We start from the raw sequence: 48,484 nt of genomic DNA, 5'->3' as shown, positions 1-48,484 counted from the left end.
TTCCGTTTCGACTGCGCCGGAAGTGGGGCGAATTATAGACCTCTGGAATCTGCCGTCAACCGTTAATTTCGCTTTTCATTCAAAAGAGCAAAAAGCGCCTCTATATATAGACGCAGCCCAATCCAGTGCGCAGTATATTGCCCACTCCCACAACAATACTGTTTTGCCTTGGATGCTGCCGCGCAATGAATGACCAACCCCGCTCTCTCGCCTCCACGTTGTTTCCGGTTTGCCTGCTCATGATAGCAATGGCATCCATCCAGTCAGGGGCTTCTCTGGCCAAAAGCATGTTCCCGATTATCGGGGCACAGGGGACGACCACGCTTCGCCTGATCTTTGCCAGCGTGATCATGTTACTGATACTAAGGCCGTGGCGCGCAACGTTGACTGCCAAGTCCCTGCGTACCGTGATCGTTTACGGAATGGCATTGGGCGGAATGAACTTCCTCTTCTATATGTCCTTGCGGACGGTGCCGCTGGGCATCGCCGTTGCGCTGGAATTCACCGGCCCATTGGCCGTAGCTATCTATGCCTCTCGCCGCGCCATCGATTTCCTCTGGATCGCGCTTGCTGCGGCCGGCTTGCTTCTATTGATACCTACCGGAGCTACCAGTGCAGGCATAGATCTGGTCGGTGCGGGCTACGCGTTGGGAGCTGGCGTCTGCTGGGCGCTGTACATTCTGTTCGGGCAGAAGGCCGGTGCCGACAACGGTGTAACTACGGCAGCCTTGGGCGTGATGATCGCTGCGCTGTTCGTCGCGCCGATCGGCATCATTCACGCCGGCGCTGCGCTGCTTACGCCATCACTTATTCCGATCGCCATCGGAGTCGCCGTTCTCTCCACCGCCCTGCCCTACACCCTGGAAATGGTAGCCCTCACTCGAATGCCCGCACGCACCTTCGGCACGCTCATGAGTATTGAGCCGGCCTTCGGCGCGCTGTCAGGCCTGCTTTTTCTCCAGGAATACCTTTCATTGTCACAATGGCTGGCCATCCTGTGCATTATTCTGGCATCGGTGGGCGCAACGATGACCATGGGCAGTGGAGCAAAGCCTGCTGTCGCGGCCGACTGAAGCGTAAGCAAACTGACCTCTGGTAATTGGCGCTCATTTAGGCCATGTTTAGCTTCGTAACCCATCGCCAGGCATGGATTTTTTCGCAAAGGACGGCGCAACGCTGCAAACGCGAGCGAATACAGGCAGACCCGAGCACCAGACTCGCGGCCGCTATTAAGGATGGTAATGAAACGAATTTTGCTATTGATCGCCCTGCTGGCGATCGCGAGTTGCGCAGCGACCTCGGAAACCCAGGTCAAGCGCGGCAAGAAGGGGCTGCATATCAACTGTTCCGGACTTTCATCTTCATGGGACAAGTGCTACACGAGCGCCGCCAACTCCTGCGCCCCCAAGGGTTACAAGGTGATCGCCAAATCCGGGGATGCGGTAGAGGAACCTGGTGATTATCCGTTCGGCCTGAACCCCGCCGGTTACACCAGCCGCAGCATGATCGTCATCTGCAAATAACTACTCGGCTCGTGGCAAAGCGAGCTGACGCGTAATTTCCGCATGGCTTGAGCGCAACACCGTACGCTGCATATCCGGTGTTGCCAGCATGCGCGCGACTACCAACGCACCCACGCACTGCGAAAGCACCGACCAGGCCAGACTCTCGCTTTCCAGTATCTGAGCCCAGCCCTGCTGAAGGCGGCAGATCCACTCTTCAGCCTGCTCGCGCACCTGCACATCGGCACGGGCAATCTCCGCGCCCAATGTCGGCAGCGCGCAACCGACCTCAGGTTGCTCGACGTGCGCCATGCTCAGGTACTGCTTCAGACAGCGCTCCAGCCGCTGCCGATCTGCACCGCCCTGGCCACCAAGGCGCTCAAGGCTTTCACTCAACTCTCGCTCGACGATGGCAGCGAACAGCGCATCCTTTGATGAAAAGTGGCTGTAGAACGCCGCGCCACTCAAACCGATGGCTTTCATCAGGCCATCCACGCCCACCGTGGAAAACCCCGATTTTTTCGCCGACAGCGCGCTGCTCTGCAGCAACCGTTCGCGGGTTTCCGATTTATGTCCGGCCGAATAACGCATGCCCTCTCCTGAAATAGCTCGCCTTGACGCTGCGCAAATCCTAGCATAACGTTCGTTAACTAAACGATCGTTAACCAAAAAGGGTTCACCCATGAATAACAAGAAGGTCGTGTTGGTTGTCGGGGCCGGCGATGCCACGGGCGGAGCGATTGCCAAGCGTTTCGCCAGTGAAGGTTTCATCGCCTGCGTGACCCGGCGCAGCGCCGACAAATTGCAGCCACTGGTTGATGCAATCATCGCTGAGGGCGGTGAGGCTCATGGTTTTGCCTGCGATGCGCGTAAGGAAGAAGACGTCATAGCGCTGATTGAAGACATCGAAACCCGAGTCGGCCCGATTGAGGCCTTTGTCTTCAACATCGGCGCCAACGTGCCCTGCAGCATTCTCGAAGAAACCGCACGCAAATATTTCAAGATCTGGGAGATGGCCTGCTTCTCCGGCTTTCTCAATGCCCGTGAAGTGGCCAAGCGCATGGTGACTCGGCAGCGCGGCACGATTCTGTTCACCGGAGCCACGGCCGGGTTGCGCGGAGCTTCTGGATTTGCCGCTTTCGCTGGAGCCAAGCATGGCATCCGCGCACTGGCACAAAGCATGGCGAGAGAGTTGGGGCCGATGAACATTCATGTCGCCCACGTCGTGGTTGATGGTGCGATCGACACCGATTTCATCCGTAACAGCTTTCCCGAGAAATACGCGACCAAGGATCAGGACGGCATTCTCAATCCAGAGCACATCGCCGAAAACTACTGGTATCTGCACAGTCAGCCGCGGGATGCCTGGACCTTCGAGCTGGACCTGCGCCCATGGAACGAACGCTGGTAAGCCCTCCCCCCCATTACAACAATAAGAGAGCAACTCGATCATGACGAAAACCGTGGAATTCTATTTCGACCTTGGCAGCCCCGCTACCTATCTGGCATACACCCAACTGCCGAAGATTTGCGCCGATGCCCAAAGCGAACTGACCTATATTCCAATGCTGTTGGGAGGGGTGTTCAAAGCCACCGGCAACGCTTCGCCGGCAATGATTCCGGCCAAGGGTCGCTACATGTTTAAGGACCTCGATCGCTTCGCCAAACGCTACGGCGTCCAGCTGAGATTCAATCCGCACTTTCCAATCAACACGCTGATATTGATGCGTGCCGTCACTGGCATGCAGATGCACCAGCCGCAGCGTTTCGCGGAGTTCGTCGATTGCCTGTTCAAGGCTCTTTGGGTAGAAGGCCGTAACCTCAACGATCCGCAAACCGTAGCCGCCGTGCTCACTGAAAACGGCTTCGATCCCCAAGAGACAATGGCGCTGACCAACGATGAATCAGTCAAAGCCGCACTCAAGGAAAACACCGAAGCCGCCATCAAGCGCGGCGTTTTCGGTGCCCCCAGCATGTTCATCGGCGATCAGTTGTTCTTCGGTCAGGATCGACTCGACTTCGTAGAAGAGGCGTTGCGCCAGGATTGAAGCCGAGCCCCAAGGCACCGCGAGCGGCGCCTTGGGTAAATCGATCAAATGGCCACAGTGCGCTCGTTCAGCCAGCTCAGAGCCGCACCGTCCAGCAATGGGCTCAGACGCTCACGCACCTCGCAATGGTAGTCGTTCAGCCACTGCTTTTCTTCATGGGTCAGCAGGTCGGCAATCAGGCAGCGGGTATCGATCGGGCACAGCGTCAGGGTTTCGAACTTGAGGAAGTCGCCGAATTCGCTGCTGCCGGCCTCGCGGTTCATCGCCAGGTTCTCGATGCGCACGCCCCAGCGGCCTGGGCGATAAGTGCCGGGTTCGATCGAAGTGATCATCCCCGGTTGCATCGCTGTTTGCGGTGCCGGTGCCGCTTGATAAGCGATCACTTGCGGACCTTCGTGAACGTTGAGGAAATAGCCCACGCCGTGACCGGTGCCGTGACCGTAGTCGACGTTGTCAGCCCAGATCGGCGCACGGGCGATCGCGTCGAGCAGCGGGGAAAGAATGCCTTTCGGGAATCGTGCCCTCGACAAGGCAATCACGCCTTTCAACACGCGCGTGCAATCCTGCTTTTGCTCTTGCGTCGGCGTCCCCACCGGGACCATGCGGGTGATGTCTGTGGTCCCGCCGAGGTACTGGCCGCCGGAGTCGATGAGCAACAGACCATCACCCTCGATCACCGCATGCTCTTCCTCGGTAGCGTGATAGTGCGGCATCGCGCCATTGGCGTTGAACGCGGCAATGGTGTTGAAGCTCAGCGAAACGTAATCGGGACGACGTTCCCGGGCAGCGGTAAGTTTCTCGTCGATGGTCAGTTCGGTGATGCGCTCGCGCCCCCACGCCGATTCCAGCCAGGCAAAGAATTCGCACAATGCCGCGCCATCCTGCTCCATCGCTTTGCGGATGTGCTGAGCGTCGGCTTCGCTTTTCTGCGATTTGGCCAACGTAGTCGGGTTGAGACCCTCGACCAGTTTCACGCCACTGTCCAGGTGATCCAGCAAACCTGTGGTCACTCGCGCCGGATCGACCAGCAGGCTCGCGCCACTCGGCACAGACCGCAACGCATCGGCCACTTCGCTGTAATCACGCAGCGTTACGCCATCCTGTTCAAGCACAGCGCGCAGATCGGCATCGACCTTGCTCAGCGCCACAAACAGCGTGGCCTGTTGCTGATTGATCAAAGCGAACGAAACAAACACCGGATTGAACGAGACATCACCGCCACGCAGGTTGAACAGCCAGGCGATGTCATCCAGGGTGGCGATGAAGTGCCAGTCGGCACCGCGCTCTTGCAAGGTTTCGCGCAATTTCGCGAGTTTCTCGCCACGGCTGACGGTCGCTTGCGGCGGCAGATGCGGATAGATCGGCGCGTTCGGCAGGCTTGGACGATCACGCCAGACTTCCTGCAACAGGTCGATATCGGTGCGCAGGCGAGCGCCGCGTGCTTCGAGTTTGCTACCCAGTGTGCGCGCCGACGCCACTGCCATCACCGCACCATCGACCGCAACGACGCCGCCTTCAGGTGTTTGCTCGGCGAGCCAGTCCAGCGGGCTCGGCTGCCCCGGTTGCAGCTTGACCAGTTCGATGCCACTGCCGTTGAGCTCTTTCGTCGCCTGCTCCCAGTAACGACTGTCGGCCCATACACCGGCGAAATCAGCCGTGACGATCAGCGTACCGACCGAACCGTGGAAACCCGACAGCCACTGCCGGCCCTGCCAGTAACCCGGCAGGTATTCCGACAGATGCGGGTCGGCGGACGGCACCAGCAGCGCATGGATGCCTTCGCGGCGCATCAGTTCACGGGTATGCGCCAGGCGCTGAGGTACCGATCCTTCGGTCAAGGTGTGGGAACTCATCATGTCTCCTGCTAATCGCGTCATCGTTATTGTTCGTAGCCTTGGCGGCCATGGAAAGCGTCGGCTGTTTAAAGCCCTGTCGCCCAGAATGCCGGGGCACTGGCGCAGGCGGTTGTGATCAGGTCAACGGCCTTGTCGACATCCTCGACGGTGGTAAACCGCCCGAGGCTCAAGCGAATGGTACGCCCCGCCAGCCGCGCATCGTGCCCGAGCGCGAGCAGCACGTGGGACGGCGCATTACTTGCGGAATTACACGCCGACGTCGCGGAAAACGCGATCGAATGGCTCAACGCAGCGCTGTTGAACTCGCCCTCGCTGAACGTCAGGCTCAGGGTGTGCGGAATACGTTGCGAGGCACAGCCATTGAGGCGCACGCCGGGCAACTTCAAAAGCTGTTCGAGCAAGCGTTCGCGCAAAGCGATGATGGACTTTTTCTCTTCAGCGAATGCGTCGGCGGCCAACGCGAATGCAGCGCCCATCCCGGCAATCTGGTGAGTCGCCAGGGTCCCGGAGCGCAAGCCACCTTCGTGACCGCCACCATGGATTTGCGCCTGCAAGCGTTGCTGCGCCTGCGGGCCGACGTACAAGGCGCCGATGCCCTTGGGGCCGTAGACTTTGTGTGCGGAAAACGACATCAGATCCACCGGCCAGCGGCTCAGATCGATCGCGACCTTGCCAGCGCCCTGCGCGGCGTCGACATGAAACAGGGCCTGCCGACTGCGCACCACCTCGCCAATCGCCTCGACATCGTTGACCGTGCCCAATTCATTGTTGACCAGCATCAGCGACACCAGAAAGGTGTCATCACGCATCGCTTCGCTGACCGCTTGCGGCGTGATCAAGCCTTGGGCGTCCGGCACCAGATAGGTCACGGCAATGCCCGAATCCTGCAATTGCCGCGCGGTGTCGAGAATGGCCTTGTGTTCGATCTGACTGGTAATGATGTGCCCGCCGCGAACGCCACGGGCCTGAGCGACGCCTTTGAGGGCGAGGTTGTTGGATTCAGTGGCACCGGAGGTCCAGACAATCTGCTCAGGCTGCGCGCCGACCAGATCGGCAACTTGCCGGCGCGCCTGCTCGACCGTTTGCCGGGCCTGCTGGCCGAAGGCGTGGGAGCTGGACGCCGGGTTGCCGAAGTTACCGTGAAAACCCAGACATTCGATCATCACCTGGATGACCCGCTCGTCCACCGGGGTGGTGGCGGCGTAATCGAAATACAACGGACGTGTGTTCATAAAGGACTCGCAGAGCGTGTTCCGGGATCAGGAGGCTCGTGTCTGCAAACGACAATGCACAGCCTCGTGAGCTGTGCATGGGTTCGAGAGCGTCATCAATACCTGATCGGATGCCGTTAAAGAAGTAGGGCTTCATTAAAAGTGCGTAGGAACGCTCCTGAAACCGAGCTTAACAGGCATCGGGCCGGCGATTGAAGCAATGCGTCAATGAAAGCTTTCCAGAAGTAACGGATACAACGAGATCACCAACAGCGCGGCCATGCCCCAATTGAACACGCGCAACCAGCGCGGATCCTTGAGCACATTGCGCAACAGCGTGCCGCACGCCGCCCACAGGCCGACGCTGGGCAGGTTGATGATGGCGAACACCGCCGCGATGATCACGACGTTATAGAAATAACCCTGCATGGGCGTGTACGTGCTGATGGCACCGATGGCCATGATCCAGGCCTTGGGATTGACCCACTGGAACGCTGCAGCGCCCAGATAGCTGATCGGTTTCGCCTCGCCGACGGCACTGTCACCGACCGGGCCGGAGTGGGCGATCTTCCACGCCAGATACAGCAAATACGCCGCGCCGACATAGCGCAGCACTGTGTAGAGAATCGGATAGGCCTGAAACACCGCGCCAAGGCCGAAGCCCACCGCTACCACCAACAGAAAGAAGCCGCAGCTGATGCCGAGCATGTGGGGAATGGTGCGGTTGAAACCGAAGTTCACTCCGGACGCCAACAACATGGTGTTGTTCGGCCCCGGTGTGATCGAGGTAACAAGGGCAAACAGGGCAAAGCCCAACAGCAGATCAAGCGAGAGGTTCATCAAAGCAGTCCATCCAGGGTCATTCAGCTGTTGACCCTATCCCACACGGCCCGGCAAACCCACGGACAGTTAGGGAAAACTTCAAGCAGTACAGTTTGCTTTCAGCTTGGACGACCGTGCAGCTGTATGGCACGTTCGGCGCTCATCTCACCCTGTTGATCGAAGCCGAAGGTCTTCTGCGGCTGGCCGAGCAATTGGGCTTTTTTCGCGTGGTATTCGTCGAACGACAAACCGCTGCGGTTCAGCGCTTCCAGTGCCAGTTCGCGGGATTCTTCAGCGGTGTAAGGGCGCAGCTCGGGCGAAACATGGCCGGCACAACCGGCGAGTACGGAAACAGCGAGCATCAGCGAAACAGTCAGTAAACGGTTCATGGGAGCGTCCTGGCGAGCAATGTGGGGTCGATGGAGAAAGGCTACGCCCGGGCACGCTCGCGCAGAAATCAACGCTCTCAATAGTGGCTATCAGGTTTGCGCTAATACTGGCTGACCGGCAGACGGCAATGCAGCGCATCGTCGTGGCTGCGGGCAATGCTGCTGTGCACCTGGAATGAATTGAAGGTCACGGTTTTCGCCCGATGCGTACGGATCAACTGCCAGAAATCCTCTTCGCCGCGTTCGAAACTGCGAAATGCCGCCTCGCCCGCTTCGCGACTTTGCCACTGCAAAAAGCTCAACACTCGGCGGCCGTCGTCGCTGGCTTGCACGCTGGCGCTGAGAAATCCGTCGTAACGCTGAGCCAGACCCTCGGTCTGCGTCGCCAGAGCCGAGACCAGCGCCGCTTGCTGACGAGGTTCGATTTCGAATTCGATCAATTGGGTAAAGCTGCGATTGCTCATGGAAAGCCCCACTCATCTTGAAGCGAGCCTTGCGACCCGAAGAGCTGCAGGGTAAAACCTCTAGTTAAGTCAAGGTCAAGAGCATTTTCAGCATGATCAGCAAAGAGCAGGTACACAAGCCTCTCACCGTCGGCGAAGTTTCTGCGCGCAGTGGCGTCGCGGTCACCGCGCTGCATTTTTATGAAGCCAAAGGTTTGATCAAGAGTGAACGCAATGCCGGCAATCAGCGCCGCTATCCGCGTGCAGTTCTGCGCCGGGTGGCGTTGATCAAAGTCGCGCAACGGTTGGGGATACCGCTGGCGGAAATCGGCGAAGCGCTGAAGATCCTGCCGCAGGATCGCGCGCCGTCGGCGGCGGACTGGAAAATGCTGTCTGAACAATGGCAGGGCGAGCTCGATGAACGAATCAGGCAATTGACGCTAATGCGCGATCAGCTCACCGGGTGCATCGGCTGCGGCTGTCTGTCCATGGAAGCGTGTCCATTACGCAATAAAGGCGACATGCTCGGCGACCGAGGGCCAGGCCCGCACTTTCGCGATGAATGATGATTGCTGCTCGTCGGCGGAAAATCTGCGCAGTAAGGACGGTTCTATAGTGATTGCTCCGGGTAAACCGGTGTAACCACATCTGTTGAAAACAAAAACAGGGAGAACGTCATGAGCGTCAAACCCATTCCCGAGGGGTATCACAGCATTACCCCGTATCTCGGCATCCAACAGGCCGCCGAGGCCATCGAGTTCTATAAAAAAGCCTTCAACGCCAGCGAAGTCATGCGCCTGACCATGCCCGACGGCAATATCGGCCACGCCGAACTGCGCATCGGCGACAGCGCAATCATGCTGGGCACGCCTTGCGATCAAGGCCCCTTGAGCAACCCGCAGCAGGCGGTATCGATCGGCTTGCACCTGTATGTCACCGATGTCGACCAGTCCTTTCGACAAGCGCTGGATGCCGGGGCGCAAAGCGTCTCCGAGGTCAAAGACCAGTTTTATGGTGATCGCAGCGGCACGCTGAGAGATCCGTTCGGCCATCTGTGGTTTCTCGCCACGCACAAAGAGGATCTGAGCGAAGAGCAGATTCGCCAACGTGCAATGGAGATGTTTAACCAAGGCTGAGGGCTTTTTGCCTCGGATCGACCGACAAAAAACGCACTGTCGATGTAATTGCGAAACATTTACTTTCATATCCGCTTTCGGGATTTTCTTCGCTCATCCGTCTTATAGGAATGCAGGCCGTTCGCGTAGGCAAAAGCCACGAACGGCCTCCCGGGGAGTTCCGTGCTGCGAAGCCCGTAGCCCGGCCCCTTCCACCGCAATCAAGACGCGCAATCATGTCGAAGAAATCCCGTTCCAAACTGTGGTTCCTGGTGCATAGCTGGCTGGCGTTGCCGATCTGGTTCTTTGTATTGATCGTCTGTGTCACCGGCACGCTGGCGGTGGTCAGCCAGGAAATTGTCTGGCTGGCCAACCCGCAAATGCGCGCCAGTCAGCCGTCGGACGACGCGCCGCGACTGAGCTACGACCAGATCCTCGCTGCGATCAAACAAGCCGAGCCGCAAACCCTGGTGCAGAGCATCAATCGTCCGGACGAGTCGCACTTTGCCCTCGACGTTGAAGTCAGCTACCCCGACGGGCGCTCGCTGACGGTCTATGTCAATCCGTATACCGGGGTCATCCAGGGCACCGCGCCGGCCTTCGATTTCAAGGCGTTCACCCGCGCCCTGCACGGCTGGTGGCTGGTGCCGTTCACCAATGGCTACAGCTGGGGCTGGTATCTGGTGTCACTGCTCGGCGTACCGATGCTGGTGTCGCTGATTACCGGGCTGGTGGTCTACAAGCGCTTCTGGAAAGGTTTTCTGCGCCCGACCCTGCGTGTACGCCATGGCGCGCGGATTTTCTGGGGCGACTTTCATCGCCTGTGCGGCATCTGGTCGATCTGGTTCATCGCGGTGATTTCCATCACCGGCATCTGGTTCCTGATCAAGGCGATCCTGTTCGATAACCAGATTTCGATTTCCAGCGAGCCGATCATCCCGGCGATGTCCCGCGAAAGTGTGCCGATCTCGGCCGCCGGCACCCCGCCGCCGCGTATCAGCCTGGACCGCGCCATCGAAATCGCCCAGCAGAAGATTCCGGGGCTGGAAGCCAGCTACGTCAACCTGCCGGGCAATGCCTACTCGCACATGAGCGTCAGCGGCCGTGGCTGGTATCCGCTGATGTATCAGACCGCGACTCTCAACCCGTACAACGGCGAAATGGCCTCTTCACGGCTGCTGTCCGACCGGTCCTCGCTGGAATTCGTCACCGAGTCCATGCGTCCGCTGCACACCGGCGACTTCGGTGGGATCTGGATCAAGTTGATCTGGTTCTTCTTCGGACTGTTGTTGAGCATGATGATTCTCAGCGGCCTGCTGATCTGGACCAAGCGCACCGCCCTGGCCACGGCCAACGCGCTGAAACGCGAGGACAAGAAAAACCGCATCAAGGCACAACCGGCGCTGCGCCGTGAACCTTCGGAGGCCAGTCTGTGAACAAAGCCATCTCGGTCACACCGCCGTCGCGCCTGTCGCGCTTCTGGCACAAGTGGCGCTTCCACATCAACGTCCTGTTGCTGTTGATCCCGCTGGGCTTCATGCCGAAATACTTTGCCGATGCCTCGCTGTTTCGCGGCGACAGTGGCCTGGGTCAACGGGAAATAGGCACCGTTCAGGTCGGCCCGTGGAGCCTGCGCCTGGCCGAGTTACGCGAAGAGGCGCCGCACCTGAGCGGTCCGGCCGGCTATATGAAGGATTTCACTGCCGCCGTTTGTGATACCTGCGTCGAACAGGTCAAGGCCACTTACCTGCGCATCGGCAAACCGCGCAGCCTGCGCGCCGCCGGCACGATCTTCTTCGGTACGCCTTATCGCATGGGCACGCAAATGCCGATCCCGGCAAAAACCAAACCTGACGCCGAGCTGTGGATCACCATGGAAGGCTGGGACGGCAGCATGCATCAGGCCTCGATCCCGCTGAGCCAAGCCTCCCCCGCCACGGTTGCATGGCTGAACAGACAAGGAGCCAAACCATGACTCGCTCACCTCTTCATAACCGCTTGCTGGCAAGCGCCGCGCTGCTGGTGCTGAGCGCCGGTTTCAGTGCCAGCGCCGTGGCGCACAACCCGATGTGCGAATGCAAAGCCATCGATGCCGAACAGATCAAATGCACCGGCGGTTTCTCCGACGGCAGCGGCGCGCCGGGCGTGACCCTCGATGTGATCGGCTACGACGAAACCATTCTGGTGCCGGGCAAACTGGGTGAAGACTCGACGCTGACGTTCAAGAAGCCCGGCAGCGAGTTCTATGTGCTGTTTGACGCCGGCCCCGGCCACGTTGTGGAAATCGACCAGGCGGATATTGAAGCCCCATGAGTAGCCCGACGACGCAAGTGGTACGCCCGGCCGGCGCCGGTCATGAAACCCTGAATGTACTCCTGTTATGCCTGCTGATCCTCGCGGTCGCCGGCTCGGTGGTGGCGTGGCGCGGGGTTTCCCATGAACCGGAGCCGGTCGCCAGCAACCAGTTCGACGCCCGCCGTGATCTCAGCGCCGCCGAGCAAGGCATCTATGCCGACCTGCGGGTGACCCTCGACGAAATCCGTTTGCTGCGCGAAGAGCAACACGCCCTGCCGACGCCACAAATGCTCGCCGAAGAAGGTTTCGCGCCGTTCGCGCAGGATGCCAGTTCGGTCAGCCGTGGCGGTCATGCGTGGCAAATGCTCGCCGATCGTGCCTATTTCGGTCGGAGTGCGACGCCTGATGTCGCCGGTTCGTTTCTGATGCGCGTCGGCACTGACGCCAACGCCGCACCGGACATCTGGCTGAACCGCAGCGCCGATCCCGCACCTGCTGAGGATCTGTCCGACGCCGCGCTGTCCGCCGCTGGCTGGAAACAGATCGTCGCGCAATTCGATGCCGGGGTCACCCGCGAACATCGCCATTGATTCCTCGCCTTTATCCGAGAGAAGACTGCTTGCCCATGTCCATTTCATCTCCTCGCCGTCCCTTGTTACGCCTGTTTCTGCTTGGCCTGTGCGCCTGCCTGTTGAGCCCACTGGCCAGCGCCGAGCAAGGCAAACGCCTGCGTATCGGCATCACTCTGCATCCGTATTACAGCTACGTCGCCAACATCGTCGGCGACAAGGCCGAAGTGGTGCCGCTGATTCCTGCGGGCTTCAATCCGCACGCCTACGAACCGCGCGCCGAAGACATCAAGCGCATCAGCGGACTGGACGTGATCGTGCTCAATGGCGTCGGCCATGACGACTTCGCCGACCGGATGATCGCCGCCAGTGAAACACCCAACGTAAAAACCATCGAAGCCAACGAGAACGTGCCGCTGCTGGCGGCCACCGGTGTCGCTGCGCGCGGCGCCGGCAAAGTGGTCAATCCGCACACGTTCCTGTCGATCAGCGCCTCCATCGCCCAGGTCAACAACATCGCCCGCGAGCTGGGCAAGATCGACCCGGAAAACGCCAAGACCTACACCCAGAACGCCCGCGCTTACGGCAAACGCCTGCGGCAGATGCGCGCCGACGCGTTGGCCAAACTGACCCAGGCACCGAATGCCGAACTGCGCGTGGCCACCGTGCACGCAGCTTACGACTATCTGTTGCGTGAATTCGGTCTGGAAGTGACGGCCGTGGTCGAACCGGCCCACGGCATCGAGCCGAGCCCAAGTCAGCTGAAAAAAACCATCGACCAGTTGCGTGAACTCGACGTCAAAGTGATCTTCTCGGAGATGGATTTCCCATCCAGCTACGTCGACACCATCCAGCGCGAATCCGGGGTGAAGCTGTACCCGCTGTCGCACATTTCCTACGGCGAATACACCGCCGACAAGTACGAAAAGGAAATGACCGGCAACCTCAATACTGTGGTTCGGGCGATTCAGGAGTCGGGGGCATGACGTCGAAAGAAACCCTGATCCCTGACAGCACCAATAACCCGGTGGGAGCGAGCCTGCTCGCGAAGACGCCGGATCAGGCAACATCTTCGCTGAATGACACACCGCATTCGCGAGCAGGCTCGCTCCCACAGGGGATAACCGGGCCATCGCTGGAGTTTACGGAAGTGAGCCTGACGCTGGGGCGAACGACGATTCTCGACAAGGTCAGCTTCCAGGTGCAGCCCGGCAGCGTGCATGCGCTGGTCGGCCCCAACGGCGGTGGCAAGAGTTCGCTGATCAAAACCCTGCTCGGGCAAATGCCGCATCAGGGCCAGCTCAGTCTGCACTGGCCCGGCGAGCCAGGCACCATTGGATACGTCCCGCAGGCGCTGGAGTTCGATCGCGGCTTGCCGATGACCGTCGACGATTTCATGGCAGCGATGTGTCAGCGCCGCCCGGCCTTCCTCGGTTTGAGCAAACACTACGCCGGCGCCATCGGCGAGGCGCTGGAGCGCGTCGGGATGCAGGACAAGCGCAAGCGGCGCATGGGCGCGCTGTCCGGCGGCGAGCGGCAGCGGGTGCTGCTCGCGCAAGGTTTGATTCCGGCGCCGCAGCTGCTGGTGCTCGACGAGCCGATGTCGGCCCTCGATGAGGCCGGGATTCAGGTATTCGAACGTCTGCTGACTGACTGGCGCGCGGCGGGTATCACCGTGCTGTGGATCGAGCATGATCTGGAAGCGGTGGGTCGGCTGGCCGATCGGGTTACCGGTCTCAACCGCCGCGTGCTGTTCGATGCCACACCGCAACAGGCACTGACTCCGGAGCGTCTGCTGACGCTGTTTTCTACCCATCCACGGAGCGCGGTCTGATGAGTTACGAAGCCTTTCGGCTGATGGTCCAGGGTTGGGCGTCTTCCGGTTATCTGCCCGAGGCGCTGGCCTACGGTTTTGTCGTCAATGCGCTGCTCGCCGGCTTGCTGATCGGCCCGGTGCTGGGCGGGCTCGGCACGCTGGTGGTGGTCAAGCGCTTCGCGTTCTTTTCCGAAGCAGTCGGCCATGCGGCGCTGACCGGTGTCGCCATCGGCATCTTGCTCGGCGAACCCTACACCGGCCCGTACGGCAGCCTGTTCGGCTACTGCCTGCTGTTCGGCATCCTGCTCAATTACCTGCGCAACCGCACCGGTCTGGCACCGGATACGCTGATCGGCGTGTTTCTCTCGGTGTCGCTGGCCTTGGGCGCGAGCCTGCTGTTGATCCTCGCCGGCAAGATCAACGTGCACATTCTGGAAAACGTGTTGTTCGGTTCGGTACTGACCGTCAACGGCAATGATCTGGCGGTGCTGGCGATCGTCGGTTCGCTGGTCATGGCCCTCGCCCTGCCGCTGTACAACCGCATCATGCTCGCCAGTTTCAATCCGCAACTGGCGGCGGTGCGTGGCGTAGCGGTGAAGACCCTGGATTACCTGTTCGTGATTCTGGTGACGTTGATCACCGTTGCGGCAGTGAAGGTGATCGGCGCAATTCTGGTCGGTGCCTTGCTGGTGATTCCGGCGGCGGCAGCGCGTTTGCTCAGCCAGTCACTCAAAGGATTTTTCTGGTGTTCGGTGCTGATCGCCACCGTCAGCACGCTGTGCGGGATTCTTGCGCCAATCGTGTTCGACCTGCCGATTCCGTCCGGCGCCGCGATCATTCTGGTCGCCGGCATCGCTTTCGCCCTCGCCGCCATTGCGCGCGGCGTCGTCCCCAGCCTGAAAGGGAATCTTGGATAAATGGCTTTTTCACTGCGTAACCTGACTCTGGCCATGGCCCTGTGTGGCGTGGTTTGCACCCCACTGCTGGCGGCTGAAAGTGCGAAACCCCTGCGCGTCCTGGCCTCGTTACCGATCACCTATGGATTGGGCGAAGCATTGCTCAAAGGTACCGACGTCAAACTCGAACGCGCGGCGCCGGCCAACCTTCCGGGTAGCCGTCAGACTGCGTATTTCACCGGCCGTGGCGCTCCGACGCTGAGCAAACTGGCCACTGACGCGGACGCGGTGATCGGTCTGCGCTCACTGTGGGCCGATGATCCGCTGTACCCGATCGCGCGCCGTAGCAACATTCGTATCGTCGAAGTCGATGCCGCTCGTCCGGTCGACGGCGCCCTGCCCGGCATCGCCGTGCAGCCAGGCCTGCAGGTTGATGGCCTGAACAGTCAGCCATGGCTGGCGAGCAACAACATGGGGCGCATGGCCGATGTGATGGCGGCGGACCTGGTGCGCCTGGCACCGAGCGCCAAGCCTGCGATCGAAGCCAACCTGGCGGCGTTGAAACAGCGCCTGCTGAAACTCAGCGCCGACACCGAAGCGCGGCTGGCCGATGCGGATAATCTGAGTGTGATGAGCCTTAGCGATCACTTCGGCTATCTGATTGGTAGCCTGAACCTTGAACTGGCCGGACAGGACGCGCGCCCCGACGCCGATTGGACGCCAGATGAGTTGAAGAAGCTGACGGCGACGCTCAAGGAAAATGACGTGGCAGTGGTGCTGCACCATCGCCAGCCCGCAGAGCCGGTGAAAGCGGCGATTGCCGAGTCTGGTAGTCGGCTGGTGGTGTTGAGTACCGATGCGGCGGATCCGCTGGCGGAGCTGGAGGGGAATGTGGATCTGTTGCTCAAGGGGTTGAGCGGAGCGTAGTTTCAGTAAGACCGCGTAATCGTTCTTCGCGAGCAGGCTCGCTCCCCCAGTTGCAATGCGATTCCCTGTGGGAGCGAGCCTGCTCGCGAAGAGGCCCGCACCCACAACGTCACTCTCCAGACATGAAAAAACCCGCTGACCGTCACTGGTCCAGCGGGTTTTTTATGCCCGGTCGCTTATTGCGCCGCGACTTGCGCATCCATCTTCTGGCGCAGGCTCAACGGGCGCATGTCGGTCCAGACTTCTTCGATATAGGCCAGGCATTCCTTTTTCAGGCCGCTCTTGCCCACGGTGCGCCAGCCTTCCGGCACGGCTTTGTAATCGGGCCAGATCGAGTATTGCTCTTCGTGGTTGACCACGACCTGAAAGAGGATGTCCTCGCGGTCGAATACTGACGTCATGCTGGTTCTCCATCGTTGTAAGGTCGGCTGCACAACGGATGCAGCCGGGGTATGTATAAAGAACGTTCGCCGCGCGGAAAAATTTACAGCGCGGCGGTGGCAGCGGCCAATGCGCGACCGAAGATCTCGGCCACCCGATCGATTTCCGCTGCGCTGATCACCAGCGGCGGCAGGAAGCGCACGACCGCGCCATGGCGCCCGCCCAACTCCAGAATCAAGCCACGCTTGAGGCATTCACGCTGCACCAGTGGCGCCAGACGCGCGAATGCCGGCGGATGACCGAGCGCGTCGGGCGCACCGTTCGGGTCGACCAGTTCGACGCCGAGCATCAGGCCGCGACCACGGATATCGCCCAGTTGCGGGAAGTCGCGTTGCAGGATGTGCAGATGTTCGCTGAGTCGATCACCCATGGCGTCAGCGTGCTCACAGACCTTGTGCTCCACCAGATAGCGCATCACCGCCGAACCGGCGGCCATGGCCATCTGATTGCCACGGAACGTCCCGGCATGGGCGCCCGGTTGCCAGGTGTCGAGCCAGTCGCGGTAAACCACCACCGCCAACGGCAGGCTGCCACCGATGGCTTTGGACAACACCACCACATCCGGAACGATGCCTGCGTGTTCAAAGGCAAACATCTTGCCGGTACGAGCGAAACCGCTCTGGATCTCATCGACAATAAGCGCCACACCAGCCTTCTCGGTGATCCGGCGCAAGCCGCGCAACCACTCGATGTCCGCCGGTATCACGCCGCCCTCGCCCTGCACCGCCTCGACAATCACCGCCGCCGGCAGTTGCACGCCGGCCTCGGGATCGTTGAGCAGGTTTTCCAGATAACTCAGATTGGCGTTAACGCCCGCCGCGCCACCGAGGCCGAACGGGCAGCGGTAATCGTAGGGAAAGGGCATGAATTGCACGCCACTGCTGAGCAAGGCACCCAGTGGTTTTTTCGGCCCCAGGCTGCCCATCAGGCTCAACGCGCCCTGGCTCATGCCGTGATAACCGCCGGAAAAGGACAGCACGGTACTGCGGCCAGTGGCTGTGCGCACCAGTTTCAGCGCGGCTTCCACGGCGTCGGTGCCGGTCGGGCCGCAGAACTGGATTTTCGCCTGCGCCGCCAGTTCCGTGGGCAGCAGTCCGAACAGGTCCTGGACGAATTGATCCTTGACCGGCGTAGTCAGGTCGAGGGTGTGCAGCGGCAGTTCATCGGCCAGCACCTGCTGGATCGCCTCGATTACCACCGGGTGGTTATGCCCCAGCGCCAGCGTGCCGGCCCCGGCCAGGCAGTCGATGAATGTACGTCCTTCAACATCCTCGACATACAAGCCCTTGGCACGCTTGAGCGCCAAGGGAATACGCCGAGGATAGCTGCGCGCGTTGGACTCCTGCCGACTCTGGCGCGCCAGCAACGGTGATTCGTTGAATTCGTATAACGTTTCCGCCGGCGCCGAGGCGACCCGGGCCGACGACGCTTCGATAAGACTGGTGGCGACTGACATCTCTCGACCCCTCAATTCGCTATGGATAGTGACCAGAACAGCACACCGACAGGTGCGCGTTCCGGTCGCGGGGCGCACTTGCAGGTTTTCCTGTTCTGGAAACGCTTCAGCGCGGTGCGGATTTACACCCTTGATCGAGTTGTCAGCCCGGTGAGGACAAAGGTTTCTGCAGCGGCACGGTTTGCAAGCCGGTGGAGTGGCCGGGTGGCGCTGCCTGTTGGTAACCCAGATGCCGATAGAACGCCTCGGCGGTGCGGGTGCTGTTGAGGTGAACATGCTGCACACCACGAATGCGCAACCAGCCTTCAAGATCCTGCATCAGCGCCCGGCCGACGCCCCGGCGAAAGGACTCCGGCTGGACGTAACACAGCAGGATTTCGCCACTGACCTGCGCCATGCCGACACCGACCGGTTTGTCTTCGTACGAAGCGATACAGAGATAGAAGTGTGAGTCGGCGAGCCGGCTACTGATGAAATCGGCGGGGGAGCGGTTGAGCCAGTCGCTGACGAGAAGTGGATGGTTGCGGTGATCGAGTGCACAACCGATACGGATCGAGCGCTCGACAATGCGGTTGATGATGCCGGTGTCGGCCAGGGTGGCCGGACGTATGCAGACGGGTGCTTCCATGGCGCAGTTCCCTCAATCCATTGAGTCAAAGCTGCGTTGACCTTAGCCCCACCCCTGGCGGATAGCGAACGCCGATAAGTTACATTTGATGTGGAAGAACGTGATCATTTGTGGGAGCGAGCCTGCTCGCGAAAGCGTCAGGCCAGTCAACGTCGATGTTGAATGACTTACCGCATTCGCGAGCAGGGCTCGCTCCCACAGGGGATCTGAGGTGCGATCAGAGAGATTGCAACGGCATGGTCAGTTCGACCTGCAAGCCATCCGGGCGGCTGTCGAAATGCAAAGCGCAGTCACAGCGCTGCACAATTGCCTGAACAATCGCCAGACCCAGCCCGCAACCGGTGCTCTGCACGTTGCGCCAGAAGCGCTGAGTCAAATGCTGTATGTCATCAGGCGCGATGCCCGGGCCATGGTCGCGCACCACAAAGCGCACGCGCTTGCCGATGTTCTCCAGCTTGACCTCGACGGCACAATCGTCAGGCGTATGGCGCAGGGCGTTGTCGAGCAGGTTGCGCAGTGCAGCAATCGCCAGCACCGCAGGCATTTGCAGCGGCGCGGTGGACAGGTCGTCCGGCACGTGCAGTTTGATCCGCAGCCGTTCACCGCCGGTGGCGTCCTGAATCGCCAGTCGGGCCACTTGCTCGGCGCTGCATTGCGAGCCGTCATCAAACGACAGACTGCCTTCGACCCGCGCCAGCAACAGCAACTGCTCAAGGGTGCGGTGCAGGCGATCGGCACCCTCCTCGGCGCGGGCCAGCGATTGATCGCGGGCACTGCCGTCGGTCATGCGCGCCACTTGCAGGTGGGTCTTGATCGCCGTCAGCGGACTGCGCAGTTCATGTGCGGCGTCGCCGGTCAGGCGACGTTCACGCTCGATGGTCTTGCCGATGCGCTGGAACAATTGATTCTGGGTTTCCAGCAACGGCTTCAATTCGCTGGGAAACGCCTGCAACTGCAATGGTTCAAGAGAGTCGGCATTGCGTCGCATCAGCGCCTCTCGCAGACGATTGAGTGGCGCCAGGCCCTGACCGATGCCCAGCCACAGCAGGCACAAGCAACCCAGCAAAGCCACGCCAACCGGTACCGATGCGGCGAGCAGAATCGACATGTTCAAGGCTTCGCGCTCGATCTGCCGATCCGCCGTAGTGATGCGCACATCGCCGCGGGCCAGGGTGAAGCTGCGCCACGGCGCGCCGTCGATCATCTGATCGTGGAAGCCCATTTTTTCCGCTTCCAGCGCCTGTTCGGGATTGTTATGGCTACGGGCAAGGATTTCCCCGCGCAATGAGCTGACCTGACAGGCCATCCCCCCGGGAATATTCAGCTGTTCGGCGCTGAAGTGGGTGCCCTCGCCCTTGCTTGGCAGCGTCGGCAATTGCTCGAGCAGGCCGGCAACCATGCGCGCCGAAGCAACCAGGCGCTGGTCGAGGGAAAACATCATCTGATTGCGCAGATCGCTGAGCATCCACGCCGCCGCCAGCGCCCAGATCAGCGCGAAGGCGGCGCCGAGCGTCAGACTCAGGCGCAGGCGCAGACTCATCACTTGCCTTGCTCTCCGCCATCGGCAGGCCCGAGGCGATAGCCCAGACCGCGCACGGTTTCGACGATGCCCTTGCCGAGTTTGCTGCGCAGGTGATGGATATGCACGTTCAGCGCGTTGCTTTCCAGCTCATCGTTGAAGCCGTAGACGCTGTCCTTCAGTTGCTCGGTGGACAGCACCCGGCCGCGATTGTGCAGTAGCGCCTGCAACAGTGACTGCTCGCGACGCGACAAGTCCACCGGTTGCCCGGCCAGGCGGGTTTCCCGGCTGCTCGGGTCGTAGGTGAGCGCGCCGTGCTCGATCAGATTGACGCTGCGCCCGGCTACCCGACGCAGCAGGGTTTGCAGGCGGGCGAACAGTTCGCGCAGGTCGAATGGCTTGAGCAGATAATCGTCGGCGCCGGCCTGCAAACCGTCGACACGATCAGTCACTGAATCGCGAGCGGTGAGGATCAACACAGGGATTTCCAGCCCGCTCTGTCGCAGCTGTTGCAGCAACTTGAGGCCATCTTCGTCGGGCAGGCCGAGGTCGAGCACCATCACGTCGAATTCCGCGACCTTGAGCATCGCCCGCGCCTTCGACGCGGTGTTGACGTGCTCGACAGTCAGACCCTGAGCCGTGAGCCCGGCAACGATACCGCTGGCGATCAGCTCATCGTCTTCGCAAACCAGTACGTGCATGGTGAATCCCACAGGAAAAAAGCGGATTAGGCAGTTGGCCGATTAAGCTGACATTATGGCGCCCAACGCCACTGCGACAAGGGCATGGCGGTTAATCATCGGTTAATCGCCGCTGCCCATTGTGCACCTCACTTGCACAGGGACAAGGCTTCTCCATGCGTCATTTTTTTGTTTTGTTTGCGTTACTGATCTCGGGCCTGGCCCAGGCTGGAAACAATCCTTTCGATACGAAACCGGACTTCTTGCCGGTCGACCAGGCGTTCGTGTTGACTTCCGAGCGTCTGGATTCAGGCGAAACCCAGCTGTTCTGGCAGATCATTGACGGCTACTACCTTTATCAGAAACGTTTGAAATTCGATGGACTGGCCGCCGATCAGCAGCCGGTGCTGCCTGAAGGCGAATCCCACAGCGATGAGTTCTTCGGCGAGCAGCCGGTCTATCGCCAAGGGCTGGAAGTGAAGATCCCGGCGGCGGCCAGCGGTCAGATCAAAGTCAGTTATCAGGGCTGCGCCGATGCCGGCCTGTGCTACCCACCGCAAACTCGGGTGATCGATCTGGGCGGCAAAGCCGCAACAACAACGGGTGCTGAAGCGCCGGATCAGGCCTTGGCCAGCAGCCTGCAACAACGGGCGCTGGGCTGGAGCCTGTTAGTGTTCTTCGGCCTGGGTCTGCTGTTGGCGTTCACTCCGTGCTCGCTGCCGATGCTGCCAATTCTGGCCGGCATGATTGTCGGCAGTGGTGCCACGCCTCGACGCGGTTTTGCCTTGGCCAGCAGCTATGTAATCTGCATGGCGCTGGTCTATGCGGCGATGGGCGTGATTGCTGCACTGCTCGGTGCGAACCTGCAGGCGTGGTTGCAGAATCCTTGGCTGCTCGGCGCATTCGCAGCGGTCTTCGTGATACTGGCGTTACCGATGTTCGGCTTCTTCGAGCTGCAACTGCCGGTGGCCCTGCGTGATCGACTTGAACATGCGTCGCGCAGCCGCAGCGGCGGCAGCCTGATCGGCGCCGGTGTGCTGGGCGCATTGTCCGGTCTGTTGGTCGGGCCGTGCATGACCGCGCCACTGGCGGGCGCGCTGCTGTACATCGCGCAGAGCGGTAACGCCTTGCACGGCGGTCTGATTCTGTTTGCGCTGGGCATCGGCATCGGTGTGCCGCTGTTGCTGCTGGTCACCGTCGGCAACCGCTTCCTGCCGAAACCCGGCGCGTGGATGAATCTGCTCAAGGGCATATTCGGCTTCCTGTTTCTTGCCACTGCATTGCTGATGCTGCGTCCGGTACTGGATCCTTCGTTGTGGCTGGGCCTGTGTGGCGCGCTGCTGTTGATCGCCGCTTACAGTGCCTGGAAACAATCGGCAGGGTTTGGCCGCGTCGCGCAGATGTTTGGCGCCTTGTCCCTATTGCTCGGTTTGTGGGGCAGCGTGTTGGTGATCGGTGCGGCGGGCGGCAGCGATGATCCGTATCAGCCATTGCAGGTCTACAGCACCGGCCGTGTCGCCAGCGCAGCGCCAAGTGGCCACGATGCCTTCACCACCATCAAGGAACCTGCCGCCCTGCAACGCGAACTCGATGCGGCCAAGGCTCAAGGCCAGTGGGTACTGCTCGATTACTACGCCGACTGGTGTGTGTCGTGCAAAGTCATGGAGAAGAAAGTGTTCGGTGAGGCCAAGGTCATGCAGGCCCTGAGCGACGTGCGCCTGCTGCGCCTGGATGTGACCGCCGACAACGTCGCCAGCCGCGAGCTGCTCAGTCGCTATAAGGTGCCGGGGCCGCCGACGTTCATCTGGATCGGCGCTGACGGTGAAGAACGCCGCAGCCAGCGCATCACCGGCGAGGTCGATGCCGAGACCTTCCTGCAACGCTGGTCCGCCACCCGAGACGCCAACTGATGCTGACGTTCACCCTCGGCACTTTCGCCATCGCGCTCAACCATCTGCTGCTGATCAGTGCTTTGGCGCTGGCGACGTTTGTCGGCTGGCGGGTCGCCAAGCGCGGCGGCGATAACCCCGAGTCGGCGCTGTTCAGCCTGTTCCTGCTGGGCATGCTTGCGGCGCGCATTGCGTTTGTCGCGCTGTACTGGTCGCACTATCGCAATGACCCGTGGCAGATCATCGATCTGCGTGACGGCGGTTTCCTCGCCTGGCCCGGGGTGATCGTTCTGTTGCTGGCGGCGTTGTATCGCGGCTGGCGCCGGCCCGCTTTGCGCCGCCCGCTGGGGTTCGGCGTGGTCAGCGGCGTGATGTTCTGGCTGCTCGCCACCTTGTCGCTGAACATTTACGAACAGGGTACGCGGCTGCCGGATATTTCCCTGCGCAACGCCGCCGGGGAAAAAATTCAGCTCAGTGACTATCAGGGCGGGCCGCTGGTGATCAACCTGTGGGCGACCTGGTGCCCGCCCTGCCGGCGAGAAATGCCGGTGCTGGAGAATGCCCAGCAACAGCGCCCTGACCTGACATTTCTGTTCGTCAATCAGGCCGAAAGCATGCAAAGCGTGGCGACGTTCCTGGAAACCCAGGGCCTGAGCCTGAACAACGTGCTGTTCGACCGCAGCGGCCGTCTCGGTCAGGCCGTGGGTTCCATGGCGTTACCGACTACGCTGTTCTATAGCCCGGACGGTCGCTTGCTGACCAGTCACCTCGGTGAACTGTCGAACGCCAGCCTCGCCCGCGCCCTGGAAACCTTCGACACTTCGCCTTCAAGCCCGAATCAGGCCGTTGCCCCGGCCAACTCTGCAAGGAAACTGCCATGCCCCGCCTCCGCCACCTGCTGACGCTGACCCTGGGCACTGCCCTGCTGCACTTGCCGTCGGTGCAGGCTGCTGAAGAACTGCCTGCGGCGATCAAAAAGATCGAAGCCAAGGGCGCGAAAATCGTCGGCCAGTTCGACGCCCCTGATGGCCTGCGCGGGTACGCCGCGCAATACCAGAATCGCGGCATGGCGCTGTACCTGACCCCGGACGGCAAACACGTCGTGGTGGGTAATCTGTACGATGCCGACGGCAAGGACCTGAGCAGCGAGCCGTTGCAGAAACTGGTCTACGCGCCGATGTCCAAGGAAGTCTGGGCCAAGTTCGAGGCGAGCAACTGGATTCAGGACGGCAACAAGGATGCACCGCGCACGGTGTACCTGTTCAGCGATCCGAACTGCCCGTACTGCAACATGTTCTGGGAACAGGCACGGCCATGGGTCAAGGCCGGCAAAGTGCAGTTGCGCCACATCATGGTCGGCATCATCCGCGAAGACAGCCCGGGCAAATCAGCCGCATTGCTGGCGGCGAAAGATCCGGCCAAGGCCCTGGAAGATCATGAAAAAGCCGGCAAGGGCAGCGCGCTCAAGGCCTTGAAGGACATCCCGGTCGCCGTGCAAACAAAACTCGCGGCGAACATGCAGTTGATGGAAGACCTGGAACTGCAGGCCACTCCAGCGATTTTCTACCTGGACGACAAAGGCGAACTGCAACAACAGCAAGGCGCGCCTTCGCCGGACAAGTTGGTGAAGATTCTCGGGCCTAAGTAGTTTTTTCATCGCCTGAACCGGCCCTTTCGCGAGCAGGCTCGCTCCCACAGTTGACTGCATTCCCTCAGCCAGAATGCGATTAACTGTGGGAGCGAGCCTGCTCGCGAATGAAGCTCACTCGGCCTAGTAGTTGCGCTCGGCCAGAAACGCCAGCAGCGCCTCAGTCACAAACCCGGGATTCTCCAGATTGGAGATATGCCCCGCCTCCGGTATCAGCACACACGGGCAACCGATCAATTCAGCCATTTCCCGTGCTTCCGAGGGAGGCCTTGGTTTGTCCTGATCGCCGCACAGCACCAGTGTCGTCGCTGGGTTCAACTCGCCGAGGCGTGGCAACAGGTCGTCGCGGCCAAACGTGATGCGTCCCATCGGTACAATGCTTTCGCGCAGACGCTCGGGCGAATAGCCCTGCAGTTTTGCGCGGAAGTCCTGATACAGCGCCGACTGCGGGTCGATGCCCGGGCGGAAGAAGATCGGTACGACGATGTCGAGCAGTTGTTCGGAGATGGTGCCGCTGTCTTCGATCTGCTTGAACAGCGAGAAGTAATACTGCCGGGTCGGTTCCGGCTCGACGCCAACGTAGGTGTCCATCAGCACCAGACCGTTGAGACGTTGTGGTGCTGACAGCGCCAGGCGCACGCCCCACATGCCGCCAACCGACAGCCCGACCAGAGTGACGCGGTCGATGTCCAGATGATCGAGCAAGGCCTGCGTCTGACGGGCGATGTCGTCCAGCGATGTGGTGCCTTCAGGTAACTTGCCGGACTCGCCATGCCCCCACAGATCCAAGGCAATGACGCGATAGTGCGGGGTCAGCGCGGCAATCTGCGGCGCCCACATCGCTTGATCCCAGAGATAACTGCCAGCCAGCAACACGGCCGGGCCGGTGCCTTGATCAATGTAGTGCAGCGCTTGTCCGTCAACCGTGAAAAAGGGCATCGACCACCTCCGCGAGAAAAAACAGAACCGGCAGACTGAGCTGCCGGTTGTTTATCGTCAAGGATGGAAATGTACGGCAATGTACAGACGCCATTCGCGAGCAGGCTCGCTCCCACAGGGGTTTGTGAACACCACAGATCCCCTGTGGGAGCGAGCCTGCTCGCGAAGAGGCCGGCCCAGGCACCGAAGAACTACAGCCCCTCCAGCTCCGCCATCAGATCATTCAACCGATCAACCTTCTCTTCAGTCATATCACTGGCCGCCAGTCCATCGATGTATTCGGCCAGTTCTTCCACCGTGCTGCACTCGAACATCGCGCGCAGCGGCACATTGCGTTGCAGGGCTTTCTGTACCCGCGATGCAATTTGCGTGGCCAGCAGCGAATGCCCGCCCAGTTCGAAGAAATTGTCGCGCACGCCGACCCTTTCCACTTGCAGCACCTCAGCCCAGATATCAGCCAGGGTCTGCTCCAGCTGATTGCGCGGCGCCAGATAATCCTCGCTCTGCAACTGACCGATCTCCAGGGCCGGCAAGGCTTTGCGGTCGAGTTTGCCGTTGGCATTGAGTGGCATCTGCTCCAGCCACAGCCAGTGCAGCGGCACCATGTACTCCGGCAATTCGGCGCGCAGGCGCTGCTTGATCCGTTCCAGGCATTCGCCCGGATTGAACGCTGCATCGGCCGCGACCAGATAACCCACCAAGTGCTTGCCGTTGACGCCTTCCTGCACGCCAACCGCCGCGTCACGCACTTGCGGTTGTTCGTGCAGACGCGCTTCGATTTCACCCAGCTCGATGCGGTAACCGCGAATCTTCACTTGATGATCGACGCGGCCGACGTATTCCAGCACGCCATCGGTGCGGCGCCGCGCCAGGTCACCGGTGCGGTACAGGCGCTCGCCCGGCGCACCGAAAGGGTTCGGCACGAACACCGGCGCGGTGCGCAGCGGATCGCTGACGTAGCCGCGCCCGACACCGGTGCCAGCCACACACAACTCGCCCACCGCGCCCAGCGGCACCAGATCCAGCGCGCCATCGAGCAGATAGAGCACGTTGTTGTCGGTTGGCGTGCCGATCGGCAAATAGCTGCCGCGCGTCGACGCCATGTCGACGCGGAAGAACGCCACGTCGTCGGAGCATTCCGCCGGGCCATAGGCGTTGACCAGACCAATGTCCGGATAACGCAGCAGCCATTGATGGGCCAGTTCCGGCGGCATCGCTTCCCCGGTCGGCAGCATCCAGCGCAGACCGTCGAGGCTCAGACGCTCGGAGGCGAGCATGCCCTGAATCAGCGATGGCACACTCTCGAGCACAGTGATGCCCTGCGCCTGCACATGCGCCAGCAAACCTTGCGGATCGTGGGCAAGCGCATTCGGCACGATATCGACCCGCGCGCCGAACAACGGCGCGGCGAGGAATTGCCAGACAGAAATGTCGAAGCTTTGCGAAGCGGTCTGGGCAATCACATCGGCCTCGCTCAAGTCGAGGTACGGACGTTTGCTCAACTGGTTGTTGAGCATGCCGCGCTGCTCGACCATCACGCCTTTAGGCAGCCCGGTCGAACCCGAGGTGTAGATCACATAGGCGAGATTGTCCGGGCCACTGTGGATGCCAGGATTGTGCGTCGCTGCGGCCGACGCCTGGACCTCTTCCCACACCAGCAGGCGTGGACGATTCGAACAGCCAAACTCTTCGAGCAAGCTCTGCGCCTGTTCACGGCAGGCTGCGCTGCACACCAGCAACGGCGTGCGGCTGAGCTCGATGATGCGGCTCAGGCGCTGGCTCGGCAGGCCCGGATCCAGCGGCAAATAACCAGCACCAGCCTTGAAGCTGCCGATGATCATGCCGAGCAGGTCGAGATTACGCTCGGCCAGCAGCGCCACAGGTTGGTCCATCCGTACACCGGCAGCGACCAGTGCATGGCCGAGGCGGTTGGCGTCGAGGTTCAGTTCGGCATAGCTCAATTGCTCATCAAGGCAACTGGCGGCAATACGCTGCGGATGCGCCGCGACCTGCGCTTCGAACAGCGCCACGTAGCTTTGCTCCAGCGGATAGTCGTGGCCGCTCTGGTTGCAGCCGTGCAGGAGAAAATCGCGCTCTTCGTCGCCCAGCAGCGGCAAATCGGCCATGTCGCCATGGAAGCCGTCGACCAGCGCCAGCAGCAGGCGCTTGAACTCAGCGAGCATGCGCTCGACCGTCGACTCGTCGAAGTAACGCTGGTCGTAGGACAGGTGCAAGCCAAGGTCGTCGCCCGGGTAGCACACCGCTGTCAGCGGAAAGTTGGTGTGGGTACGGCCGGAGTCCGAGGTCGCATTCAAACTCTGCGCACGGTCGAGCACCGAGACTTCCACCGGAGCATTTTCGAAGACGAAGAGGCTGTCGAACAGCGGCTGGCCTTTGGGTAATTCGCTCTGTTCCTGGATGTTCACCAGCGGCAGGTATTCGTACTCGCGCAGTTGCATGTTGCTGTCGAGCAACGCGCTGAGCCACTGGCGCACGCTGCTGCGCTGATCGTCCGCAGGCATCTTCACCCGCAGCGCAATGCTGTTGATGAACAGACCGACAGTGCGCTGCATTTCCGGCATCTCCACCGGACGCCCGGCCACAGTCACGCCGAAGAGCACGTCGCGATCGCCGCTCAGGCGCCGCAAAACCAACGCCCACGCCGCCTGGGCAAAAGTGTTGACGGTCAGTTGATGAGCCTGCGCCAGTTCCCGCAGCCGTGCACCGTCCTCGGCATTAAGACGGGTGTAGCGGTCGCCGACGATCATGCCGCCGCTTTCGCCTGCGTGTTCGCGCAGGAACGGCCGATCGCTCGGGATCGGCGTGGTGCGTTCGAAGCCTTGCAGATTCTGCCGCCACCACTGTCGCGCCTCGGCCAGGCTCTGGCGTTGCAGCCAGCCGATGTAGTCGCGATAGCGCGGCGGCACACTCAACTGCGCTTCACGACCTTCACCGAGGGCGGTGTAGATTTCGAAGAAATCGTTCATCAGCAGCGAACGGCACCACGCATCGATGAGGATGTGGTGGTTGCTCATCATGAACCAGTAGCGCGCCGCGCCGACCTTGATCAGGCGCAGGTGGAACGGCGCCTGATTGAGCAGATCGAAACCGGCCTCGCGCTCGCTTTTCAGCAGCGCTTGCAGCTGCGGTTCCTGCTCGGTTTCGGCAACAGCGCTCCAGTCCAGATACTCGATCGGCGTGCGTCCCGGCGTGTGAATCACTTGCAGCATGTCTTCGCCAACGTTCCAGCAGAAGGACGCGCGCAACGCTTCGTGACGAGCGACAACCGCTTGCCAGGCCTGGGCGAAACGCTCGGGGTCGAGCTCGCTGTTGATGCGATAACGATCCTGCATGTAGTACAGACCGGTGCCCGGCTCGAGCAAGGTGTGCAGCAACATGCCCTCCTGCATCGGCGTCAGCGGGTAGACATCTTCGATGTGCGCAGCCGGCACCGGCAACGCATCGAGTTGCGCCTGAGTCAGTTTCGCCAGCGGGAAATCCGACGGTGTCAGACCACCAGCGTCGTCTAGCAGGCAGTGATGGATCAGGCTCTGCAGTTCGCCGAGATAGGCATCGGCCAGATCATTGATCGTCTGCGCCGCGTAACGCTCGGCGCTGAAGGTCCAGCGCAGCAGCAACTCGCCACCGTAGACCTGACTGTCGACGCTCAACTCGTTCGGCAATGGCGCCTGCGGATCATGAGCGGCTCCGACTGGCTCATCGAGAGGACGCAACAGCGCATCGCTGCCGAAGCTCTGGTCGAACTGGCCGAGGTAGTTGAAGGTGACCTGCGCCTGCGGCAGCGCGGCCATGCGCTGGCGGCAGCCGTCATCGGCCAGATAACGCAACACGCCATAACCGAGACCTTTATGCGGAACGGCGCGCAGTTGTTCCTTGATCGCCTTGATCGAAGCACCCTGCCCGGCAGCCTCTTCGATGTTGTGCGGGGTCAGGCGCAGCGGGTACGCGCTGGTGAACCAACCGACGGTGCGGGTCAGATCAATCTCGTCGAACAGGGTTTCGCGACCGTGGCCTTCCAGCTGAATCAGAGCCGAGGGCTGGCCGCTCCAGCGGCACAGTACACGGGCTAGCGCGGTCAGCAGCAGGTCGTTGACCTGGGTGCGATAAGCGCTCGGTGCCTGTTGCAACAACTGTCGGGTGCGCTCGGCGTCGAGGCGCACGCTGACGGTTTGCGCATGGCGATTCTGCCTGCCGCCCTGCGGGTTTTCGCAAGGCAGATCAGCGCTCGGCCCGGCCAGTTGCGCCTGCCACCAGCTCAATTCCTCACGCAGCGATTCGCTGCCGGCATAAGCCTGCAAACGCGCGGCCCAGTCCTTGAAGGCGCTGGTTTTCGCCGGCAGTTTCAGCGGCTGCGCAGCCTCGAGTTGGCGATAGGCGGTTTGCAGATCATCCAGCAACACGCGCCAGGAAACACCGTCGACCACCAAGTGGTGGATGGCGATGAACAGGCGTTGCTGACCACCCGCAACATCGACCAGCACTGCGCGCAGTAATGGGCCGTCGTGCAGGTGCAGACTGCGTTGCGCATCGGCGAACAGGGCTTCGCACAGGTCCAGCGAATCGAGGCTGAACTGCCAGAGCACCTCCTCATTCGTCAGTGGCTGGTGCGTTGCTTGCCACGCTTGATCGACTTCGCTGAAACGCAAACGCAGGGCGTCGTGCTGTTCGATCACTGCCCGCAATGCGTGCTGCAAACGTTGCCATTCAAGGGTCACGGTCGGCTCGAGCAACAGCGCCTGATTCCAGTGCTGGCGCTGGGGAATGTCCGTATCGAAGAACCAGTGCTGAATCGGCGTCAGGCGCGATTCACCGACCACCAGGCCCTGCTCGGCAGTCACTTGCTGAGTGCGACTGGCAACGGCGGCGAGCGTCTGCACGGTCTGATGCTGGAACAGATCGCGCGGGCTGAAGTGGATGCCCTGCTGACGCGCGCGGCTGACCACCTGAATCGACAGAATCGAGTCGCCACCGAGTTCGAAGAAGTTATCGTTGAGGCCGACCTGCCTGACGTTGAGCACATCGCACCAGATCTGCGCCAGGGTCTGTTCCAGCTCGTTGCTCGGCGCGACATAGTCCTGACGATTGAGCTGCGGGTCCGGCGCCGGCAAGGCGCGACGGTCGAGTTTGCCGTTGGCGGTCAGCGGCATGCTTGCCAGCAGCATCAGGTGGGTCGGCACCATGTAGTCCGGCAGTTGCGCCTTGAGGTGCGACTTGAGCGCTTCGCGCAGTTCAGCCTGTTGCGCTTCGCCGTGTCCGGCGACCTCCGTAACGAGGTAACCCACCAACTGCTTGCCACTCGGCGCATCCAGCGCCAGCACCACTGCTTCGCGGATCGAAGGGTGATCGAGCAGGCGCGTTTCGATTTCGCCCAGTTCGATGCGGAAACCACGGATTTTTACTTGATGGTCGATCCGGCCCAGATACTCGACCAGACCATCGGCACGCTGGCGCACCAGGTCGCCGGTGCGGTACATGCGCCCGCCATCAGCGGCAAACGGGTCAGCGACAAAACGCTCGGCGCTGATGCCCGGACGGTCGTGATAGGCCTGAGCCAGACCGGCGCCACCGACGAACAATTCACCGGTCGCGCCCTGCGGCACCAAGGCCAGATCGGCATCAAGAATGTACGCGACACGCGCACCGATCACGCTGCCGATCGGCACACTGCCAGCGCCCTCTTCCAGTACCTGCGGCGCCAGACTGGCCAGCGGCATGACCACGGTTTCAGTCGGGCCATAGGCGTTGAAGAACTGCGCTGGCTGGAACGCCGCGCGGATGCGCTGTAGATGCTCGCCAGTCAGCGCTTCGCCGCCGGTGATGATCATCCGCACCGGGAGGACTTCATTCTGCGTGGCAAGGAACTGCGCCAACTGGCTGCCGTAGCTCGGTGTGAAGCCGAGGACGTTGATCCGATGCGTACGAATCAAGCCGCAAATTTCCTCCGCGTCCCACTGGCCCTGCGCCCGCAACACCACCTGCGCACCGCTGAGCAGCGGCACCAGCAGACGCTCGGTGGCGGCGTCGAAGTTGATCGAATAGAAATGCAGTTCACAGTCGTCCGGGCGCATGCCGAAGCGTTCGATCACGGCCTGGCAGTGCATGGCAATTTCACCGTGGGAGACGACCACGCCTTTCGGTTTGCCGGTCGAGCCCGAGGTGTAAATCAGGTAGGCCTGATGCTGCGGCAGGCTGATAAACGGCAGCTCGCTGGCCGGGTAGTCGGCCAATGCCGCGCTGTCATCTTCCAGACACCAGCGCGCCACGTCTGACGGCAAGTCACCCAGGGCCTGGAACATCGCCCGATCGCTGAGCAGCAAGCCGATGCGGCTGTCTTCGATCATGTAGTGCAAACGGTCGAGCGGATACTCCGGATCCAGCGGCACATAAGCGCCGCCAGCCTTGAGAATCGCCAGCAGGCCGATGACCATTTCCAGCGAACGCTCCAGCGCCAGACCGACCCGCACTTGCGGGCCGACGCCGCGCTCACGCAGCGCCCAGGCCAGACGATTGGCCCGGGCATCGAGTTCAGCGTAGCTCAGGGTCTGCCCGGCGAAGGTCAGCGCCGGCGCGTCTTGGCGCGCCAGTGCCTGTTCGGCAAACAGATGATGAATGCACTGGTCGAGACGATGCTCGCCGGGCTCGATACCGAGGCTGTCGAGCAGGTGTTGTTGCTCGGTGTCGTCGAGCAAAGGCAGTTCGCTGAGGCGTTGCTGCGGATCAGCGATCAACGCTTCAAGCAGGTTGCGCCAATGCCTGGCCATACGCGCGATGGTCGGTTCGTCGAACAGGTCGGTGCTGTAAGTCAGGCAGCAGCCGAGGCGATGGTCGAGGTCGGTGACTTCCAGATTGAGATCGAACTTGGTCGCCCGCGCATCGTTGGCCAGGTACTCGACGGTCATTCCAGCGAGGGTACGGCTCTGCTGGAATTCCCAGCGCTGCACGTTGCACATCACCTGGAACAGCGGGTTGTAGGCCGCGCTGCGTGGCGGCTGCAAGGCTTCGACCAAATGATCGAACGGCAGATCCTGATGGGATTGGCCTTCGATCACGGTGTGGCGCACCTGCTCGAACAATTCCCCGACCGACATCTGCCCGTCGAGCTGGCAACGCAGCACCTGGGTGTTGAGGAACGCCCCGATCAGCCCTTCGCTTTCCGGGCGGATGCGGTTGGCCACCGGCGCGCCGATGCGCAGGTCGGTCTGACCGCTGTAGCGGTAGAGCAGCGTGGCGAGCGCGGCGGTCATGGTCATGAACAGGGTCAGGCCGTTGTGCACATTGAATGCCCGCACCCGCGCGGCGAGATCGTCGCTCAGATCGAAACGGAACAGCTCGCCCTGATGGCTCTGTACCGGCGGACGCGGACGGTCGCCGGGCAATTCCAGAAGCGGATGCTCACGGCCGAGTTGCGCGGTCCAGTAATCGAGCTGACGCTGACGCTCGCCGGATTCCAGCCAGTTACGCTGCCATACGCTGTAGTCGAGGTATTGCACCGGCAGCGGCTCCAGCGGTGATTCGCGCTCGTCGACGAACGCTTCGTACAGCGCGCTGAGTTCACGGGCAAAGATGTCCATCGCCCAGCCTTCGGTGACGATGTGGTGCAGGGTCAGGACGAAGTAATGCTCATGTTCGGCAGTCTTGACCAGGCAGGCACGCAGCAACGGACCAGTTTCCAGATCAAACGGCTGGTGCGCTTCTGCATCGGCCAGTTGCTGGACTTGTAGCTCCCGGACTTCTGCCGGCAGGCTGGAGAAATCCTTCCAGCCCATGCGCACGCCGGTCTCGGCATGCACCTGTTGGCGGGCAACGCCGTCAACGCTGGGGAACGTAGTACGCAGGGTTTCATGGCGCAGGATCAGCGCCTGCAACGCCGCCTCGAAATGCTCGACATGCAGCACGCCGCGCAAGCGCGCCATGCCGCCGACGTTGTACGCCGGGCTGTCCGGTTCCATCTGCCAGAGGAACCACATGCGCTGCTGCGAATAGGACAACGGCACCGCTTGGCTGCGGTCGACTTTGCTGATCGGCAGTTGTTGGTTGGTCCGACCGCTGGCCTGGATCAGGCGGATCTGTTCGGCGTAATCGCCCAGTTCGCTGTGCTCGAACACGGTGCGCAGCGGCAGCTCGACGTCACAGGCCTGGCGTGTGCGTGAAATGATCTGCGTCGCCAGCAGCGAGTGACCGCCGAGGGCGAAGAAATCATCGCGCAGGCCGACCTGGCTCAGGCCGAGCACTTCGCGCCAGATGCCAGCGATCTGTTGCTCCAGCTCCGTGACCGGTTCGATGTGTTCGCGCACTTGCCACTGGGGCTCGGGCAAGGCGCGCCGATCAAGTTTGCCGCTGGGGCTCAGCGGCATCGCATCAAGGCGCAGCAATTGCGCCGGGACCATGTATTCCGGCAGCTCAGCGACCAAAGCGTTCTTCAGCCGAGCGATTTGTTCGTCGGCATTTTCCTGCGGATCGGTCGCCGTGAAGTAGCCGATCAGTTGCGCACCGGCAGCGGTTTCGCGCACCAGCACCACCGCTTGGGCAACGCCCTCCTGCGCAAGCAATCGCGCCTGGATTTCCTCCGGCTCGACGCGGAAGCCGCGCAGTTTGACCTGCTGATCGAGACGGCCGAGGTATTCGATCACGCCATCCGAGGACCAGCGCGCGCGGTCGCCGGTGCGGTACAAACGGGCGCCCTGCTCGCCCAGTGGATCGACGACGAAGCGCTCAGCGGTCAATGCTGGGCGGCCAAGGTACCCGCGAGCCAGCCCGATGCCGCTGATGCACAACTCACCCGCCACGCCCGCCGGTACTGGATTGAGATCGGCATCGAGGATGCGGCAGATCACATTGCCCAGCGGCCGGCCAATCGGCGAGCGCTCGCCATCGGCAGTTGTGCAGTGCCAATGGGTGACGTTGATCGCGGTTTCAGTCGGGCCATAACGGTTGTGCAATTGCACCGCCGGCAGTTGCGCCAGTACGCGGTTGCGCAGCTCGGCGGGCAAGGCTTCACCGCCGGAAAACACCCGGCGCAAACTGGTGCATTCGGCACTCAGCGGCTCATCGATGAACAGCGCCAGCAGTGGCGGCACGAAGTGCAGCGTGGTCACGCCGTGCTTCTGGATCAGTTGCGCGATGCGATGCGGGTCACGGTGCTCGCCGGGGGCGGCAAGCAGCAGACGCGCGCCAGTGATCAGCGGCCAGAAGCATTCCCACACCGAGACGTCGAAACTGATCGGCGCTTTTTGCATCAGCACGTCGGCTTCGTCGAGGCGGTAAGTGTCCTGCATCCATTGCAGGCGCTCGGCCAGCGCGGCGTGGGTGTTGCCGACGCCTTTCGGTTGCCCGGTGGAACCCGAGGTGTAAATCACGTAGGCGAGGTTGTCGCCGTGCAGGTGCAGGCCTGGTGCCTGGCTCGGCCATTTATCCAGGTGCAGCGCATCCATGGCAATCACGCTGACGCCATCGCTGGCGGGCAAACGCTCGAGCAATTGCGTCTGGGTCAGGAGCAGTTCGACGCCGCTGTCGCGGAGCATGTACGCGAGGCGTTCGGCCGGATAATCCGGATCAAGCGGTATATAGGCGCCGCCGGCCTTGATGATCGCCAGCAGACCGATCAGCAGTTGCGGCGAACGCTCGGCGGCGATGGCCACGCACACGTCCGGGCCAACGCCTTTGTCGCGCAGGTAATGGGCGAGCCGGTTGGCTTGCGCATGCAGCTCGGCAAAATCCAGACTACCGCCGTCCCACACCAGAGCGGTGCGTTGCGGGGTGTTGCGCAATTGTTGCTCGAGCAGTTCCGGCAGCCATTGTTGCGCCGGGGTGCACGGGGCCACGCCCCAGTCCTTTTGCTGATTCTGCTCGTTGACGGTCAGCAAGCGCAGGTCGCCAATGGCCTGCTGAGGCCGTTCGCAGACTTCGCTCAGCAGATTGTGCAAGTGCTCGGCCAGGCGCTTGATGGTCGCGGCGTCGAACAGTTCGTTGGCGTAGTCGAACGCCAAGCTCAGGCGCCCGTTGCGATCCTCTTCGCTGTGCAACTGCAGATCGAACTTGGCTTCGCGGCTATGCCACGGCAGTTCTTCGGCGAGCAGACCCGGCAGGCGCTTGAGTGCACTGAGATCGCGCTGCTGATGGTTGAACATGACCTGGAACAAACCCTGCTCGCGGGCCTGCGGGAAAGCTTCGAGCAGTTGTTCGAAGGGCAGATCCTGATGAGCCTGGGCGCCGAGTGCGGCCTGGCGGGTCTGGTTCAGCAGCTCGGCAAAAGTCAGGCGCGAATCGACCTGCGCACGGAAAACCTGGGTATTGATGAAGAAGCCGATCAGGCTTTGGGTTTCCAGGCGCGGACGGTTGGCGTTCGGCACGCCGATGCGAATGTCGCGCTGGCCGCTGTAGCGGTGCAGCAAACTTTGCAACGCAGCGAGCAGGAACATGAACGGCGTGGCCTGGTGGGCCTGCGCGGTCTGCCGAATCGCTTCGCTGAGTTGGGCGCTCAAACGCACGCTGTGGCGCGCGGCGCTGTGGTTGTGTCGGGCCGAGCGCGGGTGATCGGTGGCCAGTTCCAGCGTCGGATGTTCTTCGCCCAGTTGCGCTTTCCAGTACGCCAGTTGCCGCTCGCCCTCGCCTTGCGCCAGCCATTGCCGCTGCCAGTTGCCGTAGTCGGCGTATTGCACCGGCAGCGCTGCCAGCGTCGCCGTCGCACCTTGGGTAGCGGCGGCATAGAGGCGCGAGAATTCATCGAGGAGAATATTCAGCGACCAGCCGTCAGCGATGATGTGGTGCATCGTCACCAGCAATTGATGCTCTTCGTCGTCCAGGCGCACCAGTGTCACCGACAGCAACGGGCCTTTTTCCAGATCGAACCGAGTGCGCGCCTCGTCTTCGCGAATCTGCTCGGCGCGGGCTTCACGCTCGGGCGCGGGCAGGTCGCTGATGTCGATCAGTTGCAGATTGAATTCGGCAGCAGCGAGCACTTGCTGCAATGCCACACCGTCGCGCTCGAAGAAACGTGTACGCAGGGCTTCGTGGCGTTCGATCAGTTGCTGGAAGCTGCTGCGCACGGCGTCTTCGTCGAGTTCGCCACGCAGGCGCAGGCCGCCTGGAATGTTGTAGGCGATGCTCTGTGGATCGAGTTGCCAAGTGATCCACAGACGGTTTTGCGCCAGCGACTGCGGCATCGGTTCGCTGCGCGACAATGTGCTGATTGCATCGTGGGCGCTGCCACCGTTGTGTTGTTGCTGCGCTACGGCGGCGGCGAAGGCGCACAGGGTGGGCGCTTCGAACAGCAGGCGCAGGCTCAGCTCGACGCCGAGTGCTTCGCGAACCCGCGCGACCACTTGCGTGGCGGCGATCGAGTTGCCGCCGAGGAGAAAAAAGTGATCGTCGGCGTTGACCTGCTTGACGTTGAGTTGCTCGGCCCAGATTTGCCCGATCACCGTTTCGAGATCCGAAGTGCTGCTGGTCGCGGTTGGGATTTCGGCGGTCGTCGGCGGGAACAGCGCGTAACAGTCGAGACTGCCCTCGGCCAGACGATTACGGCACGCCGAGCGCTGCAGTTTGCCGCTGGAGGTTTTCGGCAACGCGCCCGGATTGAGCAGCACGACCACGCCTGGCGCCTCCTGATACGCCTCGGCCACGGCTTGGCGAATGGCTTTGATCAGCGCTTCCGGCGCCAGGATTTTCTGCACGCTGCGGCTGATTTCCGCAGCGATGCCGATGCCCTCTTCGCCGTTGTGATTGACCGCGAACGCCGCCACGCGACCCTTGCGCACCACTTCCACCTCACGTTCAACGGTCTGCTCGATGTCCTGCGGATAGAGGTTGTGGCCACGGACGATGAGCATGTCTTTCAGGCGCCCGGTGACGAACAGTTCGCCGTCACGGATAAAACCCAGATCGCCGGTGCGCAACCAGGTGCGGCCAGCGTGCTGAACGAAGGTCTTGGCGCTGGCTTCAGGGTTGCGCCAGTAACCGTGGGCGATGCTCGGGCCCGCAGCCCACACTTCACCGACGGCATTGTCGGCGAGTTGTTCGAGGGTATTGGGTTCGACGATCAGCACCGCGTGTTCCGGCTGGCTGATGCCGCAGCTCATGATCGCGCTGCCGTCGCCCGGCTCGGCGCGGTTTTGCGCCAGCGCCTGATCATCCACGCGCAGCGCCGGGATGCCGGTGCCGCGCGGTGTGCCAGCGACGAACAGAGTCGCCTCGGCCAAACCGTACGAAGCCATGAAACTGTTTTCGCTGAAACCGCAGGCGGCGAATTTTTCCGCGAAACGCTCAAGGGTATCGAGACGAATCGGCTCGGAGCCGGAATAGGCCACGCGCCAACGGCTCAGATCGAGACGTTCCAGAGCCGATTCGCTGACCCGTTCACTGCATAAGCGGTAGGCGAAATCCGGCCCGCCGCTGATGGTGCCGCCGTATTCGGCAATCGCTTCCAGCCAGCGCAACGGCCGGCCGAGGAAGTACGCCGGCGACATCAGAATGCACGGCACGCCGCTGAAAATCGGTTGCAGCAGACCGCCGATCAAACCCATGTCGTGGTACAGCGGCAACCAGCTGACGATGACGTCGTCAGGATTGACGTCGATGCCGAAACCGTGACGGATCAGCAGTTCGTTGGCGACCAGATTGCCATGGCTGACCTGCACGCCCTTTGGCAGTGCAGTGGAGCCGGAGGTGTATTGCAGGAAGGCGATGTGCTCGGCCGGCAGGCTTGGCTCAACCCAGCGTTCGGCCAGCGTGCTGTCGAGAGTGTCGACACACAACAGCGGCGGCGCGCCGTCGATTTGCTGCAAGGCGTCGCGCAGGTCGGCGCTGGTCAGCAACAGCTTGGGCTCGGCGTCGGCGATGATCGACAGCAAACGCTCCTGATGATGACGACGCGCGGATTCCGGCGGATAGGCCGGCACCGCAATCACACCGGCATACAGGCAGCCGAAAAACGCCGCGACGTAATCTGCGCCGCTGGGAAACAGCAGCACCGCACGCTCACCGAAACCGGCCTCGGCCTGCAGCGCAGCGGCGATGGTGCGCGCGCGCTGATCGAGTTCGCGATAGCTGAGCACCACAGCCTGATCGGCATTTTCGGCGAGAAAACGCAGGGCTGTTCGGTCCGGCGTCAGGGCCGCGCGACGCTTGAGGGCATGGACCAGGGTGCTGGGGAGTTCGAACGCGTCGGTCATGAGGTTTCCTGCCTGAATTCGGCTTGCAAGTGGAATCGGGTAGCTGCGGCACACCTGTCGAGAGGCGTGCGGGGCGGGGTCTGTGCCGACCGCGCGAGGCATCGGAATGCGCTGGGGCCGGGGATCTGCACCCGGAACCATTCACCAATGAGAACGGATGACGTCTGGAAAAAATTAGTCGGCAGGCGCGACATCCAGCGGGGCTGGGATGCGGCGGCGTGTCGCAGTTCGCAAAACACATCGCCTTACAGCAATACCTCTCTTTCTCATTTGACAATCATTATCATTCAACATAATTTGTCGCTCGATGTGTAGGACGGCGCCGTCCCCCGAGGCCCTCCCACTAACCTATTGGCAGCAAGGTGATTTCCATGACGGAACAAGTATCCACAAGCAGGTGCGATTCACCGCTACTTCAGGCATTCGTCGACAATCGACTGATTCTGGTCAAGATTGCAGCGCGCATTACCGGCTGCAGGTCTCGTGCCGAAGACGTGGTTCAGGATGCGTTTTTCCGACTGCAATCGGCGCCGCCGATCACGTCGTCGATCAAGGCTCAGCTGAGCTACCTGTTCCAGATCGTGCGCAACCTCGCCATCGATCACTACCGCAAGCAGGCGCTCGAACAGAAATACTCAGGCCCGGAAGAGGAAGGCTTGAACGTGGTGATTCAGGGCGCTTCGCCGGAAACTTCGCACATCAACTTCTCGACCCTGGAACACATCGCCGATGCGCTGACCGAACTGCCCAGCCGCACCCGCTATGCCTTCGAGATGTACCGCTTGCACGGCGTACCGCAAAAGGACATCGCCAAGGAACTGGGCGTATCGCCAACCCTGGTCAACTTCATGATTCGTGATGCTTTGGTGCACTGCCGCAAGGTTTCGGGCAGTCGGCGGGATGCGGTGATCGCGGGTCGTCGTTAGGATCCGGATTCTGCGTCAAGCCATTCGCGAGCAGGCTCGCTCCCACAGGGTTTGATCAACGACACAAATCCAGTGTGGGAGCGAGCCTGCTCGCGAAAGCGGCCTCAGATTCAAACGAAAGCCGAGGCCGAACGCATCAGGCCAGCTTGCACCGATCAAAAAACCGCTCCCGCCCCAGAATCATCAATGCCGCGCGCTTGTGCGGAAAATCGAATTCCTTCTCGCAGTGAAAGCATTGGTTGTGCATGTGCCCGATCATCTTCGCGTTATCTGCACGCGGCTCGGCAACCACGCGCTGGGTGCGCGGATCATCGAGAAACAGGTAATGCACCAGCGCCGATAACCAGCTCGCCACCTTGTGCGGGCCGCGATGACTCTCCTCGCCGACCAGCATGTGAATGCCACGGTCGTAATCGCCAGCATCGTAGAACGGCGCGATGCGATCTTCCTTCGCCCAGTAGGCTTCGAAATAAGCGAACGGCTGATCATCGAAACAGCCGATCAGGGTCAGCGTGTGCGGATCTGCATCGAGCTTGTTCAGATATTCGCGGTGCTGCTCGAGGCTGCCCTCCTCCTGCCAGAAACTCGCCACGCGCGGGCTATTCTGCCAGCGATTGAAGCGCGACAGATCTTCCTCGATTTCCAGCGTTCGCAAGGAAATCCACGCGCCAAGTCGCGCATCGAAACGCCGATAGACTTCACCGCGCGGCTTCACCGGTCGCAGCGGATGGCGCTTGCCCTGGCTGATGACCATTTGCTGCGGGTAGCTGCCGGTCAGTGAAGCGCCCAGCCACGGCTGCGGCAGTTGCCAGAACAGCGTGCGCTCGCAGCGATACTCACCGGCGACTTCGGTATTGATCAGCAAACCACTGAGCAAGGCTTCGGTCGGCGGCTGATCGAGTTGCCAGGTCAGCTGCTGGCACGCCGGGTCACGGGCGAACAGCCAATAACAGGCGGCCCACAAGGCTTGCCCGGGCGGCAGGGCAAAACGTTCATCAAGCTGAATCGGGCCATTGGCCTCGCGGTCCAGGCGCAGCCGAATCAACGGTTGTCCCTCCAGGCTCAGGCTCAGCCGGCTCTCGGTAGCATCAGCGATCAAGCGACTGCCCGAGGGCAATGCCAGGGCAGTCAGGTCATTCAGATTGGACATGGGTCGGGCTCACGTAATCGTCGACAGTTCAACGAAGTGACGTGAGCCGGGAGGGGAAATTTAAGCGCGGGACGAAAACAGCGCTTCAGTGATGAGGCACCGGCACCACCGCTATCCTATACGGCTCGAAAATCTTCAACAACTCGCCGTTGTCGCGCAAACGCTGCAACAGGTTGCCGAACGCTTCGCCGGTTATAGGAGCGCTTGGCCGCAGAATCGCGTAATGGTGATAGATCTGATCGGTACGCTGGGATGCCAGAAGCGCATCGCGAACCTTTTCGTTGCGCAGCAGGTAATCGAACAGATAGGAACGGGTCACCAGGGCAATGTCGGCGCGCCCGCGCAGGACCATCAGCAGGTTGCTGTCGTGGGAATAGGTCAGCGTGGCGTTGTAGTTGTGCGCGAGGAATTTCGGGTCGGCGTTGAAGTTGGCGAATTCGTAGTGATAACCGCTGAACAGCGCCAAGCGCTTGCCTGACAGGCTGGAAAAGTAGTTCTGCTGGCGGCCGTCCTCGCGCTGGGCGACAAAAATCTCGGCGTCTTCCAGGCCCATGTCGACATCCTCGTGAGGAATTTCCTTCCAGCCCCATTCGGGGTTCTCGAAGATCGCCATGTCGATACGGCCCTGCTTGAAATCCCCGAAACGGCGCGGGATCGACGTCGGCACCAGGACGAACTGATACTCGCCCTGCGAGCGGTTCAGCGCCTCGATCAATTGCGGCAACAGGCCGGTGTCGGCGCCGTTTTCCGGGCGAATCGTATAAGGCGGGAAATGCGCGGCGCCGACCCGGACCAATTGCGCTGACTGAGCGGGCAATACCCATAACGCAGCCAGCGCAGCGAGCATCAGCCCGGCGGCTGTCCGAATTGGCGAAGACTTCAAAACACCCCACTCCCCGAAAAAAATAGCGATCAATGCATTCAAGCTAGGCGGTTTCGCCGACTTAGCCAGTTTGTCGGCGGGTCCGACAACCGTTCAACGCGCTTCGAGGACCAGAATCAGCGCTTCATCGGCGAGCTGATCGAGGCTCAAACTGCCGCCGGCACGGAACCAGGTGGTGGTCCAGGACAGTGCGCCAGTGAGGAAACGTCGGGTAATAAAAACGTCGCCGCGAATATAGCCGGCGTCCTTGGCCTCGCCCAGAACCTGCAGCCAGATGTCTTCATAAACGTCACGCAATGCAAGGACTTTAGCCTGGCCGTCTTCTGACAATGAGCGCCATTCGTACACCAGCACCGCCATCGCTTCGCCGCTGCCGCCCATGATCGACTGCAACTCGCAACGAATCAGCGCCAGCACTTTCTCGCGCACGTCGCCGGCTTCGGCCAGAGCTGCGCGCATCAACGCGGTGTTGTAGCGGATGGTTTCCTCCATCACTGCGCGCAGGATTTCATCCTTGCTTTTGAAGTGATGAAAAATACTGCCCGACTGAATGCCCACAGCGCTGGCCAGATCACGCACCGTGGTGCGCTCGTAGCCTTTGTTGCGAAACAGGTGAGCCGCCACTTGCAGCAATTTGCCACGGGCGCTGTCCGGGTCGGTCAACTGGCCTTGGTCGACCAGTTCGCGCATGACCCGCAGGGCTTTTTGCTCGTCCACCCGTTCTCTCCTACAGTCGATCAGTGTGTTGCCCCCTGTAACCGCAGGGTTGCGCGCAATTTAAGCCGCGCGCGGGCACCAAGCAAGCGCTTGGGCAGAAGAATGTTTCGCCTGTTTACAAACCAAGCGCTTGCTTGGTAGCCTCCAGACACTTCTGTCGCAGGTCCCTGAGTCGGAGATAAAAATGCCCACCACCGTGCGAATCGGCTGCGCCAGTGCCTTCTGGGGCGACACCTCCACCGCTGCCGCCCAACTGGTGGCGGGCGGCAAGCTCGACTATCTGGTGTTCGATTATCTGGCCGAGATCACCATGTCGCTGATGGCCGGCGCGCGCCTGAAAGACCCGCAGGCCGGGTTCGCCAGTGATTTCATCGAAGTGCTGGCGCCGCTGCTGACGCAACTGGCCGAACAGAAGATCCGCGTGATCAGCAATGCTGGCGGGGTCAATCCGCAGGCCTGCGCGACGGCCCTGCAAGCGGCCTGTGACCAGGCTGGGGTCAAGCTGAAGATCGCCGTGTTGCTCGGCGACGACTTGCAAGGACAGCTCAAAAACCCCGCCGACATTCGCGAAATGTTCAGCGGCGCGCCACTGCCGCGGATGTGCGTGTCGACCAACGCCTACCTCGGCGCGCCGGGGATTGTCGACGCTCTGCGCCTGGGTGCCGACATTGTCATCACAGGCCGGGTGGTTGACAGCGCCGTGGCCAGCGCGGCGCTGGTTCATGAGTTCGGCTGGTCGTGGCACGACTACGACAAACTCGCCCAGGCCGCGCTGGCCGGGCACATCATCGAATGCGGCGCGCAGTGCACCGGCGGTAATTTCACCGACTGGCGCGAGGTGCCGGATTACGAGCACATTGGTTTTCCGATCGTCGAGGTCAGCGCCGATGGCCAGTTCCTCGTCAGCAAACCCGAAGGCTCCGGCGGCCTGGTCACGCCGCTGACTGTCGGCGAGCAGATGCTCTACGAAATCGGCGATCCGCAGGCCTATCTGTTACCCGACGTGATCTGCGATTTCAGCCAGGTCAAACTCCAGCAACAAGGCAAAAACGTCGTGCACGTGCACGGTGCCAAAGGCCTGCCGCCTACCGACAAATACAAGGTCAGCGCCACCTATCCAGACGGTTTTCGCTGTACGGCGAGTTGCCTGATGGCCGGCATCGACGCGGTAGACAAGGCGCGGCGCGTCAGTCAGGCAATCATCGACAAGACCGCCGAGATGTTCAGCCTGCGCGGCTGGTCGCCCTACAGCGAAACCCACGTCGAGCTGCTCGGCAGCGAGGCCACCTACGGCCCCCACGGCCAGCGCCGCGACAGCCGTGAAGTGGTAATCAAAATCGCTGTGCGCCATCCCGATAAACGCGCGCTGGTGCTGTTCTCCAAAGAAATCGCCCAGGCTGCGACCGGTATGGCGCCGGGTTTGACCGGCATCGTCGGCGGACGTCCGACCGTGTATCCAGTCATCCGCCTGTTCTCGTTCCTCATCGATAAAAGCGCCTGCACGTTGCAAGTCGAGATTGCCGGCGAACGTCATCCGTGCGCCCTGCCCGACCTGATCGCGCTCGACAGTGCAGATTTGCCGCTCGCCCAGCAACCGCCCAAACCCCAGGGCCGCGCCGATGCCAGTGTGCCGCTGGTGAAACTGGCGGTGGCGCGCTCCGGCGACAAGGGCAACCACAGCAACATCGGCGTGATGCCGCGCCATCCCGATTACCTGCCGTGGATCGCCGAAGCGCTGACCACTTCGGTGGTGGTCGACTGGATGCGTCATGTCCTCGATCCGGTGCTCGGACGTGTCGAACGCTGGTACCTGCCCGGCACCCACAGCCTCAACTTTCTCTTGGAAAACGCCCTCGGCGGTGGCGGTGTCGCCAGTTTGCGTATCGACCCGCAAGGCAAGGCCTTCGCCCAGCAACTATTGGAAATCCAGATCCCGGTGCCACAGAGCATCGCCGAACAGCTCGACTAGAGGATGGTGTGCATGGCTTACGCGTCGATTTTTCGCGCCGATCTGTTCAGCGGCCAGAACCTGATTGTCACCGGCGGCGGCAGCGGCATCGGTCGCTGCACCGCCCATGAACTGGCGGCGCTCGGCGCCAATGTGCTGCTGGTCGGGCGCAAGCCGGAAAAGCTGGAAAAAGTCGCCGCCGAAATCACCGAGGACGGCGGCTGCGCGCACTGGAAGGCTTGCGATATCCGCGATGAAGAAGCGGTCAAGCAACTGGTCAAAGAGCTGATCGCCGAACACGGGCCAATCCACGGTCTGGTCAACAATGCCGGCGGCCAGTATCCGTCGCCCTTAGCCTCGATCAATCAGAAGGGCTTTGAAACCGTGCTGCGGACCAATCTGGTCGGCGGTTTCCTGATGGCCCGCGAAGTGTTCAACCAGTCGATGAGCAAACACGGCGGCAGCATCGTCAACATGCTCGCCGACATGTGGGGCGGCATGCCCGGCATGGGCCACTCGGGCGCGGCGCGTTCGGGCATGGACAACTTCACCAAGACCGCCGCGTTCGAGTGGGGTTACGCCGGGGTCCGGGTCAACGCGGTGGCGCCCGGATGGATCGCCTCCAGCGGCATGGACACTTACGAGGGCGCATTCAAAGCGGTGATCCCGACCCTGCGCGAGCACGTGCCGCTCAAGCGCATCGGCACCGAATCGGAAGTCAGTGCGGCAATCGTGTTTCTGCTCAGCCCGGCGGCGGCATTCATCAGCGGCACCACAGTGAAAATCGACGGCGCCGCCAGCCTCGGCAGTCGTGCCTGGCCGCTGCACAAGGCCAGCCACAGCGAATCGTTCAATGGTTTTCACCGCGCGTATTTACCAGAAGTGTTGCGTCCCGACGTGCTCAAGGACAAGGAGTAAGCCATGGCGCAGATTCAGTCGCAACTCGATCCGCACAGCGAAGCGTTCGCGCGCAACCGCGCGGCCATGCTCGTCGCCATCGAGCAGGTGCAGCAGCTCGAACAGAACCTGTTGAACAAGGCCGCCGAAGCCAAAGAAAAATTCACCAAACGCGGGCAACTGTTGCCCCGCGAGCGCCTGAACCTGCTGCTCGACCCCGGCGCGCCGTTCCTCGAACTGGCCAGCCTCGCCGGCTATAAATTGCATGACGACAAGGACGGCAGTTCGGCCGGTGGCGGGCTGATTGCCGGCATCGGTTACGTCTGCGGGATCCGCGTTATGGTGGTCGCCAACAACAGCGCGATCAAGGGCGGCACGATCTCGCCGAGCGGCCTGAAAAAATCCCTGCGCCTGCAACAGATCGCTCGGGAAAACAAACTGCCGATGATTACCCTCGCCGAAAGCGGCGGCGCCAATCTCAACTACGCGGCGGAGATTTTTGTTGAAGGTGCGCGCAGTTTCGCCAATCAGGCGCGAATGTCGGCCATGGGTTTGCCGCAGATCACCGTGGTGCACGGCTCGGCCACGGCGGGCGGTGCCTATCAACCGGGTTTGTCGGATTACGTGGTGGTGGTGCGCGGCAAGGCCAAGCTGTTTCTCGCCGGCCCGCCGCTGCTCAAAGCCGCGACCGGTGAAGTCGCCACCGATGAAGAGCTGGGTGGCGCCGAGATGCATGCGCAGGTCGCCGGCACCGCCGAATATCTCGCTGAAAACGACGCTGACGGCATCCGTCAGGTGCGCGACATCATGCGCATGCTGCCGTGGAACGAACAGCTGCTCTGGCTGCCGGAGCGGCAATTCAAAGAGCCGCTCTATCCGGTCGACGAATTGCTGGGGCTGATCCCGGACGATGCGAAAAAGCCCTACGACGTGCGCGAAATCATCGCGCGGATTGCCGATGAGTCGGACTTTCTCGAATTCAAGGCCGAGTTCGATCAGCAAACCATTTGCGGCCAACTGAAAATCCAGGGCCGCGCCTGCGGCTTCATCGGCAACAACGGCCCGATCACACCCAACGGCGCGAGCAAGGCGGCGCAGTTCATTCAGCTGTGCGACCAGAGCCAGACGCCGTTGCTGTTTTTCCACAACACCACGGGGTTCATGGTCGGCACCGAATCGGAGCAGCAAGGTGTGATCAAGCATGGCTCGAAACTGATCCAAGCGGTGGCCAACGCACGGGTGGCTAAACTGACCATCGTTGTCGGCGGTTCCTACGGCGCCGGCAACTACGCCATGTGCGGACGCGGCCTCGATCCGCGCTTCATCTTCGCCTGGCCGAACAGCCGCACGGCAGTGATGGGTGGCGCGCAGGCCGGCAAGGTCTTGCGCATCGTCACTGAAGCGAAGCAGCTCAAGGACGGCATCGAGCCCGATCCGAAAATGCTCGACATGCTCGAGCAGATGACCGCGCAGAAACTCGACAGCCAATCCACCGCACTGTACGGCAGCGCCAACCTGTGGGACGACGGCCTGATCGACCCACGCGACACCCGCACCTTGCTCGGTTACTTGCTGGATATCTGTCACGAAGCCGACATGCGCACGCTGCAACCCAACAGCTTCGGCGTCAGCCGCTTCTGACCGCCACGGATCCTACGGAGAACAACAACAATGATCTTCACCCCGGAACACGAAGCCCTGCGCCGCACCGTTCGCCAGTTCGTCAGGCACGAGATCAACCCGCACGTCGAAGAGTGGGAAAAGGCCGGGCGCTTTCCGATCCACGAGATTTTCCGCAAGGCAGGCGAACTGGGTCTGCTGGGCATTTCCAAGCCGGAAAAATTCGGCGGCATGGGCCTCGACTACAGCTATTCGATCGTCGCCGCCGAAGAGTTCGGCACCATTCATTGCGGCGGGATTCCGATGTCGATCGGCGTGCAGACCGACATGTGCACACCCGCCCTCGCCCGCTTCGGCTCCGATGAATTGCGCGAAGAATTCCTCCGTCCGGCGATCACGGGCGAACAGGTCGGTTGCATCGGCGTTTCCGAAGTCGGCGCCGGCTCCGATGTCGCCGGGCTGAAAACCACAGCGCGCAAGGACGGCGATGACTATGTGATCAACGGCAGCAAGATGTGGATCACCAACTCGCCGAGCGCCGACTTCATCTGCCTGCTCGCCAACACTTCCGACGACAAGCCGCACATCAACAAGTCGCTGATCATGGTGCCGATGAACACCCCCGGGATCAGCCTCAGCTCGCACCTGGACAAGCTCGGCATGCGCAGCTCGGAAACCGCGCAGGTGTTCTTCGACAACGTGCGCGTGCCGCAGCGCAACCGCATCGGCCATGAAGGCGCCGGGTTCATGATGCAGATGCTGCAGTTCCAGGAGGAACGCCTGTTCGGCGCGGCAAACATGATCAAGGGCCTGGAATATTGCATCGACAGCACCATCGAGTACTGCAAGGAGCGCAAGACCTTTGGCAACGCGCTGATCGACAACCAGGTGATCCACTTCCGCCTCGCCGAATTGCAGACCGAAATCGAATGCCTGCGCGCGCTGGTCTATCAGGCCACCGAACAATACATCAAAGGTCAGGACGTCACCCGACTGGCGTCGATGGCCAAGCTCAAGGCCGGACGCCTCGGCCGTGAAGTCAGCGACAGCTGTCTGCAATATTGGGGCGGCATGGGCTTCATGTGGGACAACCCGGTGGCCCGCGCCTATCGCGACGTGCGTCTGGTATCGATTGGCGGCGGCGCCGACGAAATCATGCTGGGGATCATCTGCAAACTGATGGGCATCCTGCCGGGGAAAAAGAAATGAGCCGCCTGCCCGATTGCCAGACGCTGTTGCTGGAACTGCATGGCGGCGTGCTGCACATCACCCTCAACCGCCCGGACAGCCGCAATGCGATGAGCCTGCAAATGGTCGCCGAACTGCGCGCGGTGCTGGCGGCGATACGCGATGACCGCGCGGTGCGGGCCTTGGTGCTCAGCGGTGCCGGCGGGCATTTCTGCGCCGGCGGCGACATCAAGGACATGGCCACCGCACGGTCGCAGGGTGCGGACGCTTACCGCGAGTTGAATCGGGCGTTCGGCGCGCTGCTGGAGCAAGCCCAGCACACGCCACAAGTGCTGATCACTGTGCTGCAAGGCGCGGTGCTCGGCGGCGGCTTCGGTCTGGCCTGCGTCAGCGATATTGCCTTGGCCGATCACCAGGCGCAGTTCGGTTTGCCGGAGACCAGCCTCGGTCTGATCCCGGCGCAGATCGCACCGTTTGTGGTGCAACGGATCGGCCTGACCGAAACCCGCCGCCTGGCCCTGACGGCGGCGCGTTTCGATGGCGCTGAAGCGCAGCGATTGGGCCTGGTGCATTTCGTTGAACAGGATGCGCAAGCGTTGGCCGAGCGACTGGACGAGGTCTTGCAACAGGTGCTGCGCTGCGCACCTGAAGCGAATGCCGCGACCAAAGCCTTGCTACTGGCGAGCGCCGGGCAGCCATCGAGTGAACTGCTTGATGAGGCCGCGCAGTGGTTCAGCGTGGCGGTGACCGGAGACGAGGGAATCGAGGGGACCATGGCTTTTATGCAGAAGCGCAAACCTCGGTGGGTCAGCTAAAAGCTTCGCGTGCAGGCTCGCTCCCACAGGTTGAAATGCATTCCAACTGTGGGAGCGAGCC

General features: G+C 61.6%; 40 protein-coding genes. 24 read left to right on the top strand and 16 right to left on the bottom strand.

Annotated features, from left to right (window positions below; all coding sequences use genetic code 11):
- The 3 genes from AC4IHP_RS25375 to AC4IHP_RS25365 form a co-directional block, all read left to right on the top strand.
- A partial coding sequence (locus AC4IHP_RS25375) for a hypothetical protein (RefSeq protein WP_490833033.1) occupies nucleotides 1-193 on the top strand: 193 nt, incomplete at its 5' end.
- The gene (gene rhtA, locus AC4IHP_RS25370) at nucleotides 186-1,073 is read left to right on the top strand and encodes a threonine/homoserine exporter RhtA (RefSeq protein ID WP_490833032.1); all 888 of its coding nucleotides are present in this window, start codon (nucleotides 186-188) and stop codon (nucleotides 1,071-1,073) included. The genes AC4IHP_RS25375 and rhtA, both read left to right, overlap by 8 nt.
- Nucleotides 1,074-1,241: 168 nt before the next feature.
- A complete protein-coding gene (locus AC4IHP_RS25365; RefSeq protein ID WP_039759777.1) occupies nucleotides 1,242-1,523 on the top strand; it encodes a hypothetical protein in 282 nt (93 codons plus the stop codon).
- Here AC4IHP_RS25365 and AC4IHP_RS25360 read toward each other — a convergent pair whose 3' ends face one another.
- Entirely contained in the window at nucleotides 1,524-2,093 is a 570-nt protein-coding gene (locus AC4IHP_RS25360; RefSeq protein WP_490833031.1) for a TetR/AcrR family transcriptional regulator, read from the bottom strand.
- 91 nt (nucleotides 2,094-2,184) lie between these two features.
- Here AC4IHP_RS25360 and AC4IHP_RS25355 point away from each other — a divergent pair, with 91 nt between their 5' ends.
- Nucleotides 2,185-2,913 (top strand): SDR family oxidoreductase, encoded by a 729-nt coding sequence (locus tag AC4IHP_RS25355; RefSeq protein ID WP_460120444.1) that lies wholly within the window; start codon nucleotides 2,185-2,187, stop codon nucleotides 2,911-2,913.
- 40 nt (nucleotides 2,914-2,953) lie between these two features.
- Entirely contained in the window at nucleotides 2,954-3,550 is a 597-nt protein-coding gene (locus tag AC4IHP_RS25350) for a 2-hydroxychromene-2-carboxylate isomerase (protein WP_490833030.1), read from the top strand.
- Nucleotides 3,551-3,594: 44 nt separating this feature from the next.
- Here AC4IHP_RS25350 and AC4IHP_RS25345 read toward each other — a convergent pair whose 3' ends face one another.
- The 5 genes from AC4IHP_RS25345 to AC4IHP_RS25325 all read right to left on the bottom strand — a co-directional run bounded on the left by AC4IHP_RS25345 (nucleotide 3,595) and on the right by AC4IHP_RS25325 (nucleotide 8,292).
- Nucleotides 3,595-5,403 carry an aminopeptidase P family protein gene (locus AC4IHP_RS25345; protein ID WP_490833029.1) on the bottom strand — a complete coding sequence of 603 codons (1,809 nt, stop codon included), beginning with the start codon at nucleotides 5,401-5,403 and terminating at the stop codon, nucleotides 3,595-3,597.
- A 68-nt stretch (nucleotides 5,404-5,471) separates the two neighbouring features.
- The gene (locus tag AC4IHP_RS25340) at nucleotides 5,472-6,638 is read right to left on the bottom strand and encodes an aminotransferase class V-fold PLP-dependent enzyme (RefSeq protein ID WP_490833028.1); all 1,167 of its coding nucleotides are present in this window, start codon (nucleotides 6,636-6,638) and stop codon (nucleotides 5,472-5,474) included.
- Nucleotides 6,639-6,842: 204 nt separating this feature from the next.
- Nucleotides 6,843-7,457: a LysE family translocator gene (locus AC4IHP_RS25335; protein ID WP_133339307.1), complete on the bottom strand. Its 615-nt coding sequence runs from the start codon at nucleotides 7,455-7,457 to the stop codon at nucleotides 6,843-6,845.
- A 101-nt stretch (nucleotides 7,458-7,558) separates the two neighbouring features.
- On the bottom strand, nucleotides 7,559-7,828 hold the full coding sequence (locus AC4IHP_RS25330; RefSeq protein ID WP_016770723.1) for a hypothetical protein: 270 nt from the start codon (nucleotides 7,826-7,828) through the stop codon (nucleotides 7,559-7,561).
- Between the two features lie 101 nt (nucleotides 7,829-7,929).
- A complete protein-coding gene (locus tag AC4IHP_RS25325; RefSeq protein ID WP_056788591.1) occupies nucleotides 7,930-8,292 on the bottom strand; it encodes an antibiotic biosynthesis monooxygenase in 363 nt (120 codons plus the stop codon).
- Nucleotides 8,293-8,384: 92 nt separating this feature from the next.
- Here AC4IHP_RS25325 and soxR point away from each other — a divergent pair, with 92 nt between their 5' ends.
- The 10 genes from soxR to AC4IHP_RS25275 all read left to right on the top strand — a co-directional run bounded on the left by soxR (nucleotide 8,385) and on the right by AC4IHP_RS25275 (nucleotide 15,889).
- The gene (gene soxR / locus AC4IHP_RS25320) at nucleotides 8,385-8,837 is read left to right on the top strand and encodes a redox-sensitive transcriptional activator SoxR (protein ID WP_490833027.1); all 453 of its coding nucleotides are present in this window, start codon (nucleotides 8,385-8,387) and stop codon (nucleotides 8,835-8,837) included.
- A gap of 111 nt (nucleotides 8,838-8,948) precedes the next feature.
- Entirely contained in the window at nucleotides 8,949-9,407 is a 459-nt protein-coding gene (locus tag AC4IHP_RS25315; protein WP_490833026.1) for a VOC family protein, read from the top strand.
- Between the two features lie 215 nt (nucleotides 9,408-9,622).
- Nucleotides 9,623-10,822 (top strand): PepSY-associated TM helix domain-containing protein, encoded by a 1,200-nt coding sequence (locus tag AC4IHP_RS25310; protein WP_133339317.1) that lies wholly within the window; start codon nucleotides 9,623-9,625, stop codon nucleotides 10,820-10,822.
- On the top strand, nucleotides 10,819-11,361 hold the full coding sequence (locus tag AC4IHP_RS25305) for a thiamine pyrophosphate-binding protein (RefSeq protein WP_490833025.1): 543 nt from the start codon (nucleotides 10,819-10,821) through the stop codon (nucleotides 11,359-11,361). Before AC4IHP_RS25310 ends, AC4IHP_RS25305 begins: the two co-directional genes overlap by 4 nt.
- A complete protein-coding gene (locus tag AC4IHP_RS25300) occupies nucleotides 11,358-11,699 on the top strand; it encodes a hypothetical protein (RefSeq protein WP_490833024.1) in 342 nt (113 codons plus the stop codon). The genes AC4IHP_RS25305 and AC4IHP_RS25300 overlap by 4 nt, the downstream gene beginning before the upstream one ends.
- Nucleotides 11,696-12,271, top strand: coding sequence for a DUF6162 family protein (locus AC4IHP_RS25295; RefSeq protein WP_490833023.1), 576 nt, complete (start codon nucleotides 11,696-11,698; stop codon nucleotides 12,269-12,271). The genes AC4IHP_RS25300 and AC4IHP_RS25295 overlap by 4 nt, the downstream gene beginning before the upstream one ends.
- Nucleotides 12,272-12,306: 35 nt before the next feature.
- Nucleotides 12,307-13,236 (top strand): metal ABC transporter substrate-binding protein, encoded by a 930-nt coding sequence (locus AC4IHP_RS25290; protein ID WP_130912594.1) that lies wholly within the window; start codon nucleotides 12,307-12,309, stop codon nucleotides 13,234-13,236.
- Nucleotides 13,233-14,084 (top strand): metal ABC transporter ATP-binding protein, encoded by an 852-nt coding sequence (locus AC4IHP_RS25285; RefSeq protein WP_490833022.1) that lies wholly within the window; start codon nucleotides 13,233-13,235, stop codon nucleotides 14,082-14,084. The genes AC4IHP_RS25290 and AC4IHP_RS25285 overlap by 4 nt, the downstream gene beginning before the upstream one ends.
- On the top strand, nucleotides 14,084-14,983 hold the full coding sequence (locus AC4IHP_RS25280) for a metal ABC transporter permease (protein ID WP_007917717.1): 900 nt from the start codon (nucleotides 14,084-14,086) through the stop codon (nucleotides 14,981-14,983). Before AC4IHP_RS25285 ends, AC4IHP_RS25280 begins: the two co-directional genes overlap by 1 nt.
- Nucleotides 14,984-15,889, top strand: coding sequence for a metal ABC transporter substrate-binding protein (locus AC4IHP_RS25275; RefSeq protein ID WP_460120466.1), 906 nt, complete (start codon nucleotides 14,984-14,986; stop codon nucleotides 15,887-15,889).
- 176 nt (nucleotides 15,890-16,065) lie between these two features.
- Here the strand turns inward: AC4IHP_RS25275 and AC4IHP_RS25270 are convergent, their stop codons facing one another.
- The 5 genes from AC4IHP_RS25270 to AC4IHP_RS25250 form a co-directional block, all read right to left on the bottom strand.
- Entirely contained in the window at nucleotides 16,066-16,290 is a 225-nt protein-coding gene (locus tag AC4IHP_RS25270) for an MbtH family protein (RefSeq protein WP_041478467.1), read from the bottom strand.
- A gap of 83 nt (nucleotides 16,291-16,373) precedes the next feature.
- Nucleotides 16,374-17,786 (bottom strand): aspartate aminotransferase family protein, encoded by a 1,413-nt coding sequence (locus tag AC4IHP_RS25265; protein ID WP_490833021.1) that lies wholly within the window; start codon nucleotides 17,784-17,786, stop codon nucleotides 16,374-16,376.
- A gap of 142 nt (nucleotides 17,787-17,928) precedes the next feature.
- Nucleotides 17,929-18,414 carry a GNAT family N-acetyltransferase gene (locus AC4IHP_RS25260; protein ID WP_460120472.1) on the bottom strand — a complete coding sequence of 162 codons (486 nt, stop codon included), beginning with the start codon at nucleotides 18,412-18,414 and terminating at the stop codon, nucleotides 17,929-17,931.
- A 217-nt stretch (nucleotides 18,415-18,631) separates the two neighbouring features.
- Nucleotides 18,632-19,954: an ATP-binding protein gene (locus AC4IHP_RS25255; protein ID WP_490833020.1), complete on the bottom strand. Its 1,323-nt coding sequence runs from the start codon at nucleotides 19,952-19,954 to the stop codon at nucleotides 18,632-18,634.
- Nucleotides 19,954-20,634 carry a response regulator gene (locus AC4IHP_RS25250; RefSeq protein WP_042607836.1) on the bottom strand — a complete coding sequence of 227 codons (681 nt, stop codon included), beginning with the start codon at nucleotides 20,632-20,634 and terminating at the stop codon, nucleotides 19,954-19,956. Before AC4IHP_RS25250 ends, AC4IHP_RS25255 begins: the two co-directional genes overlap by 1 nt.
- 155 nt (nucleotides 20,635-20,789) lie before the next feature.
- Between AC4IHP_RS25250 and dsbD the strand changes: the two genes are divergently transcribed.
- From dsbD to dsbG, 3 genes are read left to right on the top strand one after another with little or no spacing between them, the layout of a single operon-like run.
- Nucleotides 20,790-22,523, top strand: a complete 1,734-nt coding sequence (gene dsbD / locus AC4IHP_RS25245; RefSeq protein WP_490833019.1) for a protein-disulfide reductase DsbD — start codon at nucleotides 20,790-20,792, stop codon at nucleotides 22,521-22,523.
- On the top strand, nucleotides 22,523-23,404 hold the full coding sequence (locus AC4IHP_RS25240; RefSeq protein ID WP_490833018.1) for a TlpA family protein disulfide reductase: 882 nt from the start codon (nucleotides 22,523-22,525) through the stop codon (nucleotides 23,402-23,404). The genes dsbD and AC4IHP_RS25240 overlap by 1 nt, the downstream gene beginning before the upstream one ends.
- Nucleotides 23,380-24,150, top strand: coding sequence for a thiol:disulfide interchange protein DsbG (dsbG, locus tag AC4IHP_RS25235; RefSeq protein ID WP_101155609.1), 771 nt, complete (start codon nucleotides 23,380-23,382; stop codon nucleotides 24,148-24,150). Before AC4IHP_RS25240 ends, dsbG begins: the two co-directional genes overlap by 25 nt.
- Before the next feature lie 123 nt (nucleotides 24,151-24,273).
- On the opposite strand, the gene AC4IHP_RS25230 is transcribed toward dsbG, so the two are convergent.
- Both AC4IHP_RS25230 and AC4IHP_RS25225 read right to left on the bottom strand, forming a co-directional pair.
- The gene (locus AC4IHP_RS25230; protein WP_490833017.1) at nucleotides 24,274-25,089 is read right to left on the bottom strand and encodes an alpha/beta fold hydrolase; all 816 of its coding nucleotides are present in this window, start codon (nucleotides 25,087-25,089) and stop codon (nucleotides 24,274-24,276) included.
- A 191-nt stretch (nucleotides 25,090-25,280) separates the two neighbouring features.
- Nucleotides 25,281-38,279: a non-ribosomal peptide synthetase gene (locus AC4IHP_RS25225; protein ID WP_490833016.1), complete on the bottom strand. Its 12,999-nt coding sequence runs from the start codon at nucleotides 38,277-38,279 to the stop codon at nucleotides 25,281-25,283.
- 371 nt (nucleotides 38,280-38,650) lie between these two features.
- Here AC4IHP_RS25225 and AC4IHP_RS25220 point away from each other — a divergent pair, with 371 nt between their 5' ends.
- On the top strand, nucleotides 38,651-39,205 hold the full coding sequence (locus tag AC4IHP_RS25220) for an RNA polymerase factor sigma-70 (RefSeq protein ID WP_008088195.1): 555 nt from the start codon (nucleotides 38,651-38,653) through the stop codon (nucleotides 39,203-39,205).
- 136 nt (nucleotides 39,206-39,341) lie between these two features.
- On the opposite strand, the gene AC4IHP_RS25215 is transcribed toward AC4IHP_RS25220, so the two are convergent.
- From AC4IHP_RS25215 to AC4IHP_RS25205, 3 genes are all read right to left on the bottom strand, one after another.
- On the bottom strand, nucleotides 39,342-40,355 hold the full coding sequence (locus AC4IHP_RS25215) for a GNAT family N-acetyltransferase (protein WP_490833015.1): 1,014 nt from the start codon (nucleotides 40,353-40,355) through the stop codon (nucleotides 39,342-39,344).
- Between the two features lie 85 nt (nucleotides 40,356-40,440).
- Nucleotides 40,441-41,238 carry a substrate-binding periplasmic protein gene (locus AC4IHP_RS25210; protein ID WP_490833014.1) on the bottom strand — a complete coding sequence of 266 codons (798 nt, stop codon included), beginning with the start codon at nucleotides 41,236-41,238 and terminating at the stop codon, nucleotides 40,441-40,443.
- Nucleotides 41,239-41,331: 93 nt separating this feature from the next.
- Nucleotides 41,332-41,955, bottom strand: coding sequence for a TetR/AcrR family transcriptional regulator (locus AC4IHP_RS25205; RefSeq protein ID WP_016770820.1), 624 nt, complete (start codon nucleotides 41,953-41,955; stop codon nucleotides 41,332-41,334).
- 184 nt (nucleotides 41,956-42,139) lie between these two features.
- On the opposite strand from AC4IHP_RS25205, the gene AC4IHP_RS25200 reads away from it, so the two are divergent.
- The 5 genes from AC4IHP_RS25200 to AC4IHP_RS25180 are packed head-to-tail and all read left to right on the top strand — an operon-like array spanning nucleotide 42,140 to nucleotide 48,423.
- Nucleotides 42,140-43,924, top strand: a complete 1,785-nt coding sequence (locus AC4IHP_RS25200; RefSeq protein ID WP_490833013.1) for an acyclic terpene utilization AtuA family protein — start codon at nucleotides 42,140-42,142, stop codon at nucleotides 43,922-43,924.
- 12 nt (nucleotides 43,925-43,936) lie between these two features.
- Complete coding sequence (locus AC4IHP_RS25195) at nucleotides 43,937-44,821, top strand: SDR family oxidoreductase (protein WP_490833012.1); 885 nt, start codon at nucleotides 43,937-43,939, stop codon at nucleotides 44,819-44,821.
- A gap of 3 nt (nucleotides 44,822-44,824) precedes the next feature.
- Nucleotides 44,825-46,441 carry an acyl-CoA carboxylase subunit beta gene (locus tag AC4IHP_RS25190; protein WP_490833011.1) on the top strand — a complete coding sequence of 539 codons (1,617 nt, stop codon included), beginning with the start codon at nucleotides 44,825-44,827 and terminating at the stop codon, nucleotides 46,439-46,441.
- Nucleotides 46,442-46,471: 30 nt separating this feature from the next.
- Complete coding sequence (gene atuD, locus AC4IHP_RS25185; protein ID WP_490833010.1) at nucleotides 46,472-47,629, top strand: citronellyl-CoA dehydrogenase; 1,158 nt, start codon at nucleotides 46,472-46,474, stop codon at nucleotides 47,627-47,629.
- Nucleotides 47,626-48,423 (top strand): enoyl-CoA hydratase/isomerase family protein, encoded by a 798-nt coding sequence (locus tag AC4IHP_RS25180; protein ID WP_490833009.1) that lies wholly within the window; start codon nucleotides 47,626-47,628, stop codon nucleotides 48,421-48,423. The genes atuD and AC4IHP_RS25180 overlap by 4 nt, the downstream gene beginning before the upstream one ends.
- Nucleotides 48,424-48,484: the final 61 nt, after the last annotated feature.

It is taken from the genome of Pseudomonas sp. UF-293, from assembly GCF_058245595.1.
The sequence above is the reverse complement of the archived record's forward strand: the minus strand, read 5'-3'. Positions and strand labels throughout refer to the sequence as shown.

Bases quoted from the DNA above. Each gene is read 5' to 3' on its own strand.
- rhtA (WP_490833032.1), top strand. From the start codon at position 186: ATGAATGACCAACCCCGCTCTCTCGCCTCCACGTTGTTTCCGGTTTGC.
- AC4IHP_RS25365 (WP_039759777.1), top strand. From the start codon at position 1,242: ATGAAACGAATTTTGCTATTGATCGCCCTGCTGGCGATCGCGAGTTGC.
- AC4IHP_RS25360 (WP_490833031.1), bottom strand. From the start codon at position 2,093: ATGCGTTATTCGGCCGGACATAAATCGGAAACCCGCGAACGGTTGCTG.
- AC4IHP_RS25355 (WP_460120444.1), top strand. From the start codon at position 2,185: ATGAATAACAAGAAGGTCGTGTTGGTTGTCGGGGCCGGCGATGCCACG.
- AC4IHP_RS25350 (WP_490833030.1), top strand. From the start codon at position 2,954: ATGACGAAAACCGTGGAATTCTATTTCGACCTTGGCAGCCCCGCTACC.
- AC4IHP_RS25345 (WP_490833029.1), bottom strand. From the start codon at position 5,403: ATGAGTTCCCACACCTTGACCGAAGGATCGGTACCTCAGCGCCTGGCG.
- AC4IHP_RS25340 (WP_490833028.1), bottom strand. From the start codon at position 6,638: ATGAACACACGTCCGTTGTATTTCGATTACGCCGCCACCACCCCGGTG.
- AC4IHP_RS25335 (WP_133339307.1), bottom strand. From the start codon at position 7,457: ATGAACCTCTCGCTTGATCTGCTGTTGGGCTTTGCCCTGTTTGCCCTT.
- AC4IHP_RS25330 (WP_016770723.1), bottom strand. From the start codon at position 7,828: ATGAACCGTTTACTGACTGTTTCGCTGATGCTCGCTGTTTCCGTACTC.
- AC4IHP_RS25325 (WP_056788591.1), bottom strand. From the start codon at position 8,292: ATGAGCAATCGCAGCTTTACCCAATTGATCGAATTCGAAATCGAACCT.
- soxR (WP_490833027.1), top strand. From the start codon at position 8,385: ATGATCAGCAAAGAGCAGGTACACAAGCCTCTCACCGTCGGCGAAGTT.
- AC4IHP_RS25315 (WP_490833026.1), top strand. From the start codon at position 8,949: ATGAGCGTCAAACCCATTCCCGAGGGGTATCACAGCATTACCCCGTAT.
- AC4IHP_RS25310 (WP_133339317.1), top strand. From the start codon at position 9,623: ATGTCGAAGAAATCCCGTTCCAAACTGTGGTTCCTGGTGCATAGCTGG.
- AC4IHP_RS25300 (WP_490833024.1), top strand. From the start codon at position 11,358: ATGACTCGCTCACCTCTTCATAACCGCTTGCTGGCAAGCGCCGCGCTG.
- AC4IHP_RS25295 (WP_490833023.1), top strand. From the start codon at position 11,696: ATGAGTAGCCCGACGACGCAAGTGGTACGCCCGGCCGGCGCCGGTCAT.
- AC4IHP_RS25290 (WP_130912594.1), top strand. From the start codon at position 12,307: ATGTCCATTTCATCTCCTCGCCGTCCCTTGTTACGCCTGTTTCTGCTT.
- AC4IHP_RS25285 (WP_490833022.1), top strand. From the start codon at position 13,233: ATGACGTCGAAAGAAACCCTGATCCCTGACAGCACCAATAACCCGGTG.
- AC4IHP_RS25280 (WP_007917717.1), top strand. From the start codon at position 14,084: ATGAGTTACGAAGCCTTTCGGCTGATGGTCCAGGGTTGGGCGTCTTCC.
- AC4IHP_RS25275 (WP_460120466.1), top strand. From the start codon at position 14,984: ATGGCTTTTTCACTGCGTAACCTGACTCTGGCCATGGCCCTGTGTGGC.
- AC4IHP_RS25270 (WP_041478467.1), bottom strand. From the start codon at position 16,290: ATGACGTCAGTATTCGACCGCGAGGACATCCTCTTTCAGGTCGTGGTC.
- AC4IHP_RS25265 (WP_490833021.1), bottom strand. From the start codon at position 17,786: ATGTCAGTCGCCACCAGTCTTATCGAAGCGTCGTCGGCCCGGGTCGCC.
- AC4IHP_RS25260 (WP_460120472.1), bottom strand. From the start codon at position 18,414: ATGGAAGCACCCGTCTGCATACGTCCGGCCACCCTGGCCGACACCGGC.
- AC4IHP_RS25255 (WP_490833020.1), bottom strand. From the start codon at position 19,954: ATGAGTCTGCGCCTGCGCCTGAGTCTGACGCTCGGCGCCGCCTTCGCG.
- AC4IHP_RS25250 (WP_042607836.1), bottom strand. From the start codon at position 20,634: ATGCACGTACTGGTTTGCGAAGACGATGAGCTGATCGCCAGCGGTATC.
- dsbD (WP_490833019.1), top strand. From the start codon at position 20,790: ATGCGTCATTTTTTTGTTTTGTTTGCGTTACTGATCTCGGGCCTGGCC.
- AC4IHP_RS25240 (WP_490833018.1), top strand. From the start codon at position 22,523: ATGCTGACGTTCACCCTCGGCACTTTCGCCATCGCGCTCAACCATCTG.
- dsbG (WP_101155609.1), top strand. From the start codon at position 23,380: ATGCCCCGCCTCCGCCACCTGCTGACGCTGACCCTGGGCACTGCCCTG.
- AC4IHP_RS25230 (WP_490833017.1), bottom strand. From the start codon at position 25,089: ATGCCCTTTTTCACGGTTGACGGACAAGCGCTGCACTACATTGATCAA.
- AC4IHP_RS25225 (WP_490833016.1), bottom strand. From the start codon at position 38,279: ATGACCGACGCGTTCGAACTCCCCAGCACCCTGGTCCATGCCCTCAAG.
- AC4IHP_RS25220 (WP_008088195.1), top strand. From the start codon at position 38,651: ATGACGGAACAAGTATCCACAAGCAGGTGCGATTCACCGCTACTTCAG.
- AC4IHP_RS25215 (WP_490833015.1), bottom strand. From the start codon at position 40,355: ATGTCCAATCTGAATGACCTGACTGCCCTGGCATTGCCCTCGGGCAGT.
- AC4IHP_RS25200 (WP_490833013.1), top strand. From the start codon at position 42,140: ATGCCCACCACCGTGCGAATCGGCTGCGCCAGTGCCTTCTGGGGCGAC.
- AC4IHP_RS25195 (WP_490833012.1), top strand. From the start codon at position 43,937: ATGGCTTACGCGTCGATTTTTCGCGCCGATCTGTTCAGCGGCCAGAAC.
- AC4IHP_RS25190 (WP_490833011.1), top strand. From the start codon at position 44,825: ATGGCGCAGATTCAGTCGCAACTCGATCCGCACAGCGAAGCGTTCGCG.
- atuD (WP_490833010.1), top strand. From the start codon at position 46,472: ATGATCTTCACCCCGGAACACGAAGCCCTGCGCCGCACCGTTCGCCAG.
- AC4IHP_RS25180 (WP_490833009.1), top strand. From the start codon at position 47,626: ATGAGCCGCCTGCCCGATTGCCAGACGCTGTTGCTGGAACTGCATGGC.